We start from the raw sequence: 57,224 nt of genomic DNA, 5'->3' as shown, positions 1-57,224 counted from the left end.
CCGAACGGGACGCGAGTGGCGGTCGGGCGCTTTTGCTGATAGCAGTTGTACGGTGACCCTGCACCCGTCAAACGGCGACCCCTACCGGTTCGGCACCGAGGCGTTCTACGCCGCGCTCGGCCGGGCCTTCGTCGCCATGTGCGCGGTGGTCCCGTTTCTCTTCCTCATCGAGGCCGCCGACCAGGGCCTCGCGTTCGGCCTGGACGCCACGGCCGGCATCATCCCGCAACGCATCGACGGGCTGGACGGTGTCTTCTTCTCCCCGTTCCTGCACCACGGCTTCGACCACCTCTACAGCAACAGCATCCCGCTGATCCTGCTGGGCACGTTCGTCCTGGCCGCCGGAGCCCGCCGGTTCCTCTGGTCGACGCTGGTCATCATCCTGGTCAGCGGTCTCGGCGTCTGGTTCACCGGCTCGCCCAACTCGGTCGTGGTCGGCGCGAGCGGTGTCATCTTCGGCTACCTCGGCATCCTGCTCACCCGGGGCATCGTCGAGCGGAGCTGGTGGAACTTCGCCGTCGTCCTCCTGGTCGGCCTGCTCTACGGCTGGCAACTGGTCGGCATCCTCCCCACCGACGAGCGGATCTCCTGGCAGGGGCACCTGTTCGGGTTGCTCGGCGGGGTCGTCGCGGCGATCCTGTTCCGGCGCCGGCGGCCCAGCGTGGAGGGGCCGGACTACTCGGGCTCCACGCTCAGCCTGCCCTGACCGATTCCTCGGCGCGCCTCTGGGACATGCTTGCCCGACCGCCGCCACCCGCCTACGGTCGAGATCAGCAAGCGTTGATCCGTAAGCGGAAAGCGACGGTACGCCATGCGTGAGGTCGATGTCGCCGTGATCGGGGCCGGTCCGGCCGGCCTCTTCGCCGCGTACTACGCCGGGTTCCGGGGTCTGTCGGTGGCGGTGATCGACGCGCTGCCGGAGCCGGGCGGCCAGGTCACCGCGATGTACCCGGAAAAGTTGATCCTCGACGTGGCCGGTTTCCCCGCCGTCAAGGGCCGCGACCTGGTGGCCAACCTGGTCGCCCAGGCAGCCCCGTTCAATCCGCGGTACCTGCTCGGCACCCGCGCCGAGAAGCTCTCGTACTCCGACGGCCGCCCGGTTCTCGGCCTGGCCGGCGGCGAGCAGCTCACCTGCGGAGCGGTTGTGATCACCGGCGGGCTCGGCAGCTTCAGCCCTCGGCCGCTGCCGTGCGCCGACGGGGCTCCCGGCACAGGCATCGTCTACTTCGTCACCGACCCCGCCGAGCTGGCCGACCGGGACGTGCTGATCGTCGGTGGTGGCGACTCCGCCTTCGACTGGGCGCTGGCGCTGCAACCGTTGGCCCGTTCGGTGACCCTGGTGCACCGGCGGGAGAAGTTCCGGGCCCACGCCTCGACGGTGGCCCGGGTGCTGTCGCTGCCGGTGCGTGTGGTGGTCAACGCCGAGGTCAGCCGGCTGCTCGGCGACGGCGCGGTGACCGGCGCGGAGGTGACCGTGCGCGGCGGCGCGGCCGAGACGCTGCCGGTGGACATCGTGGTCGCCGCCCTCGGCTTCACCGCCGACCTGGGCCCTCTCGCCGAGTGGGGCCTCGACCTGGACCGGCGGCACATCCTGGTGGACAGCGCGATGGCGACGAACCTGCCCAGGGTCTTCGCGGCGGGTGACATCACCGAATACCCGGGCAAGGTCCGGCTGATCGCGACCGGCTTCGGCGAGGCCGCGACAGCCGTCAACAACGCGGCCGTGGCGATCGACCCGAGCGCACGCCTCTTCCCGGGGCACTCCTCCGACGCCGGCTGACCGTCGGTACCGGAAGCAGACCGGTCCGTAGCCAGACCGAGACGCGCTCACCGGACCCTGGTGGAATGACCGGTCCCGAGGCGCGGCTCGACGGTGCACCGACCACACTGCCCTGGCTCTGCCACCCCACCACGCTGCTCGCACTGGTCCTGCTGTTGGTCAACGACCACGTGTTGAAGCCGGCCTTTCCCGGGCTGCTGACCGGCAAGCTGAGCGACGTCGCCGGCCTGGTGCTCGCTCCGCCGCTGGTCGCGGTGCTGCTGACCCTGCTGGTGCCACGATTGCCGGCCCGGATCGCCGCGCTGGCCGGCCTGGTCGCCGTGGGCGCCGGGTTCGCGGTCGTCAAATCCAACGGGTACGCGGCCGAGCTCGCCTCCTCGGCCTGGACCGTGCTGGCCGGGCCGTCGCTGGTCCGGGCCGACTGGACCGACCTGCTCACCCTGCCGGCCCTCGGCCTCGCCTGGTGGAGCTGGAGACGAGCCCGCGAGCGGCCGGTGCGGCAGCGGGCCGCACGGATGGCCCGCACGTTGCTGGTGCTGCCACCGGCGTTACTGGCCGTGGCCGCCACCAGCGCCGTCTGGTACCCCTATGCCCTGGGCGTCACGACGCTCGACGGAAAGCCCGCGATCTCGGTCGGCAGCGGCTACAGCACACACAACTGGCCGACCAGCCCGTCGGACGGCGAGTGGGCGGTCAGCGACAGCGGTGCGGCCACCTGGCGGGCAGCCACGGAGGACGAGCAGCAGCGACTGGACGAGCAGGACCCGCCGCGTCGGCAGGCCTGCGCACCTGATGATGCCCGCCGCTGCTACCGGGTGGTCACCGGCCATCTGCGGGTGGAGCAAAGCGACGACACGGGCGCGACCTGGCGAACGGCCTGGGAGGTGCCGGACGGGCAACGCGAGGCGCTGGCCCGCCAGTCGACCAATCCGGGCGACATCCGCCGACACTTCGCCTCCCGCGAACTGATCGTCTACCCCGCCGTCGGCGGTGGCCACGAGGTGCTGGTCGCCAACGGCCGGGACGGCTTCCTCCGCCGCCTGCCGGACGGCGGGTGGCAGCGCGACGGCTTCCTCTTCAACGAGGGCGGTCGCTCTCCGTGGTGGGGCACCGAGGATCTGCCCAGTCTGGACGGCAGCAGCCCGGGCACCCGATCGCTGGACCTGCTGCTCGCCGTCGTACTCGCCGTCACCCTCGGCGGCCTGGTCACCCTGGTGGCGAGTTCTCTGGCCGTCCGTCGTGCGGGCGGCGGGAGTTGGTGGGGGTTCGTCGGAGGCCTACCGGTGCTGCTCGCGGGCCTCGTGCTGACGTCGCTCTGGCCCCGGGACGACGAGATCATCGGGGTGTCGTTGGTGTTGTTGTTCGTCCTGGCGTTGGGCGTCCTGCCGGCCATCGTCCTGGTCATCCGAGCCTGGTACGTGGGCGCGACGACGCGCTGGGTCGGATGGACGCTGGGCGGCCTCCTGCTCACCGTCCTCCTGGCCGGAGTGCCACTGATCGGCTGGCTGTACGGCAACCCGCCGGACACCCGGTCGGCCGTGTCGTGGGCCCTGCTGGCCACCGTGCCGGGCCTGCTGTTGGCCATCCTGACCTCCAGGCTGGTCGACCCGACCCTGACGCGGGGCCGGCGGAACAGGCCGCCCTACCTGCCCAACCCGCCCTACCCGCCGTACGTGCCCTATCCGCCGCCGCATGTGCCCCACCCGCACCAGCAGGTGCCGCCGCCCTGAACCCCGACCAGGCGCTGGCGGTCAGCGGCGGGCCGGTGGCGCCAGCGCGGCGACCAGCACGGCCACCATGGTCAGCGCGGCCCCGAGCAGGGTGTTCAACCCGGGGTGCGAGGCCGCCGTGGGGAGGACCAGGTCCAGCAGTACGGCCCCCACGATCTGCCCGGCGATGGTGGCCAGGCCGAGCAGCAGCACACCGGTGAAGCGCACGATCGCCGCGGCGATCGCGATGAACACGATGCCGATCGGCCCGCCCAGGTAGAGCCACGGCTCGGTGGGCAGGTGCCCGGTGGGCCAACCGCGTACGGCGATGTCGATCGCGAACGCCACGAGCAGGGTGACCGTGCCGACGGCGAAGTTGACCAGGGTGGCGGTCAACGCGCTGTCGGCCGCCGCCCGGACCCGGCCGTTGACGGCCTGCTGCCAGGCGATGCCCACCCCGGCGAGCAGCGGCAGCAGGGCCAGCGCCAGCGCACCCGGGTCGCCCAGGCGGTCGCCGACCGCCAGGCAGACCGCCAACACGGTGAGCACTGCGCCGGCCAGCCGCTGCCGGGTGACCGGCTGCCGGCCGGTGGGCCCGATCCCGGCCCGGTCCACGGCGAGGCTGCTGCCGGTCTGACCAGCCACCACCGCCACGGTGAAGACCGCCACGCCCAACGTGCCGATCGTGAGCCCCTGGGTGGCCACCAGGAACGCCCCGCACATCCCGCCGAGGCATTGCCACGGCCGCAGCGCGCCGGTCCGTAGGGCCTGCCGCGTCGCGACCAGCCCTCGTCGGCCACCAGGGGTCGCGGGCACCAGTACCAGGAGCACCACCAGGCCCAGGCCGAACGACACCACCGCGGCGGCGAAACCGTCGTCGAGGCGTACCCCCAGCTCGCCGTTGATGCGCGACTGCACCGCCACCGCGACCCCGGAGATCGATGCCAGCGCGACACCGGTGATCCGGCGGGTGGCCGACAGGACCTGCGGGGCCGCCGTGTCGGCGTTGGTCACTCCTGCTCGGCCAGCGGACGACCGTCGAAGTCGACAGCGGAGTAGAGCGCCAGCTTCTCCAGCCGGTGGTACGAGTCGATCACCCGGATGGTGCCGCTCTTCGACCGCATCACGATCGACTGGGTGTACGCGCCACCGGCCCGGTAGCGCACCCCGCGCAGCAGATCCCCGGAGGTGACCCCGGTCGCCACGAAGAAGCAGTTGTCGCCGGTGACCAGGTCGTCGGTGCCCAGCACCCGGTCCAGGTCATGCCCGGCGGCGATCGCCTTCTCCCGCTCCTGCTCGTCGCGCGGCCAGAGCTTGGCCTGCATCGCGCCGCCCATGCACTTCAGCGCGCAGGCGGAGATGATGCCCTCGGGGGTGCCACCGATGCCCATCAGCACGTCGACGTCCGACTCGCCCCGGGCAGCCGCGATGGAGCCGGCGATGTCGCCGTCGGAGATGAACCGGATGCCCGCCCCGGTCCGGCGGATCTGCGCGACCATGTCGTCGTGGCGGCTCCGGTCCAGCACACAGACCGTCACCTCGGAGACGTCGGTGCCCTTGACCTTGGCGATCCGGCGCAGGTTCTCGGCCACGCCGGCGTTGATGTCGATCACGTCGGCGTACGCCGGGCCGACGGCGAGCTTCTCCATGTAGAACACGGCGCTGGGGTCGAACATCGCGCCCCGCTCGGAGACGGCGAGCACCGCCACCGCGTTCGGCATGCCCTTGCTCATCAGGGTGGTGCCGTCGACCGGGTCTACGGCGACGTCCACCTCGGGGCCGGTGCCGTCGCCGACGTGTTCGCCGTTGAAGAGCATCGGGGCGTTGTCCTTCTCGCCCTCGCCGATCACCACCACGCCGCGCATCTGGATCGAGTTGATCAGCTTGCGCATCGCGTCGACGGCGGCTCCGTCGCCGCCCTCCTTGTCGCCACGGCCCACCCACCGGCCGGCGGCCATCGCCGCTGCCTCGGTGACCCGTACCAGGTCGAGGGCCAGGTTTCGGTCGAGATCCTGTGGGATCCGCGTCCTGGTGTTCGTCATGACGGCTGCTCCTCCTCGCGACGGTGCGGGGACGACCGGTGGCGGGGCGGTCCCCGCTGCCGGCTTTGTCGCTGATCCTCACACGATGGCCGACCCGGCGTCGGCGCGGGGCGGTGATGGCCCGGATACCGCCGGTCGGGCGGCTGCGAAGATGGAGGGGTGGAACCCGCACAGCCAGCCGACCGCGACCCCGCCGACCGCACGCCGCCCGACGGTCAGCCGCCGGTCGACGTCCCCACCGGCTCCGGTGGTGAGCCCGCCCTGACCGATCCGACGCCGCCCCCACGGATGGTGTCCGGCAAGTCCGAGCGCTCGCCGAAGGACATGGCGATCTCACTGCTGGTGCTGCTCGTCCCGATCGCGTTGCTGCTGGCGTTCTACCGGGGCTTTCTCGGTGGTGACCAGCCCACCACGGTCGATCCGGCCCCGGCCATCGAGCAGGCCCGGTCGGCGAACGTGTTTCCGGTGAGCCAGCCGCAGGGGCTCGGCTCCGACTGGTCGACGGTCAGCGCCCGCTACCAGACCGTCGAGGGTGGCGCGAACCTGCGGCTCGGCTACCTCACCCCGGAGGGGCGGGGAGTTCAGCTCCTGCAGAGCAGCGTGCCCGCGGAGCGGCTGCTCCCCGCCGAGCTGACCAGCCAGGCCCAGCCGCAGGGGTCCACCGAGCTGGCCGGGCGCAACTGGCAGCGCTACACCGCCCGGGACAACCAGCAGGCGCTGGTCCTGCTGGAGCCGAGCCGTACGGTGATCGTCGTCGGTGATGCCCGGGACAACGAGCTGCGCGAGTTGGCCGGCTCGCTGCGCTGACGGGGGTCCACCGATCGGCGGACGTCAGCGAGAGTCAAGATCCGTTAGGCTGCCCCGGCTCAGGTCCGGCAGGTGTCGCCGCCGGACATTCCCCCCTGCTTCGAAGTGAGATCTTCGTGAACATTCGACGGTGGAGCTTCGGCTTCCTCGCCGCCGCCCTGCTCGTCCCCGGCCTGGCCGCGTGCAAGTCCGACGCCGCCGAGCCGACCGCCGGCGCGAGCCCCTCCGCGCCAGCGGTCCCGGCCGACCCGAAGGAGGCTCTGCTCGCCTCGACCAAGGAACTGGCCAAGGGTGACTTCACCTTCACCGTGGCGGGTGCCGAGATGACCGGTGGCGGTCTGGTGCACAAGCCCAGCAACAGTGCGCAGCTCCAGATGAAGCTCGGTGACGCGTCACAGGACATGTCGATGGACATGGACCTGGTCTACATCGACTCCGAGAGCTGGGTGAAGATGGACCTCGGTGGCGCCCTGGCAGGTGCCATCCCTGGTGCGGTGAAGAACAAGGGCAAGTACCAGCACCTCGACAAGACCAAGGCCGAGGGCATCAAGGATCTGCAGTTGGACCCGGAGTCGCTCGACCCGATCGCCAGCGACGCGCTGATCAAGGGCGTGACCGACGTGCAGAAGACCGGCGAGGGCACCTACGCCGGCAAGATCGACATCTCGGCCGTCGCCGATTCGATCGCCCTGGACGAGGACGTCGTCAAGGCGCTGGGCGCACAGGCGAAGGCGCTGCCGTTCACCGCCAAGCTGGACCCGCAGGGCCGGCTCGTCGAACTGGTCATCTCCGTGCCGGCGGCCGGCGAGACCGCCGCGCACGAGGTGAAGATCGGCTACTCGGGCTACGGGACCGGCGCCGGCGCGCAGAAGCCGCCGGCTGACAAGGTCGTCGAGGCGTCGGCCGAGACGTACGAGATGTTCAAGTAGTTCGTATGGGGGTCGGGGCGGCCTCGGGCCTCCCCGACCCCGCCTCTCGGAGGCACCCGGCGCGGGTCGCTTCCTGGCAATCGGACAGAAGGGTGATTGTCCGACGCGCCAACAGGGAACAGAGAGGGAGTGATCCGGGCGCGCTGTTCGGCCCGGATCGCGCGACGCAGCCGACGGTGCTGCTGCGTCGCCCGGTTTCCGGCGCCGTCCAGGTCGTCGGGTGACCCTCTTGGGAGACACGTATGACTGTCCGACGACTCGGCGCCGGCCTGGTGGCCGCCGCTCTGATCACGCCCGCCCTGGCCGCCTGCGGCAACGGTGGCACCGGCACCGCCGGCTCGACCGCGACCCCGACGGTGACCGCGTCCGGCACGGCGAGCCCGTCCGGGGCCCCGGTGGCGGGTGACGCCAAGCAGGCCCTGCTCGACTCCACCAAGGAGATCAGCAACGGCAACTTCCGGTTCGCCCTCGCCGGTGTCGGTTCCACGGTGGAGGGGCAGGTGCACCAGCCGAGCCAGAGCGCGGCCATGAAGATCGCCATCGGCGGCCCCTCGTCCGACCTGGCGATGAAGCTCGACGTGATCCACTACAAGCCGGACAGCTGGGTCAAGCTGGAGCTGAGCGGCCCCACCGCCAACAGCCTGCCGGCCATCAAGCAGCTCAACCTCGGCAAGTACCAGCACCTGGACCAGGCCCGGATCAAGGGCAACCGCAACCTCGGCTTCGACTTCGACAAGGTCGACCCGGCGGGCAGCGCGGTGCTGACCCAGGGCATCACCGAGGTACGCAGCACCGGCACCGGCGCGTACGCCGGCACCATCGACGTCACCAAGGCCGCCGAGGCGGGCTCCCTGAACGCCGCCACGATCGCCGCGCTGGGCACCCAGGCGAAGACGGTCCCGTTCACCGCGAAGGTGGACCCGCAGGGCCGGCTCAGCGAACTGGTGCTGCAGTTGCCGGCCTCCGGGCAGACCACCGCGCAGGAGATCCGGATGACGTACTCCGACTACGGTGCCGCCACCGCCGCGCAGAAGCCGCCGGCCGCCCAGGTCGTCGAGGCGCCGGCCGAGCTGTACAACCTGTTCAACTGACGTACGCGCGTGGGGCGGCTCCGGCCGCCCCACCGGCGATCGCTGTTCGCCGTGCCCAAGATCCGCGCAACTTCGCCGATGTTGCTACCTCCAACCCGCGGGATACACCAACATCCCTGATGTTGCGCGGATCTGGGCGACGAGCACCCGGCGCGGGCGGTATCAGTCGTGCCGGCGGTCTGTTCGCCCTGCTGGTGGTCAGGAAGCTGGCTCCCGCCGGGCGGCGTCGATCCGCGCCCGTGCACCGTCCAGCCAGCGTTGACAGATCACCGCCAGCGCCTCGCCGCGCTCCCAGAGCGCCAGGGACTCCTCCAGGGACGTGCCGCCGGCCTCCAGCCGCTCGACCACCGAGGCCAGCTCGGCGCGGGCCTGCTCGTAACTGAGCCGCTCGTCCGGCCCGGTCTTCGTGTCGTCAGTCATCGCGTCCATCTCAACACACCGCACCCCGGGCCACCGCGTCGCCACTCAGCCGTTCCACCGCGTTGCCACTTGCTCGTGACGCCGGGTCCCACTCAGCCGTGATGCCGGGTCGGCGCTCACCCGTGACACCGCGTTGCCACTCAGCCGTCGACCGTGGCGGCCAGCTCGCCGTCGGCCAGCCGTACCCGCAGTGGGTCGCCCCTGCCGACCTCCGCCGCCGCGCGGACGACGTGGCCGTCCGCGCGCTGCACGATCGCGTACCCCCGGTCCAGGGTGGCGGCGGGGGAGAGCGCGCGTAGCCGCGCCAGGGTGTGCCGCAGATCATCGTCGGCGGCGGAGAGCCGGTGTTCCAGGCAGCGGCCGGCCCGCTGGCGCAACGCGGTCAGCTCGGTCGCCCGTTGCTCCACCATCACCTGCGGGCGGGCCAGCACCGGCCGGGACCGCAGCCCGTCGAGTCGGTGGGTCTCCCGGTCCACCAGGTTGCGGACCGCCCGTTCGAGGCGGTGCCGGGCCTGGCCGATGAGGCGTACCTCCTCGGTGAGGTCGGGGACGACCCGCTTGGCCGCGTCGGTCGGGGTGGAGGCGCGGACGTCGGCGACGTAGTCGACCAGCGGCGCGTCGGTCTCGTGGCCGATCGCGCTGACCACCGGCGTACGGCAGCCGAACACCGCGCGGCAGAGCGCCTCGTCGGAGAAGGGCAGCAGGTCCTCGATGCCGCCACCGCCCCGGGCGATGATGATCACGTCGATGCTCGGGTCGGCGTCCAGCACCTTGAGCGCGTCCACGATCTGCGGCACGGCGGACGGACCCTGCACGGCGACGTTGACCGTGCGGAACTCCACCGCGGGCCAGCGCCGCCGGGCATTGGTCAGCACGTCCCGCTCCGCCGCCGACGCGCGACCGGTGATCAGCCCGATCCGGCCGGGCAGGAACGGCAGTCTGCGCTTGCGGGAACGGTCGAAGAGCCCTTCGGCGGCGAGCAGCTTCTTGAGCTTCTCCAGCCGGGCCAGCAGCTCCCCGAGCCCCACCTGGCGGATCTCGTCGGCCCGCAGGCTGAGCGTGCCCCGCGCGGCGTAGAACTCCGGCTTGGCGTGCAGCACCACGCGGGCACCCTCGCGCAGCTCCGGCGCGCCAGCGTCCAGCACGTCCCGATTGGTGGTGACGGTCAGGCTCAGATCCGCCGACGGGTCACGCAGGGTGAGGAACACGGTGCTGGCTCCGGGGCGGCGGCTGATCTGCGCCACCTGCCCGTCCACCCACACCCAGCCCAGCTTGGCGATCCATGCCCCCACCTTCTGGCTGACCACCCGCACCGGCCAAGGCTCCTCAGCGCTGCTGCCCCCGCCGCTCCCCACCCGCCCACCCTCGCTCACCCGCCCACCCTACGGACCTCCCCGGTGATCAAGAGATTTGCGTCAGCGCTGGGCGCGTTTCTGACGCAAACCTCTTGATCACCGGGGTTGGGGGCGGTCGCGGCGCGGTGGCGGGTTCAGGGGTGGCACGTACGATGGGGTGGTGACTGAGACCCGCAAGCGCGTGCTCCTGGCGAAGCCCCGCGGTTACTGCGCTGGCGTCGACCGCGCGGTGCAGACCGTCGAGGAGGCACTCAAGCTCTACGGTGCCCCGATCTACGTACGCAAGCAGATCGTGCACAACAAGCACGTCGTGCAGACCCTGGAGGCCCAGGGCGCGATCTTCGTGGAGGAGAACGAGGAGGTGCCGGAGGGGTCGACCGTCATCTTCTCCGCGCACGGCGTGGCCCCCGAGGTCTACGAGCAGGCCAGGGCGCGCTCGCTGAAGGCGATCGACGCGACCTGCCCGCTGGTCACCAAGGTGCACCACGAGGCGAAGCGGTTCGCCGCCGAGGACTACGACATCCTGCTCATCGGTCACGAGGGGCACGAAGAGGTCATCGGCACCGCAGGTGAGGCCCCCGCGCACATTCAGCTGGTGGACGGCCCGGACGGCGCCGACAAGGTCACCGTCCGTGATCCGGAGAAGGTGGTCTGGCTCTCCCAGACCACGCTCTCGGTCGACGAGACGCTGGAGACGGTGGCCCGCCTCAAGCAGCGGCTGCCGCTGCTGCAGTCCCCGCCCAGCGACGACATCTGCTACGCCACCTCCAACCGGCAGCACGTGGTCAAGGAGATCGCCGCCGACTGCGACGTGGTGATCGTCGTCGGCTCGACCAACTCCTCCAACTCGGTTCGCCTGGTCGAGGTCGCCCTGGACGCGGGCGCCCGTGCCGGTCACCTGGTCGACTTCGCCCACGAGATCGACGACGCCTGGCTGGAGGGGGCCACCACGGTGGGCCTGACCTCCGGTGCGAGCGTCCCGGACGACCTGGTCCAGGAGGTGCTGGTCCACCTCGCCGCGCGCGGCTTCGGCGACGTCGAGGAGATCACCACCGCCAACGAGCGGCTCACGTTCTCGCTCCCGCAGGAGCTGAAGCGGGACATGAAGGCCGCCGCGGCGCGCGGGTGAGCGCGGGAACGAACCCGACCCGGCGTACGTCAGATCCGGCATGAGGACTCTTCGGCTCGCCGTCCCCGCGCTGGCCGTCTGCGTGGCGCTGAGCGCCTGCGGCAGTCAGGGTGGCGGGGGCGGCACACCCACCCCGACACCGACGGGAGCGCAGCCGGTGACCAGCCAGCCCACGCCCGACCCGACCGTCTCGCCAACGCCTCTCACCCCCACCCCGCCGCCCGGGGCGAAGACTCCGAAACCGGGCGGCCCGAGCACGCCGCCCGGCGTCGGGGCCACCACCCTGAGCGGCACCGTGCAGGGCGGCGTGGAGCCCGGCTGCGTGCTGCTCGACGAATACCTGCTGCTCGGTGGCCCGCGTGACGTGCTGACGCCGGGCGCACGGGTCGAGGTCACCGGTCGGGTGGAGCCCGGCATGATGACCACCTGCCAGCAGGGCACCCCGTTCGTGGTGGAGAGCGCCCACCGGTCCTGACCACTCACCCCTGACATGCGGGAGCCCGCCCCCGAACGTGGGGACGGGCTCCTGCCGGTGTTACGAGCGGATCAGTTCACAGCTCCGATGGACACGTTGCCGCGACCCACGATCGCACCCTCGTTGGTGACGATCGCCAGCTCACCGGAGAGCTGACGCCCGTCGGCCGGAACGGCCACCGCGGTCACCGTGCCGGTGATGGTGGTCGACTCGCCGTGCATCAGCGGCACCGCGACGGCCGGGGCGGTGATCGTGCCCAGCGACGCGGACGCGAACGCGTCGTAGTAGTCGTAGGCGGTGCTGGTCCCCGGCCCGTCGACCCCGTACGGCTCCACCACGACCCGGTAGGTGCCGGCCGGCGGGTTGGTCAGCGTGACCGCCTCCTCCGAGTCACCGTCGGCCGCCCGGCCGACCTCGGTGGTACCCCGGTAGACGAACAGGTCCAGGTCGGCGCCCGCGTTCGCGGGGTTGCCGATCCGGGCGGTGAACGTCGACGTACCGGCCGGGATCTCGACGGTCCACTCCTGGTTGGGGCCGCCCTCGGTGATGGTCGGACGCTCGGTCCGCACACCGGTCAGTGCGCCGCTCCGGCCGCTGACCGAGACCGGGCCGAAGGCGTTGGTGACCTCCCAGCTCACCGGGGTCGGCTCGCCGGCCTCGACACTGGGCAGCTCGACCAGCGCCGGCTCGACCGTCAGGCCCTGCACCCGCGCCTGAAGCTTGAACGGGTTGTTCAGCGCCGGGGACGTACGCCGCGACTCCACCTCGATCTCCCAGACCCCGGGCAGCGGGTTCTGGTAGTCACGCTCCTGCGGCTTGCAGACGTTGACGTCGGAGAAGTTGGTGTAGCAGACGGTGCTCGTGGTGCTTTCCACCGGCACACCCAGCGGGTTGATCGCGATGAACCGGGTCTGCGAACCGGTGGCGATCCCGGACAGGTTCACCTGGAGCGCCTTGGCGCCCTCCGGCACGGTGACGAAGTACGACGTGAAGCCGTTCCGGTCGACCGAGCCCTCGTTGGCGTACGAGAAGGTGGGCTTCTTCACGTCGTTCGAGGCCACCACCACTGTGGAGACCTCGAAGTCGACCACGTTCGTGGCCGGGTCGTCGATCCGCATGATCGCGCCGTGCGCGCCCTCGGCGGTCGGCTTGGCGGTCACGTTGACGGTGACGGCCTTGTTGAGCGGCAGCGCGACCGTCTTCGGCGCCTTGAACGTGCCGTCGTTGCCCTGCAACGTGACGTCGTGCTTGATGGTGCCGGCCGGACCGCTGGTACGGGTGATCTTGACCGGGTAGGTCTTGCCCTGCCCGACCTTGTGACCGCCGTCGGACGCGGCACAACGGTTGTAGACGCCGGTGCCCCGACCCGGGTTCGGCACGAACTTCACGCCGTTCCAGATGGTCAGCTGGCCGGCCAGCGGGCTGCAGACCGCAGCGTCGGAGACGTACGACCGGGTCTCGACGCCCTGGCGCAGCAGCTGCCAGGCGCCCGGCACGTTGACCATGCCGTAGCCCTGCGCGTACGTCGGCACGTCCGCGATCGGCTTGGCCGAGGTGAACAGCGCACGCCGCAGGGCGGCCGGGCTGACTCCCCGGTCGGTGGCCTTGGCGGCCGACAGCAGCAGCGCGCCGGCGCCGGCGGTCTGCGGGGACGCCATCGAGGTGCCGTTGAGCATCGCGTAGCCGGGCGGCAACGCGTAGCCGGCCTCGGGCACCGGGGCACCGAGCTGCCAGGTCGGTGCGGTGGAGATGGCCGAGCCGGGGGCGGCGATGTTCGGCTTGAAGCCGCCGTCCTCGCGCGGGCCACGGGAGGAGAAGTTGAACAGGGCGTTCTTCTTCTTGACCACCGAGCCGTAGTTGGCCAGCCAGGTGTCCTTGCTGATGTTGGCGGCGACGCTGATCACGTTGCTGGCGACGGACGGGTCGCCGACGGTGTTGAGGCCCGGGCCGGAGTTGCCGGCCGAGATCACCAACTGCACGCCGTACGTCTCGATCAGTTCGTTGTAGAGGTTCGTCCGGGCGTTGTTGCCGTCGTTCAGGCCCGGAAGGCCACCGATCGACATGTTGACGATGTCGACGCCACGGTTGGCCACCAGGTCGATCATGCCGGTGGTGAGGGCCGCCGCGGTGCAGCCGCCGCCCCAGGAGCAGGCGCGGGCGGAGACCAGCTTGGCACCCGGGGCCGCGCCGTCGAAGGCGTCGTTGCCGAGCATGTCGTTGGCGGCGGTGATGCCGGCGACGTGGGTGCCGTGGGTGCTCTCGACGATGCCGATGTTGACGTAGTCGTAGTAGGGGCCGGGCTGCCCGTCACCAGGTTCGACGTCGACGTTCTTGCGGAACTCGACGACGAACGGCTGCCGCTCGGCAACGGCGGTCGCCGGGTTGTCGGTGCCGAAGTACCCGATGTCGTACTTCTCCTTGTACGGCCGCATGATCGGGTCGTCGGTGAAGTCCCGGTTCTGGTTGGCGTCCACCCGGATGTTGTTGGTGGCCGGGTCGTACAGCACGCCCCAGGTGTCGGTCGTGTCGCCGTCGCGGTTGACATCACCCCGGGCGTCGCTCGCGGCGGTGATCGACTCGCTGAACAGGTTGAACCGGTAGGCGCCGGCCGGTGCGGTCCAGGTGCCGAGGCCGTCGATGGTGAACGACGGCCCGGCGACCTGGGCCTGCATCGGCCGCCACGTCCTGTCCTCCAGCGGGTCGGTCGCGGTGACCCAGTCGACGATCTTGCGCTCGCCGGTGGTGGTCTGCTGCAACGCCGGGTGGGCAAGGTCCACGCCGGAGTCCATGATGCCGATGGTGACCCCCCGGCCGTCCCACTCCGGGTGGGACGCGGTGAACGCCACCGCGCCGGTCTCGTTCGTCGGCATGTAGGGGTTGTCCGCCCGGGTGGCCTCGCCCGGCGCCCCGGCCGTGGCCTGCCGCGCGCCGGCGGTGCCGGCGGGGGTCTTCTCCGGTGCCGGGTCGGGCAGTTGGATGACCTCGTCCAGGTCGACGGCCGACACGCCGGGCAGCCGCGCCGCCGTGAGGGCCTTGTCGGTCGGGACCTTGGCCAGCACGAAGCCGACCTTGTCCTGCCGCTGGCTGACGGTGCCGCCGAGCTTGGTGAGGCTGTCGGCGACGTCCCCCGCCTCACCCTTCTCGGTGGAGACGATCAGGGTGACGGTCGGGGCCTTCTTGGCCCTGGCCTCGCTGAGCAGTTTGGCGTCGTGAGCGCCCAGCGTCTCGGCGGCGGTGGCCGGGGAAGCGTCCGGTGTGGTGACGGGAGCGGCGGCCGCGGTGGCGGCACCACCCACGGCGGTCACGGCGCTAGCCGCCAGGACCGACGCGAAGAGCGCGGCAGAGGTACGCCGGCCCAGATTTCGGGGTTTGCTCACGTTCTCTTTCCTCCAGAGAACAGGGCCCTCAGGGGCAAGGGCGCGTGGGTGAGCAAAATCTTTCGGTGTATCGATGAGCACTGTCACTACTGGTCAGTCCCTTGTGACCACTTCGTGACATGCATTGATACGCACTGTCACATGATTGGCGAGTGGGTCGGGACCTCGTCGTCGGCCGGGTCGACCAGTTCGGGTGCCTGCGGCTGCCGGGGCGTCAACTCGACCTGCGCGGGCGTCGCCAACTCGTCGTCCGAGACACCCAACTCGGCGAGCTTGCGGGCGCTGACCAGCACCCGCGCCTCCAACGAGCCGACCGCCCGGTTGTACGCGGTCACGGCACCGGCCAACGACGACCCGAGCTTGCCCACGTGGTCGCCCAGCGTGGAGAGCCGCCCGTACAGCTCGCGGGCGAGGGTGTGCACCGCGAGGGCGTTACGGGCCAGCGCCTCCTGCCGCCACGAGTAGGCGACCGTGCGGAGCAGGGCGACGAGCGTGGCCGGCGTGGCCAGCACCACGTTGCGCGTGAAGGCGTGCTCCAACAGCGTCGGATCACGCTGGAGCGCGACGTCGAGGAACGGGTCGGCGGGGACGAACAGCACCACGAACTCCGGTGAGCTGTCGAACGCCGACCAGTACGATTTCGCGGCCAGGGCGTCCACGTGCCCTCGCAGGTGCCGGGCGTGCGCGTCGAGATGGGTGTCCCGGCCGCGCTCGTCGCGCGACTCCATGGCCGTCAGGTACGCGTCGAACGGCGCCTTGGCGTCCACCACCACCGATCGGCCGCCGTGTAGCCGGACCACCAGGTCCGGTCGGACGACCTGCTGGTCGGTGGCGGCGGTGACCTGCTCGGCGAAGTCGCAGTGCTCGAGCATCCCGGCCGCCTCGACGATCCGGCGCAGCTGGTGCTCGCCCCAGCGGCCCCGCACCTGTGGTGCCCGCAGCGCCGCCACCAACTGCTTGGTCTCGGTGCGCAGCTCACCGGAGACCGCGCTCATCGAGCGGACCTGTTCGCGCAGCTCGGCGTACGCGTCGACCCGGTCGTGCTCCAGCTCGGCCACCCGTTGCTCGTAGCGGCGCAGGGTGTCGTGTAGCGGGGCGACCGCTCGGGCCACCGCCTCCTGGGACTGCGCGGTGGCCTCGTAGCTGAGGGCCCGCATGGACTGCTCCAACCGACCTTCGCCCTCGCGGGTGGCGGCCAGGGTGGCATCGAGGCGGGCGATGTCGGCCGCCGACCGGGAACGCGCGGCGAGCCAGCCCACCGCCCCGCCGGCGCCGAGGCACACGATCACCAGGAGCAGCGTCGAGACGTCCATCACCGGAGCTTGCCAGACGGATACGACGTGCCACCCGGGGGTACGTTCGATGGCATGGAACTTGTGCTCTGCCTCGCGGTCGTGCTGGTCGGCGCGGTGGGCGCCGCGGTGCTCATCCGCGCCCAGGCCGGTGCCCGGCGTCGCACCGAGCTCGGCGACGCCCGCGCGGAGGCGCAACGGTGGTACGAGCGCCTCGGCGGTCAGTTGATGAACCTTCACGGCGACGACCCGGCGGTACGCCAGGCGCTTGCCGATGCCGGTGAGCGCTACAACGCGGCCGGCTCGCAGCTGGAGCAGGCGCGCACGCCGCACCAGTTCGGTCTGGCTCGGGAGACCGCGCTCGAAGGGTTGGCGTACATCAGGGCGGCGCGTACCGCGTTGGGCATCGACCCGGGCCCCGAGGTGCCGGCCCTGGCCGCCGCCCGCGGCGTGGGGCAGCTCACCAAGGAGCGCGAGGTCGACGTGCAGGGGCAGACCTTCCGGGCCGGCCCGCAACCCGGCCGGGAAACGCCCTACTACTACCCCGGTGGGCGTTATCAGGGCCGGCCGGTGCCGGCCGGGTGGTATTCGACGCCCTGGTGGAAGACGGCGCTGGGCGCTGGTGCCGGCGTGCTCGGCGGCATCCTGATCGCCGACGCGCTGTTCTCGCCGGCATTCGCCGACCCCGGGTACGGCTACGACGCCGGCTACCAGGAGGGCTTCGGCGATGGTGTCGACCAGGGCGGCGACGGCGGTGACCAGGGCGGCGACTTCGGCGGCGGTGACCAGGGCGGCGGCGATTACGGCGGCGGCGACTACGCCGGTGGGGACTTCGGCGGCGGGGACTTCGGTGGTGGCGACTTCGGCGGCGGGGACTTCTGACCGTCGTTCGGAACTACGAGAACGGGCCCCGGTCACAGCGACCGGGGCCCGTTCTCGTACCCGCTGATCAGCCGGTGTTACGCATTCCGGCGGCGATGCCGTTCACCGTGGTGAGCAGCGCCCGCTCCAGGGCGGTGCCGTCGTTCGGCGCGCGTCGACCGCCCGGGGCGGTGGCCACCGCCCGTCCGGCGGCACCGGACTCCCGGTACTGCCGCAGCAACGCCACCTGGAGGTGGTGCAACGGCTCCAGGTAGGTGTCGCGGACGGCCAGGGTGCGCTGGAGCACCGGCGAGTTCTCCAGCAGTGCGGGCGAGGCGGTGACCGCCAGCAGCTCCCGCTTGGTCAGCTCGTACTCCTGCTCGATCTGCTCGAAGATCGGGTGCAGCTTCTTCGGCACCAGGGTCTCCACGTACCGGCGGGCGATGTTCAGGTCGGTCTTGGTCACCATCATCTCGACGTTCGACAGGAACGTGCGGAAGAAGTGCCAGTTGCGGTGCATCTCGGCCAGCACGTCGGCCAGGCCGGCCTCGCGCGCGGCGGCCAGCCCGGAGCCGACACCGAACCAGCCCGGCACGATCTGTCGGGTCTGCGTCCAGCCGAACACCCACGGGATCGCCCGCAGACCGGACAGGCCCGCGCCGGTGTTCGGGCGCTTCGCCGGCCGGGAGCCGATGTTCAGCGCGCCGAGCAGTTCGGTGGGTGTGGACGCCCAGAAGTACGCCGGCAGGTCCGGGTCCTCGACGAGGGTCCGGTAGGAGCGGAACGCGGACTCGGAGACCACGTCCATCGTCGCGTCCCAGCGCTCCAACATCTCGGCCGGCTGCCGGGGTGCGGTGTGCAGCAGGGTCGCCTGGAGCACCGCCGCGAGGGTGAGCTCCAGATTCTCCCGGGCCAGGGACGGCAGGGTGTACTTGTCGGAGATCACCTCGCCCTGCTCGGTCACCTTGATCGCGCCGTCCATCGTCCCGTACGGCTGGGCCAGGATCGCCTCGTGCGTCGGCCCGCCGCCGCGCCCGACCGTGCCGCCCCGGCCGTGGAACAGCCGCAGGTGCACCCCGTGCCGGGCGGCCACGTCACGCAGCGCGCGTTGCGCCCGGTGGATCGACCACTGGCTGGTGGTGATCCCGGCCTCCTTGTTCGAGTCGGAGTAGCCGAGCATCACCTCCTGCACGTCGCCCCGGGCGGTCACCAGCGCCCGGTACGCGGGCAATGACAGCAGTTCGTCGAGGAGTTCACCGCCGGAGTTCAGCTCGGCCGGGGTCTCCAGCAGCGGCACGAACCCGATCCGGGCCCGCCCGCTGTGCACGTCCACCAGGCCGGCCTCGCGGGCCAGCACCACAGCGGCCAGCACGTCGTCGACGCCCAGGGTCATCGAGATGATGTACGACTCGATCACCTCGCCGCCGAACCGGTCCTGTGCCTCCCGGATGGTCCCGAACACGTCGAACGTCTTGCGGGCCGGCTCGGACAGCGAAGTGTCCACGGTGGACAGTGGGCGGCGGCCGGTCAGCTCGTCGGCGAGCAGCTTGGTGCGCTCCAGCCGGGTCAGCGCCGGGTAGTCGGAGACCTCGCCGACCGCCTCGTAGAGCTGGGCGAGCACCGCGTGGTGCGCCTCGGCGTGCTCCCGGACGTCCATGGTCGCCAGGTGCAGACCGAACGCGGAGACCGTACGGATGGTGGAGGCCAGCCGGCCGACGGCGGTGAGCTGCCCGGAGTTGCGGGCCAGCGAGGCGCGCAGCAGGTCGAGGTCGGCGATCAGCTCGGCGGAGCCGCGGTAGTCGCGCCCCGGCACGTGCGCGGTGCCCTGGCGCAGCCGTTGCCGGGTGTTGGCGAGCTTCGCCTTCACGCAGCGCGCCTTGAGCCGGTACGGCTCCTCCGCGTTGACCCGACGGAACCGCGTCGCCACCTCGGGCAGCGCGTCCAGGTCGGCGGCGAGGCTGGCGGACAGGTCCAGGGACACCCCGCGCAGCCGGCGGGAGACCGAGACCTCGTTGATCAGGTGGTCCATCGCCTTCTCGGTCGCCGCGATGCCGTGCTCGTGCTGGATGGTCAGCACCTCGCGGGTGACCGCCGGGGTGACGAACGGGTTGCCGTCGCGGTCGCCGCCGATCCAGGTCCCGAAGCTCAGCGGCCGGGCCGTCGGCGAGGTCTCCACGCCGAGGGTACGCAGCGTGTCGGCCAGGTCGTCGAGCACCTGCGGGGCGGCCTCGGCGTACAGGTCGCGCAGGTAGTAGATGGCGTTACGGGCCTCGTCGGTCGGGTCCGGCCGGTCGAGCCGCAGCTCGTCGGTCTGCCACATCAGGTCCAGCAGCTCGGCCAGGCGGCGGTTGGCGGGGCCCTCGTCGCTGGCGCCGTAGAGGATCGCGTTGGCCGTCTCGGCGTCCAACTCGTCGGCGATGGCCCGCAGCTTGGAGAGGATCGAGCGGCGGGCCGCCTCGGTCGGGTGCGCGGTGAAGACCGGTCGGACCGCCAACCGACGTGCCGCGTTGGCGATCTCCTCGGCCGGTACCCCACGCTCGGCGATCATCTTGGCGGCCTGGTCCAGCCACCCGCCCTGCACCGCGCGGCGGCGGCGCAGATCCCGCGCGCGGTGCACCTGCTCGGTGATGTTGGCCAGGTGGAAGTAGGTGGAGAAGGCTCGGGCCAGCTTGGTGCCGGTGGTCACGTCGAGCCCACCGAGACGCTGGGCGGCCGCCGGGGCATCGGTGCGGACCTGGGCGCGGATCTCCTCGACGAGGTCGAGCAGCGGGCGACCCTCCTGGCGGGCCAGGGTCTGCCCGAGCAGGGTGCCGAGTCGACGGATGTCGGCCCGCAGCGCGGCGTCCGGGCCGTCGTGGTCGTGCTGATCGGTCACGATGCGCTCCCTTACGTGGTGACGAAGGACAGCGCTGTCCGACTTACTGGATGGTATCCGCGCGCGCCGGATGTGCGGAGGGCCCCCGGGTGATCCACCGGCTCCGGGTCGGCGTTTCCGGCGTGATCTCAGCCACCGTCCTCGACCGGCACCCGGCCCGAAATGGCGTGGTCCACGGTCAGGAAGACCTGGTCAAGGGCTCGGAGCGGGCTGTTCCGGGGCCGGCTGGCCGGGGGTGGCGGCCCGGCGACCGCGGACGACGCTGGCGCTGACCAACCCGACCATGCCGACGACCGCCCAGAGCGCGAGCGCGATCGCGGGCCAGCCGGCCGATCGCCAGTCGAAGTACACCGCCGCCTTGGTGAGGTCGTTGGCGAGCCCGGGGATGTTCCACCGGTGCATGCCGCGCAGCACCCCGGGCAGGAACTCGGGCGCGTAGATGCCGCCCGAGCCGGGGTTGCCGAGCACCACCAGCAGCAGGATGACCAGCGCGGTGCCCGCGACGCCGAGCCAACCCTGGATGGCGCTGGCGAACATCGCGGCGGCGAAGACGGCCAGCGCGCCGATCGCGGCGATCGTCGGCACGTCGTGATGCCAGATGTCCAGGACCGGCCCGACCACGATCGCGCCGGCGATGCCGAGCAGCACGCTGTAGACCGCCAGGGCCGCGATGCGAAGTCCAGCCCGCCGTGCCGTGCGCGGGGTGGTGCCGGCGGAGATCCCGAGCACGGTCGAGGCCAGGTAGCCGCCGAGGACGTACCCGACGTTCAGATAGAAGGGCACCACCCCGCGCGGGTCGGCCGAGGTGACCGGCACCCGGTCGACGACCTGTAACGGGGTGCCGGTGCGGGTGGCGGCGGTGCTGAGGACCTCCCTGATCGCGCTGGTGGCGGAGGGGCCGGATGCGCTCGCGACCGTCAGACGCAGGCCGCTGTCCGGGCCGGTGCTGAGCACCGCGTACACCGCGCGGCTGAGCAGGCCGTCCTCGGCGGCGGTCGTGTCGTCGTACTCGACGGGTTTGAGGATGGTGGTCTGGTCGCGCACGGCGTCGAGCGTCGCCCGCGCGCGTTGGTCGCTGGCGACGACGCCGATCGGCAGGTCGCGGGGTGTGGGTTGGTGCAGTGCTCCGACGTAGGCCGCGATGAACGCGGTGGCCAGCGCGAGCGTGCCGATGAGCAGCCCGATGCTGCGCGGCGCCCAGTCACGGTCGCGCTTTTGCGGTGCTTCATCCACATCAAGAGCCTAATGTCCGTTCAAGGAACAGCAGGACCGAAACCAGTTGGCCGCACGGATAGCCTTCGATCATGGGGACACTGATCTATCCACCCAAACCGCAGCCGGGGGACCGGGTCGCGGTCGTCTCACCCTCCGCCGGCCTGCCGGGCCTCTTCCCCCACGTGTACGAGTTGGGGCTGCGCCGGCTGCGCGAGGAGTTCGGCGTGGAGCCGGTGGAGTACCCGACCACCCGGGTCATGGGTGCGGACCCGCGCGACCGAGCCCGCGACCTGACCGCCGCGTTCGCCGACCCGAGCATCACCGCAGTGCTCGCCACGGTCGGCGGCGACGACCTGATCACGGTCACCCCGCACCTCGACGACGACGTGCTGCGGGCCAACCCCAAGCCCTACTTCGGGTACTCGGACAACACGAACATGCTCAACCACCTGTACCGGCTGGGCATCGTCGCGTACCACGGCGGGTCGGTGCTGGTGCACCTCGGTCGGCCGGGCGCGCCGCACCCGTTGACCTTCGACTCGCTGCGCGCCGCGCTCTTCAGCACCGACTGGTACGAGTTGACACCCGCGTCCACCTGGGGTGACCGGCCGAACCCGTGGACCGAACCGGAGACGCTGGCCTACGAGCCGGAGATGCTACCCGGCGAGGGTTGGCGCTGGCAGGGGCCGCAGCGGGTGGTTCGGGGGCGTACCTGGGGTGGCTGCCTGGAGATCCTGCACTGGCTGATGGCTACCGACCGGGTGCCGAGCGCCGACGAACTGGCCGGTTCCGTGCTGGTCTTCGAGACCTCCCAGGAGATGCCCAGCGCCCAGGAGGTGTTCCGGATCGTGCGGAACATGGGGGAGCGGGGCCTGCTCGCCGCCTTCCCGGCCATCATCGTCGGCCGCCCCAAGGCGTGGGATTTCGACAAACCGCTGTCGGTGCCGGAACGGCAGGCCTGGGGCGAGGCCCAGCGGGAGGCGATCACGCGTGCGCTCGCGCCGTACCAGCCGGACGCGGTGGTGGTCTTCGACGTCGACCTCGGCCACACCGACCCGCAGGTGATCATCCCGTACGGCGGGGAGATCCAGGTGGACGCCGTCGAGCGCAGGATTTCGGTGCGCTACTGACCCGTCCGGGTGGTGGCGCGAGGGGACCAGGGAAGTGTGGTCGCCGCACCTCCCCGATGTCTCCCGGGTTGCGTGGCGTCGGGTTGTGTGGCGTCGGGTTCGTGGCGTCGCGCTTCGTGTCGCCGTGCGCGGCGTCGGGTTCGTGGCGTTGGGGTGCGTGGCGTCGGGTTCGTGGCGTCAGGGGTTGACGACGGCGAAGGCGCGGACCGGGAAGGTGCCCATGCCGGCCACCATCGGCGGGGCCGCGGTGAACCGGAAGCCGGCCGGCGGCAGCGCGTCCAGGCCGGTCAGGTGTTCCACGATCGGGATGCCGGCGGCGAGCAGCGTGCTGTGCGCGGGGCGTTCACCGCCGGCCGTCGGGCTCATCTCGTCGATATTGATCGAGTCGATGCCGACCAGGACCGCACCGGCGTCGACCAAGGCCCGGGCGGCGTCCCCGGTCAGGTGCGGCGCCTCCGCCGCGCCGTACCGCTCGGTGCCGAAGTGCACATCCCACCCGGTGTGCAGCAGCACCGCGCACCCGGCCACCTCATATGGGGCGAGCATCAGCCGATCCACGGCTCGGGTGCCGGCCGGCACCCGGACCACCACCCCGGGTAGGTCGGCGAGGCGGTCCAGCGACACCCCGGTCAGGTCGTCTGCACCTGCCCAGCGGTGGGCGGGCGTGTCCACGTACGTGCCGGTGTTGGCGATCAGGTCGATCCGCGCCACGTGGAACTCGGTGCCCGGCGCGTACCGGTCCCGGGACGCCGCGAACGTCAGCCAGTCGCTGACCCGGGGCCTCGGCCAGCCGGGCAGGGTGGTCATCCCGTCGCTGATCACGTGGCTCAGCTCGATCAGTCTGCGGCCGGGCGTGGGCTGGCCGACGGCTACGCCCCGGCCACCCTTGTGCGGCTCCTCGATGATCGACTTCGCGCTGATCCGAACCTCGGCGACCATCAACAGCCCGAGGTGACGGACGAACACCGCCGCCAGCTCGTCGTCGGTGATCTCCTGCCCCGGGATGTCCAGCCGAAATCCCTCGGTGCGCAGCCCGCCGCCGTTGGCGAAGCTCACCTCCGCGTCGAACTGTGCCCGCCACTGCTCGCCCATTCCCCAACCCGAACACGCCGGTCGGCGCCGGTCAAGATCCGCGAGTCACCACGGCAGCCCGGGTGTGCCCGGCGGGATCCGCGCGCTCGGCCCGGGGGATCCGCGCGCTCGGCCCGGGGGATCCGCGCGCTCGGCCCGGGGGATCCGCGCGCTCGGCCCGGGGGCTCCGCCGCCCAAGATCCGCGCAACATCGCTGAAGTTGCTGCCTCAGCGCGCGGCGATGCAGCACTTTCCCCGATGTTGCGCGGATCTTGGGCTGGGTGGTCCGGTGCGGAGCGTCGCGGTGGGGTCTTGGCCCCAAGATCGTGCTTGTTCGTTGTTGTAGTGGTGTCGGCGCGTTGGTGAGGCCACTACTTCCTGGTTCGAGCACGATCTTGGGCGCGGGGCGCGGGGCGCGGGGCGCGGGGCGCGGGGCGCGGGGCGCGGGGCGCGGGGCGCGGGGCGCGGGGCGTAGGGCGCGGGGCGCGAGGCGCGGGGCGCGAGGCGCGACGGGTCGGACCTGGGCGGAAGAGGGTGTGTGTCGGTGGACGGGGATAGGCTGGTTCTCGTGCACCCCCCGTCCGGCTGGACGAGGGGCCGCCGTCGTGTGCGTCGACTCCCCTGGAAGTGATCACATGCTCACCGGTCTGTTCTCCGCCGCCCTGGCCGACCCCGGGCTGACCCGGGCGCGTGACCTGGCGCGCTCCGGTGCCGCCCAGGTCGACGGCCTCGACATCACCGCCCCGGCGGCGCTGCGCCCGTTCGCGGTCGCCGCCGTCGCGGCCGACCCCGACGGCACCGCAGGTGGGGCCGGGCGACCGGTGCTGGCGGTGACCGCCACCACCCGGGAGGCCGACGACCTGGCCGCCGCGCTGGGTGGGTTGCTGCCGGCGGAGCAGGTAGTCGTCTTCCCCTCCTGGGAGACGCTGCCGCACGAGCGGCTGTCGCCCCGCTCGGACACGGTGGGTCGGCGGCTGGCCGTGCTGCGCCGGTTGGCGCACCCGGAGGCCACCGACGCGCACGGCGGCACCGGGCCGCTGCGAGTGGTCGTGGCCCCGGTCCGTTCGCTGCTCCAGCCGCAGCTCAAGGGGCTCGGTGATCTGGAGCCGGTGCAGCTCGCCGCCGGCGAGGAGGCGGATCTCGAAGAGGTCGCCCGCCGGTTGATCGACATGGCGTACGCCCGGGTCGACCTGGTCACCAAGCGCGGCGAGTTCGCCGTACGCGGCGGCATCCTCGATGTCTTCCCGCCGACCGACGAGCACCCGTCCCGGGTCGAGTTCTGGGGCGACGAGGTCGAGGAGATCCGCACCTTCGCCGTCGCCGACCAGCGGACCATCGAGCAGGTGCCGCTGCTGTGGGCGCCGCCCTGTCGTGAGCTGCTGCTCACCCCGTCGGTCCGCGACCGGGCCGCCGCGCTCGCCGAGCAGCACCCCGAGTTGGCCGAGATCCTCGACAAGCTGGCCGAGGGCATCCCGGTGGAGGGGATGGAGTCGCTGGCGCCGGTGCTGGTCGGCCCCGACTCACTGGAACTGCTGTTGGACGCGATGCCGTCCGGCACCCACGTGCTGCTGTGCGACCCGGAGCGGATCCGCACGAGGGCGCACGACCTGGTGCGTACCTCGGAGGAGTTTCTCCAGGCCAGCTGGGCCGCCGCCGCGGTCGGCGGCCAGGCCCCGGTGGACGTCGGCGCCGCCGCCTTCCGCACCCTCGGCGAGGTGCGCGCCGCCGCGGGCAAGCTCGGCCAGCCGTGGTGGACGCTGTCCCCGTTCGGCCTGGTGGAGGCGGAGACGGCTGAGACCCGGCAGCCCTGGGAGGACGCGCCGGAGCAGGCCGCCGTCACCCCGGACGACGCCATCGCGGTGACCCTCGGCGCTCAGCCGGCCCCGCTGTACCACGGCGAGACCAGCCGGGTGGTCGACGATCTCAAGCGCTGGGCCGGCGAGGGTTGGTCGATCGCGCTCGTGTTCGAGGGGCACGGCCCTGCCCAGCGGGCGGTGGAGGTGCTGCGTGACGCCGGGCTGGGCGCCCGGTTGACCGAGGAGGTGCCGACCGCACCGGTCCCGGGCGAGCTGGTGGTCACCTGCGGGGCGCTGAGCAGCGGCTTCGTCGACGAGGCATCCCGTTTCGTGCTGTTGACCGGAAACGACGTGACCGGCGGCCGGGGTACGTCGACCCGGGACATGCGCAAGATGCCGAGCCGGCGGCGCAACACCATCGACCCGCTGGAGTTGAAGGCCGGCGACCACGTGGTGCACGAGCAGCACGGCATCGGCCGTTACGTCGAGCTGGTGCAGCGCACCGTCAACGGCGCCAGCCGCGAATACCTCGTGATCGAGTACGCGGCCAGCAAGCGTGGGCAGCCCGGCGACCGGCTGTTCGTCCCCACCGACCAGCTCGACCAGCTCTCCCGTTACGTGGGCGGGGAGCAGCCGACGCTGCACAAGATGGGCGGCTCGGACTGGCAGAAGTCCAAGGCCCGGGCCCGTAAGGCGGTCCGGGAGATCGCCGCGCAGCTGATCCAGCTCTACGCCGCCCGCAAGGCGTCCAAGGGTCACTCGTTCGGCCCGGACACCCCGTGGCAGCGGGAGCTGGAGGACGCCTTCCCCTGGCAGGAGACGCCGGACCAGCTCGCCGCGATCGACGAGGTCAAGCGGGACATGGAGCAGACGGTCCCGATGGACCGGCTGATCTGCGGTGACGTGGGCTACGGCAAGACCGAGATCGCGGTCCGGGCGGCGTTCAAGGCCGTGCAGGACGGCAAGCAGGTGGCGGTGCTGGTGCCGACCACGCTGCTGGTGCAGCAGCACTACAACACGTTCGCCGAGCGGATGAGCCAGTTCCCGGTGCAGATCCGGCAGCTGTCGAGGTTCCAGACCCCGAAGGAGACCGAGCGGACGCTGGAGATGGTCGCCGACGGCACCGTCGACATCGTCATCGGCACCCACCGCCTGTTGCAGACCGCCACCCGGTTCAAGCAGTTGGGTCTGGTGATCGTCGACGAGGAGCAGCGCTTCGGTGTCGAGCACAAGGAGCACCTGAAGACGCTGCGCGCGTCCGTCGACGTGCTCAGCATGTCGGCCACCCCGATCCCGCGCACCCTGGAGATGGCGATCACCGGCATCCGGGAGATGTCCACCATCGCCACCCCGCCGGAGGAGCGGCACCCGGTGCTCACCTTCGTCGGCGCGCAGGACGACCGGCAGGTGGCCGCGTCCATCCACCGCGAGTTGCTCCGCGACGGGCAGGTCTTCTACCTGCACAACCGGGTCGAGTCGATCGACCGGGCGGCGCGGCGGCTGCGGGAGTTGGTGCCCGAGGCGCGGGTCGCGGTGGCGCACGGCCAGATGGGCGAGGAGGCCCTGGAGAAGGTCATGGTCGGCTTCTGGGAGAAGGAGTTCGACGTCCTGGTCTGCACCACGATCGTCGAGTCGGGCATCGACATCCCGAACGCCAACACGCTGATCGTGGAGCGGGCCGACCTGCTCGGCCTGGCCCAGCTGCACCAGATCCGGGGCCGGGTCGGCCGGGGCCGGGAGCGGGCGTACGCCTACTTCCTCTACCCGCCGGAGAAGCCGCTCACCGAGCACGCCCACGAGCGGCTGGCGACCATCGCCCAGCACACCGAGCTGGGCGCCGGCATGTACGTGGCGATGAAGGACCTGGAGATCCGGGGCGCCGGCAACCTGCTCGGTGGCGAGCAGTCCGGGCACATCGAGGGTGTCGGCTTCGACCTGTACGTGCGGATGGTCGGCGAGGCGGTCTCCGCGTTCAAGGGCGAGCGGCCGGAGGAGGAGGTCGATGTCAAGATCGATCTGCCGGTCGACGCGCACCTGCCGCACGACTACGTGAGTGTGGAACGGCTGCGCCTGGAGATGTACCGCAAGCTCGCCGAGGCCCGCGACGAGGACCGGCTCCGTGAGGTGGTCGCCGAGATGACCGACCGGTACGGCGAGCCTCCGGCCCCGGTGCAGAACCTGGTGGAGGTGGCCCGGTTCCGCCTGCTGGCCCGTCGCTACGGCCTGACCGACGTGTCCATGCAGGGCAAGCACGTCCGGTTCGGCCCGCTGCCGCTGCCGGATTCGAAGCAGTTGCGGCTCAAGCGCTACCACCCGGATGCCGTCTACAAGCAGGCCACCGACCAGGTCAGCGTGCCCCGGCCGACCACCCGCCGGATCGGCGGCGAGCCGCTGCGCGACCAGGCGCTGTTGCAGTGGTGCGCGCAGCTGCTCTCCGATGTGCTCGGTGCCCCCGCGCCCGCAGCGGCGACGGCGACAGCGACGGCCTGACCCCGACGGCGACGGCCTGACCCCGACGGGGCGACGGCCTGACCCCGACGGCGACAGCGACGGCCTGACGGCGACAGCGACGGCCTGACGGCTACGGCGACGGCCCGACGGCGACGGCCTGAGCTGGCGGCGAAAGCCAGAGCCGGAGCCGGACGGCTCGCCGACCAGGACGGTGCCCGGTCGTCGCCGGCAGCGTCCTGGTCGCGCCGTGGCACGAGGGAGCGCGGGCGGTGGGGGGAGTCACAGCGACGTGTCCTGCCGTGAGAGAGTGACCGTCATGCGTGCTCGCCGTCTTGTCGCCGTCGCCAGCGTGGCGGTCGGTCTCATCGCCCTCTCCGGTTGTCGTGCCGAGCCCGGCATCGCCGCCTACATCGGTGACCACCGCATCACCGATGAGCGGGTCGCCGCCGTGCTGAAGGACCTGCGCGACAAGAACCCGGAGCAGCCCGCCGCAGGCCAACCCGGCCAGCCTGCGCCGAAGCCGGCCGGGCCGGCCGAGGTGGCCAGCGTGCTGGTGCTGGGCGAGGTGTGCAAGCAGGTCTCCGCCGAGAAGAACTACCAGCCGCGTGGCCAGGTGGCTGCCGACCAGGTCGCCCAGGCTCTCCAGCTGACGACTGACACGGAGTACGTGCAGCAGGTGTCCTCCCTCTACACCTGCCTGTCCGGGGTGCCGTCCGAGCCGGCCCCGCCAACCGAGCAGGAGATGAAGACCCTGATCGCGGTGGGCCGCGAGGCGGGCCAGATTCCCGCCACGATGAGCGACGACGAGGCCGTCCGCCAGCTCGACGGCGACCAGTTGCGTGGTGCGCTGGCGACCCGACGGTCGTTGGTCGAGGCGGTCGAGCGCTACGACGTGACGGTCAGCCCCCGGTACCGCCCGTTGGAGTTCCCGGTGCTCAGCTTCCCCGGTGACATTCCCGCCGTGAGTGTGCCGCTGGGCGAGCCGGGCTCCGACATGGTCACCGACATCTCCACCCCGGAGTCGGCCGAGTCCCCCGCCACTCCCGACGCCGAGGGCACGGCCAGCTGAACATGACGGCACGGATCGTCCTGCTGGTCACGTCGCCCCGGCTGCCGGCCGGCCTGCTGACGGCAGCGGCCTGGGACGTCGTACGCCAGCACCCGGTGTTGACCGGCGCGGAGAGCGAGTTGGCCACGGCGGTGCGCCAGGCGGGCGCCGAGGTCGTCGTGGTGGACGGTCCGGCGACGCAACGACTGCTGGACACCGTGGCCGCACACGGTACGGCGGTCTGGTTGGCCGGCCCGGCCGGCGACGAGGCTCTTGCCCGGGAGCTGGGTCTGCGGCTGGCGCGGGAGCCAGGGTTGGCCGAGATGGAGCTGATGTACGGCTCGTGGGATCCGCCGGGTGCGCGTCTGCTCGACGCGGTGGCCGTGCTGGACCGGCTGGCCTCGCCGGGTGGTGACCCGTGGAAGCGCGCGCAGACGCACCGCAGCCTCGCCGGTTACCTGCTGGAGGAGAGCTACGAGGCGTACGACGCGATCGACGCCGACGACACCGACGCGTTGCGTGAGGAGTTGGGCGACGTCCTCCTGCAGGTGGTGTTGCACGCGCGGCTCGCCGAGGAGTTGCCCGAGGGTGAGCGGTGGACCATCGACGACGTGGCCGGTGGCCTGGTCGACAAGATGATCCGGCGCAACCCGCACGTCTTCGCGGGCGCGGAGGCGGGCACGCTGGAGGAGATCACCGAGAACTGGGAGCGGATCAAGCGCGCCGAGAAGGCTCGGAAGTCGGTGCTGGACGGCGTCGCGGTGAGCCAGCCTGCGCTCGCGCTGGCCACGCAGATCCTGGCCCGCGCCGCCCGCGCAGGCATGGGTGTGCCACCCCCACTGGCGGACACCCAGGTGGACGCCGAAGCGAGACTGGGCGCGAGTCTCCTGGCAACGGTGGCCGCAGCCCGAGAGGCGGGCATCAACCCGGAGGCGGCCCTGCGCCGCACCACTCTCGCCTACGCCGAAGCCCTCCGGGCCGCCGAACCCCCACCCGCAGACCCGCGTTGACCATGAAGTTGTTGCCACGACACGCCGAGGCGGACGGCAACAACTTCATGATCGACGGAACGGGCGTAACCGGCGGCGTCGTCGGGGGTGGTCGGTAGGGTGGGCCGGGTGGAAGCGTTTGGAGTGCTGGCCGAGCGGGTTGTCGAGGCGTTGCTGGAGTCTCGGCCGGGGGTTGCCACCTCGGCGGGGGATCACCGGTTCGACGACCGGCTTCCTGATCTGTCCGCCGACGCGCTGGCGGCCGATCGGGAGATGCTCTCCGACGCGGCCAACGCGCTGTCCGAACTGGACCCGGACTCGCTCGACGTGGACGAGCAGGTCGACCACGCGTTGCTCACCTCCTTCGTGGACCGGGAGCTGTTCGAGCTGACCGAGATCCGGTCGCACGAGTGGGATCCGCTGCGGCACAATCCCGGCCCGCTCCTGCACGCGCTGCTGGCCCGCCCGTACGCTCCGGCGGAGGTGCGACTGACCCAACTGGCCGGTCGGCTCGCGGCCGTACCGGACGCCCTCGCCACCGCCCGCGCGACGTTGCGCGACATGCCGCGGATCCACGCGGAGACGGCGGTCGGGCAGTTCGCCGGCACGGCCGCGTTGATCCGCGACGAGCTACCGCCGCTGCTCGCCCAGGCGCCGAGCACCCTCGACCGGGTCGAGCCGGCCGCCACCGCGGCGATCGCCGCGATCGAGGAGTTCGTCGCGTGGCTGCGCGCCGGCCTGGCCGCCGACGTGGGCCCCGGGCGTGACCCCCGGCTGGGCCGCCGCCGCTGGGAGGCCCGGCTCTGGCACACCCTGGACACCGAGTTGGGCGCCGCCGAGATCCAGCGTCGCGCCTGGGCCAACCTGGACCGGGTCACCGCGGAGATCCGCGAGGCGGCCGTCGAGCTGGTCGGTGGCCCGGCCGACGACGCGGCGGTACGCCGGGCGCTGGACCTGCTCGCCGCCGAGCACCCGAACGACGCCACCATCGTCGAGCTGGCCGGGGTGACCCTGGACGAGGCGACCGACTTCGTCCGCGCGCACGACCTGGTCACCCTGGTCGACGACCGGTGCGTGATCCAGGAGATGCCGGAGTTCGCCCGGGGTGTCGCGGTGGCCTACTGCGACGCGCCCGGCCCGCTGGAAACCGCTGCCGTGCCGACCTTCTACTGCATCGCGCCCACCCCGGCGGACTGGCCGGCGCAGCGGGTCGAGTCGTTCTACCGCGAGTACAACGACCACATGATCCGCAATCTGACTGTGCACGAGGCGATGCCGGGTCACTTCCTCCAGCTCGCCCACGCCCGCCGCTACGTCGGTGGCACCCGGGTCCGCGCGCTGGCCGAGTCCGGCCCGTTCATCGAGGGCTGGGCGGTCTACGCGGAGGAGTTGATGACGGGCCTCGGCTTCGGCGGCCTGCCGGTGCGGTTGCAGCAGCTCAAGATGCAGCTCCGGATGACCATCAACGCGCTGCTCGACCAGTTGGTGCACGCCGAGGACCTGCCCGAGGCCGAGGCGATGGCGTTGATGACCGGGCGCGGCTTCCAGGAGGAGGGCGAGGCGGCCGGCAAGTGGCGTCGGGCGTTGCTCACCTCCACCCAGCTCTCCACCTACTTCGTCGGGTACAGCGAGGTCGCCGAGATCGCCGCCGCCCGACCGGACGGGGTGTCGGTGCGCGACTGGCACGACGCGATGCTCTCCCACGACTGCCCGCCCCCGCGCCATCTGCGCACCCTGCTCGGCGTCTGAGGAGACCGCCGGCCCGCGCACCAGAGATCCGCACCCGCGCCGAGCGCCGCGCGGGGTTCAGCGCCGAGCGGCGGTCACCGTCGCGTCGATCAGCCAGCGCGAGATGGAGTACGCGGGCGGCAGTTCCGCCGGCAGCGCATCCACGCCGAACCACCGAGCCTCGGTCAGTTCCCGGCCGTCGACCACCGGCTCGGCGTGCGGGTCGGCGGCACGGGCAGTGAAGCCGGCGAGCAGCACGCCGGGGCCGGAGATCGCCCACGGCTGGCTGCCGAAGTACGCCAGTCGGTCGACGGACAACCCGACCTCCTCGCCGACCTCCCGGTGCACCGCCGCCTCCAGGGTCTCGCCGGCCTCGACGAAGCCGGCCACGAGTGCCCACAGGCCGGTCGGTCCGCTGGCGTGTCGGACCAGCAGCAGCTCGTCGGCGCGACCGGCCGGTCCGGGCCGGGTGATCGCCACCAACACCGCGGCGGAGAGCTGCATCGGGACGTACAGGCCGCAGTCGGGGCACCGCCGGGCCGTCTCGCCCGGCTTGTCGGCCAGCTCGGCCCGGCAGGCGCCACACCACCGGTGGGTACGCCGCCAGGTGATCACCGCCAACGCCCGGCCGGCGAGCGTGGCGTGCGGTTCCGGCACCTCGGCGGCGAGCGACGCCCAGCCACGCGCCCGGCCGGGCAGAGGGTCGGCGGTGCTGAGATCGGTGGCCCAGGCGGGCACCCCGTCGAGAGTGCCCAGCGGCACCCAGTCGGTGTCGGCGGGCAGGTCGGCGACGCGGAGTGGTCGGCCGTCGGCGTCGGTCAGCAGCTTCGCGCCGGTGACCGGTAGGGCCAGGTCACCGGCGGCGGGCAGCCGCCCCCGCTCGACCCCGGGCTGGAAACCGGCGGGTCGTGCCGCGGACGCCGAGCCGCCGGACGCGGGTTTGTCCAGCCCCGGCCCGGCCGCCGGGCCGGTCACGACCCTCCCGGGCGGCTGTCCACGACGTCGGCACCGGCCGGCGGGTCGAACGCGGCCTTGTCCACGGTCGCGGAGTAGCGGCTCAGCGCCAGCTCCATCGGCTTGCCGTCGACCGGTCCGGTGAAGCTGCCGAGCACGCCCTCCGTGGTGACGCAGGCGGTGAAGTCACCGGAGGAGCTCTGCACCTCCACACAGGCGGCGTGGTGTCCGGCGATGGTGGTGTCGCTCTGCTTGACGACCGCCTGCGGGTCGAGGGCGGCGGCGGTGAGCAGCCCGACCACCACCGGCGGTGTGACAAGCCCCTGCTGCTTGGCCTCTCCGAAGAGAGTCACGGTGGGCTTGCTGCCTGGGGTGGGCGGGGTGGCCAGGGTGCACTCCGGCCGGGCGCCGGTCGTCGTGCACCGGGTGATCGCCTCCGGGGTGACGGTGAGTCGCCCGCCCGGATACGTGTACGCGGAGCGGGCCGGGTCCTGCGCCTGCACGATCGCGGCGCTCTGGCCACCGGGCAGCTGGTAGTCGGCCGAGTAGGTCAACTCCAACGCCCGGTCGAGTCGGGCGGCGACGTCGTTGACGAGTTCCGAGCGACCCATGGCGACTCCGGCGTCCTCGAATGTCTGACAGCCAGTGACCGTGAGCGACGCGATGACCGACACGGCGAGCATGCGGAGGGTGGTCGAGGCGGCGGGCATGCCGACCAGCCTGGTGGATCTGGTCCGCGCAGCGCAAACCCGTTGCCGGTTGACGCCCGGAAATCCGGGAATGTCCGTCAGCGCGGGGCGACTCGGGTGCGCGGGCGACGCCGTGCCCTTTCCCGTGGCCCGATACGCTGCGTTCAACACCTGCCTCAGCCGCACCGTCGCGGCCCACCCACGGACCGGATCACAACAACGAGGAGCGACTCAGTGGCAACCATCGAGGGAATCGTCGCCCGGGAGATTCTCGACTCGCGGGGCAACCCCACGGTCGAGGTCGAGGTCGGCCTGGACGACGGCACGGTGGCTCGCGCCGCGGTGCCCTCCGGCGCCTCCACCGGCGCGTTCGAGGCGATCGAGCTGCGCGACGGTGACGCCGACCGCTACCAGGGCAAGGGCGTGGAGAAGGCGGTCTCCAACGTCGAGGACAAGATCGTCGACCAGATCATCGGGTACGAGGCCAGCGAGCAGCGGCTCATCGACCAGAAGATGCTCGACATCGACGGCACCGACAGCAAGTCGGAGCTGGGCGCGAACGCGATCCTCGGGGTCTCCCTGGCGGTGGCGAAGGCCGCTGCCGGCAGCGCCGAGTTGAGCCTCTTCCGCTACCTGGGCGGCCCGAACGCGCACCTCCTGCCGGTGCCGATGATGAACATCCTCAACGGTGGCGCGCACGCCGACTCGAACGTCGACATCCAGGAGTTCATGATCGCGCCGATCGGCGCGCCCACCTTCCGGGAGGCGCTGCGCTCGGGCGCGGAGGTCTACCACGCCCTGAAGTCGGTGCTGAAGAAGAAGGGCCTGTCGACGGGCCTCGGTGACGAGGGTGGCTTCGCACCGAACCTGCCGACGAACGCGGCGGCCCTGGACCTGATCGCCGAGGCGGTCGAGAAGGCCGGCTACCGGCTCGGCACCGACATCGTGTTCGCGCTCGACGTGGCGGCCACCGAGTTCTTCGAGAACGGCACCTACACCTTCGAGGGTGCCGCGAAGTCCGCCGAGGACATGAGCACCTACTACACCAAGCTGGCCGACGAGTACCCGATCGTGTCGATCGAGGACCCGCTGGCCGAGGACGACTGGAGCGGCTGGCAGACGCTGACCGCGTCGATCGGTGACCGGGTGCAGATCGTCGGCGACGACCTGTTCGTCACCAACCCGCAGCGCATCGCCCGCGGCATCGCGGAGAAGTCCGCGAACGCGGTCCTGGTCAAGGTCAACCAGATCGGCTCGCTGACCGAGACCCTGGACGCGGTGGACCTCGCCCACCGGGCCGGCTTCAAGTGCATGATGAGCCACCGCTCCGGCGAGACCGAGGACACCACCATCGCCGACCTGGCGGTCGCCACCGGTTGTGGCCAGATCAAGACCGGTGCGCCGGCCCGCTCCGACCGCGTCGCCAAGTACAACCAGCTGCTCCGGATCGAGGAGGAGCTGGCCGACGCGGCGCGCTACGCGGGTGCCGGCGCGTTCCCGCGCTACCGTTCGGCCTGAGACGCTGCCGGGAAGCCCCACCGCAGGGGCTTCCCGACAAACTCCGTAACGCACGAAGCCTCGGGGGAGGGGTGTGACGATGCAGCAGCGCCGCACACCGGGTGGTCAGCGTCCCGCCCGCCGGCCGGGTCAGTCCGGTCGGCCGGGCGTCGGCCGCTCCACACGGGGATCGGTGCGGGAGGCCGGCGTACGCGCCGAACCCCGTGCCGCGGCTGGTCGGGCACCGGGTGCCGCCCGGGGGACCGAGGGCGTGCGCTCGGCGAATCGTCCGGCCGCCGCTCGGCGTACCGCCGCAGGTGGTTCCGTCAAGCGGCTCGCCGCGCCCCACCCCCGTCGTTTCACCGGTCGGGCCACCGTGCTGTTCGCGGTCCTGATCGCGCTCGCGCTGGCCTACACGTACCCGGTCCGGGTCTACCTGGACCAGCAGGCCGACATCGAGCGGATGGAGGCGGCCCAGGCGGCGCAGGAGGCGGAGATCGCCAAGCTCACCGCCGAGGCGGCCAACTGGAAGGACCCGGCGTACATCAAGACGCAGGCTCGGGAGCGGTTCTTCATGGGCGAGCCGGGCGAGAAGATGATGGTGGTGCTGTACGACCCGGAGGGCGCGGCCCGGGACGCCGGGAAGTCCGGTTCGACACCCCCGGCGGGGCCGACCACCTGGTACGACACGCTCTGGTCGAGCGTGCGGGCAGCCGACAGCCAGCAGCCGGGCAAGTGAACCACCCCCGAGCGTTAGGAAGGGCCCCTTCCTATACCGCAGGCGTTAACAAGGGGCCCTTCCTTATCGGCCGACCAGCACGACTGGAGTATCCGTGACTGTCGTACCACCGTCGGAGCCGGCGGCGGACTCCGTACCCCTGCCGCAGCGCGAGCCGGCCACCGAGGCCGACCTGGCCGCGGTGGCCGCGCAGCTGGGCCGCGCGCCCCGGGGCACCCGGGCGGTCGCCCACCGGTGTCCGTGCGGCCTTCCGGACGTGGTGGAGACGACCCCCCGCCTGGCCGACGGCACCCCGTTCCCGACGCTCTACTACCTGACCTGCCCCCGGGCCACCGCGGCGTGCAGCCGGCTGGAGTCGGCGGGGCTGATGAAGGAGATGGCGGACCGGCTGACGACCGACCCTGAGTTGGCCGCCCACTATCGCGCCGCGCACGAGGACTACCTGGCCCGTCGAGAGGCGATCGGCGAGGTGCCGGAGATCGCCGGCATCTCGGCCGGCGGGATGCCCGGCCGGGTGAAGTGCCTGCACGTGCACCTGGGGCACGCGCTGGGCGCCGGCCCCGGGGTCAACCCGTTCGGCGACGAGACGTTGGAGCTGGTCGAACCCTGGTGGGCGGCTGGCCCGTGCGTGGACGTGCCGGCGGGCGAGTGAGCGCGCAGACTGCGGATCAGATCACGGTGCGGCGGGCCCGCACCGGGGACGTCCGGGGCATCCGGCGACTGGTGGACACCTACACCGACGACCGGCGGCTGCTGAGCAAGGCCACCGTCACCCTCTACGAGGACGTGCAGGAGTTCCGGGTCGCGGTTCGCGACGACGACGGCGTCGTGGTGGGCTGCGGCGCGCTGCACGTCATGTGGGAGGACCTGGCCGAGATCCGTACGGTCGCGGTGGATCCGTCGTGTCGTGGTCAGCGGATCGGGCACCGGCTGGTGGGCGAGCTGATCGACGCGGCCCGGGAGTTGGGCGTGGCCCGGATCTTCGTGCTCACCTTCGAGACGCAGTTCTTCGGCGCGTTCGGCTTCCGGGAGATCGACGGCGCACCGGTGCCGCAACCCGTGTACGAGCAGCTGCTGCGCTCGTACGACGAGGGTGTCGCGGAGTTCCTGGACCTGGAGCGGGTCAAGCCGAACACGCTGGGTAACACCCGGATGCTGCTGCGCCTGTAGTCAGGTCGGTGGGTGTCAGCTCGACGCGGAGGCTAGGGCAGGCGGTCGCCGTGCCAGACCGCGGGCCGGTCACCCGTCCTGCCGTAAGGTTGCTGCCGTGACGACGCGTGTGGCGGCCATCGACTGTGGGACCAACTCGATCCGACTGTTGGTCGCCGACCTGCCCGACGACTCGGCCGGGTCGCCGGCGGCGCCGCTGGTCGACCTGACCCGACGGATGGAGATCGTCCGGCTCGGTGAGGGTGTGGACCGCACCGGTCGGCTGGCGCCGGAGGCGATCGAGCGGACCCGGGTGGCGCTGGCGTCGTACGCCGCCGACATCGAGAAGCTGGGCGCGGAGCGGGTTCGCATGTGTGCCACCTCGGCCTCCCGGGACGCCGCCAACGCGGCCGACTTCACCGAGATGGTGCAGCGCACCCTCGGTGTCGCGCCCGAGGTGGTCACCGGCGACGAGGAGGCCCGGCTGTCGTTCACCGGTGCGGTGCGCGGGCTGCCGGCCGACGCGAAGGCGCCCTTCCTGGTGGTCGACATCGGCGGTGGTTCCACCGAGTTCGTGGTCGGTGACCGGGAGGCCGGGGTGCGCGCGGCGATCTCGGTGGACATCGGCTGTGTCCGGATGACCGAGCGGCACCTGCCCGGTGACCCTCCGACGGCCGAGCAGGTCGCTGCCGCGCAGGCCGACATCGCGGCCGCGGTGGACCGGGCGCTCGCCGTGGTGCCCGGTCGCGAGGCGGCCACCCTGGTCGGCCTCGCCGGGTCGGTCACCACCGTGGTCGCCATCGCGCAGGGCCTTCAGGAGTACGACCCGGAGCGCATCCACCACGCGCGGGTGTCGTACGAGGCGGTCGCCCAGGTGACGGCGGATCTGCTGGGTCAGACCCGTGCGCAGCGGTTGGCGAACCCGGTGATGCACCCGGGCCGGGCCGACGTGATCGGCGCGGGCGCGCTGGTGCTTCGCGTGATCATGGAGCGGGCCGGGATGCCGTCGGTGGTCGCCTCGGAGCACGACATCCTCGACGGCATCGCCTGGAGCCTCCAGCCAGCCACCGCGCGCTAGCAGGCTTGATCAACTCGCCTTCATGGAAGTCGCGGTGTCCGAGTGCCTCGGATGCCCCGACTTCCTGAAAATCGAGTCGATCGACGTCCGGCCCTGCGGGGTTTCGCTTCAGCGCGTGCCGCGTGCCGCGATCGCTTCGCCCGGCGTGTTGGGGCGTGATCGTTGACGCTACTTCGCATTGCACACTAGTCTCTAATGCGTGGACACCACACAGTTGCTGAAGGGCGTGCTGGACCTGGCCGTCCTGGCCGTGCTCCGGCAGGAGGACGGCTACGGTTACGACATCCTGCGCCGGTTGCGCGAGGCCGGCCTGGAGGAGGTCGGTGACGCCTCGGTCTACGGGACGCTGCGCCGCCTCTTCGCCGCCGGCCTGCTCACCACCTACGTCGTGCCGAGCGAATCCGGGCCGCACCGTAAGTACTACTCACTCAACGCCGCGGGGCGTGACCAGTTGACCCGCTCCGGCAAGCTCTGGCGCTCGTTCGCCACCACCATGGACAGTCTGCTCGACGATCGGGGGATGGCGGCATGACCGTCACGGAGCAGGAGATCACCGACTACGTGGCGCGGGTCCGGGCCGCTCTGGCCGATCTGCCGCCCGCCCAGCGCGACGAGTTGACCGAGGACCTCGCCGACCACCTCACCGAGGTTGCCGCCGAGTCCGAGGGCAGGCTCGTCGAGCGGCTGGGTGAGCCCGAGACGTACGCCGCCGAACTGCGCGCCGCGGCCGGTGCCGCCGGCGGCAGTGGGCGCAACCTCGACCAGCGGGTCGCCACCGCCCTGGTCCGGGTCCGCAGCCGACTGCGCGAGATCGACACCCGGCTCGGCCCGGCGCTCGGGTACGAGACGGCGAGCGAGTTCCTGCGGTTGCTGCGGCCCGCCTGGTGGGTGCTGCGCGGCTACCTGGCGGCGATGCTGGTCACGATGATGAGCACCGACGGGAGCTACGGTCTGCTGCCCCGGTTCGGCGGAGAGTTGCTCGCCGGCATGGTCATGCTCGTCGCGTTCGTGCTCGCCTCCATCTGGATCGGTCGCCGTTCCACCCGGCTGACCCGCTGGCCCCGGTGGGCCCTGCACGCCGGCACGTTCGTGCTGGTGGTGTTCGCGCTCGCCGCGCTCGGCCACGCGGAGGACCGGCTCGACCGCGACTACTACTACGACCAGACCTCGGTCGACAGCCAGTACAGCCAGATCCGGGACGTCTTCGTCTACGACCGCGAGGGTCGCCTGGTGGAGAACGCACGACTCTTCGACCAGAACGGCAACCCGATCCGCCTGGGCTATCCGGACTGCGGGGGTCGCGTCGACGAGTACGGCAACCCGCTGTTGCGGCCATACCCGTACTGCCCCGAGCAGGCGCCCTTCGGGCCCCGCGCCCCGGGGGCGACCGTGCCGCTCACGCCGCCGACCGCGCCGCCCACGACACCGACCGGCACGCCGGACCCGAGCGTCACCCCGGGTGCTTCCGTCGCGCCGCAGCCGGGCGCGACGGTCCCCGGCGAACCTCCGGCAGGCCCCACCGGGACGCCGAGCGGCACGCCGACTCCGACCGCGACGAGCTGAGTCACGGTGTGAACTGGATCATGCTGACGAAGCTGGGAAATAGCTGAACGGACGAGGCGGGCGGGACGGCACCGGAAATCAATGATCGTTACGGTGTCGTCTGCTCATCAACCCCTCGGAAGGAACCACCGTGTCAGAGCAGGTCGCACCCTCCTCCGCGTCCGACGCCGCAGCAGCCCAGCCGGCCGTCGAGACGCCGCAGCCGACGCCGGCCCAGCCGCAGACGGCCAAGTCGGACGGGGCCGCGCCGACCGCTCCCGCGCCGGATACGGCCGCGCCGACCGCACCCGCGCCGGACGGGGCCGCGCCGACCGCACCCACGCCGGATGCGACCGCGCCGGACGCGGGCAAGTCGGAGGAGAAGTCCGGTGGCAAGAAGGCGCTGGGCATCGTCGGCGTGATCCTCGCGATCGTCGTCATCGCCGGCCTGAAGTTCGGCGTCGCCGCGGCGATCGGCAACTACTTCAACAAGGACGAGACGGCTGACGCCAAGACCGGCGACTGCATCGCCGAGCTGCCCGAGGTCACCGGCACCAAGCAGGAGAAGGCCGACGGCGCCAAGGTCGTGTCCTGCACCTCCACCGACGCGGCGTACACCGTGGTCGGTCGGGTGGAAGACCAGAGCGAGGCTCAGGCGCGGGCCGGCACCGCCTGCGATCAGTACCTCAAGGAGGGCGAGGAGGGGTACGTCTTCTCCAGCATCAAGCCGGGCAAGACGGGCTACGTCCTCTGCCTGACCAAGAAGGCCTGACCAGGTCGGTAGACCAGCATCGACGGCGGCGGGAGTGGATCCCGCCGCCGTCGGCGTACCCGCAGTCACCAGCTGGCGAACAGGAGGTGAATGCCACTGTTCCGGCGTCTTCCCGACGGCCGCGCGGCGTGGCAGGCTACCGGCACGTAGGACCACTGGGCGACCAGCCAACGATGACTGACCGCTAGGAGGACGGCCCATGGGCGAAATGGTGAGCTACCGCAGCAACGGAGGCACGAGCGAGGGGTATCTCGCGATACCCGCCAGCGGAATGGCCAGCCCTGCCGTCATCGTGATCCAGGAGTGGTGGGGCCTCGTCCCGCACATCCGGTCGGTGGCGGACCGGTTCGCCGAGGCTGGCTTCGTCGCCCTCGCCCCGGACTTCTACCACGGCGAGACGACCAGCGAACCCGACGAGGCGCAGCGGCTCCTGATGGCGATGCGGATGGACGAGGCGGCGAAGGACATCGCCGGCGCGGCCGACTATCTCGCCGGGCGGCCGGAGGTCACCGGTAAGGTCGGTGCCGTGGGCTTCTGCGCCGGTGGCAGCCTCGCCCTCTGGTCGGCCACCATCTCCGAGCGGATCGTCGCCACCGTGGGTTTCTACCCCGTGCTGCCCTGGGAGTCGATGCGCCCCGACTGGGCCGACTACGCCGGCAAGGCCGCGGTCATCCACTGCTCCGAAGAGGACGGCACCTCGGCTGCCGACGGCGTACAGACCGCCCGCCAGGCCATCGAGGAGGCCGGCGGCGACTGCCACCTCTACGACTACCCGGGCACCTCGCACGCCTTCTTCAACGACGACCGGCCGGAGGCGTTCGACCAGCGCGCCGCCGCCAGTGCCTGGGCCCGCACCCTGGAACTCTTCCGGGCCAAGCTTGGCTGAGTCGCGTACCCCCGAGCAGGTGGTCGCCCGCGCAGCGCGGGCGACCGACCTGGTCGACCTCGACGCGGCCGTCAGCGACTGTTTCGCCTGCCCCCGGCTGGTCCGGTGGCGGGAGGAGGTGGCCCACACCCGCCGGGCCGCCTTCCGCGACCAGGAATACTGGGGTCGGCCGGTGCCGGGCTTCGGCGCCGCCGACGCGCGGATCGCGATCCTCGGGCTGGCGCCCGCCGCCCACGGTGGCAACCGCACCGGTCGGATCTTCACCGGCGACCGGTCCGGCGACGTGCTGTTCGCCGCGCTGCACCGGGCCGGGCTGGCCAACCAACCGACCAGCGTCGCCGCCGACGACGGGCTCGCTCTGCGCGACATCCGGATCTTCTCGGCCGTCCGATGTGCGCCACCGGACAACAAGCCGACCCCGGTGGAGCGGGACACCTGCGCCCCCTGGCTGCACCGCGAGGTCTCGCTGATCCGGCCCACGCTGCGCGTCGTGGTCGCGCTGGGCGCATTCGCCTGGGCAGCGTGGTGGCCGGTGCTCCGTCAGGTGTACGGGCTGCGACCGCCCAGCCCGCGACCGGCGTTCGGTCATGGGGCACACTGGTCCGGCACAGCCGCTCCGGACCTGCTGGGCAGCTACCACGTCAGCCAGCAGAACACCTTCACCGGGCGGTTGACGCCAAAGATGCTGGACGACGTCTTCGACCAGGCTAAACAGCTGGTCGAGGTGGACTGAGAACGCGTGGGGCGGTGGCGATGACAGACGGAACACGCCCACCCGCGCCGTCACCGGGTGACGAGTCCGGTGTGTTGCGCCCGGCGTTCGGCCTGCTTCGCCGGTGGTGGCCGGTCGGCGCGGTCGCCGCGCTGCTCGCCGGTGCCGCGCTGGCGTCCGCCCACTCGTCGCTCGGGACCAGTCGGATTCCGCCAGCCGCGGAGAACGTCCCCTGGGTGCCCGAGTACCCGACCGTCGAGCCGTCCGCGTCCATCCCGGTCGAGCCACGCGACGCCGGCGAGGCCACCCAGGCGCACATACCGCAGTGGATCGCCACCGTGGCGCTGGTCCTGCTCGGGCTCGCCATCCTCGCTGCCCTCGGCTACCTGACCTGGATCCTGATCCGGGGCGCGCTGCGCCGTACCACCCGGACGCTGCCGGCGCAGCGGGCCCGGCGTACCGCCGAGGGCACCGCCCGCGAGGTGGTCGCCGCCCTCGACGCCGGCCTGGTGGAGTTGGACGACCGGGACACCGACCCACGGGTGGCGGTGATCGCCTGCTGGGTGCGCCTGGAGGAGGCCGCCGCCACGGCCGGTGTGCCACGGCTCGCCGGGGACACCCCCACCGACCTGGTCAGCAGGCTGCTGCGCGGCGACCCGGCGGCCGGCGTGCCGGCGATCGTCAGCGCCGACGTGCTGGCCGAGTTCGCGCACGTCTACCGGGAGGCCCGGTACGCCACCCGTCCGGTCGACGAACGTACCCGCGACTCGGCCCGCGCCGCGCTGCGCCGGCTGCGCGGCGAACTCACCGCGGCCGTGGTGACCACATGAGCAGCACCAGCATCGACGACCTGCTCGCGTTCGAGGAGGAGGCGGCCCCGTCCGGTCCGCCGGAGCGCCGCTCCCGGTTGGGCCCCGTGCTGCGTGCCCTCGCGTGGGCCGCCGCACTGGTCGCGGTGCTGCTCGTCGGCCTCCGCGCGGTCGGCCTCCAGATCTCACTGCCGGTGCTGATCGCCGGGGTGCTCGCCGTCCTGGCGGTCCGCCGGGTCACCGCCCTGCTCGCGCCGCCACCCCCGCCGCCAGCGGGTGCCCGGACCGCGCCGGGCGAGGAGGACGGCAGCTACAACTGGGGTGCCCGGGACGCGCTGCGTAGCGCGATCAACCGGTGGGAATGGCCTCTGGACTGGTCCGCGACCCGATCCGAGCGGTTCACCGGGACGGTCCTGCCCCGGATCGGTGAGCTGGCCGACGAGCGGATGCGCCTCAAGCACGGCGTCACCCGCGAGTCGGATCCGGCCCGCGCCCGCGCCCTGCTGGGTGACCAGCTGTGGACGTTCCTGGAGACCCCGCCTCGCCGCACCCCGTCGCCGCGCGACCTCGCGGCGATCGTCGCCGAACTGGAGAAAATCTGATGAAGGACGTGGACCGGAGCATCGCCCCCGCAGAGGTCGGCCACCTCGCTCGGGCCGTCCTGGACGCGGTCGGCACCGTCGTGGTCGGCAAGCGGGACGCGTTGGAGCTGGTCCTCGCCGGCATCCTCGCGGGCGGGCACGTCCTGCTGGAGGACCTGCCCGGGTTGGGCAAGACCCTCACCGCACGCTCGTTCGCCCAGGCACTCGGGTTGGATTTCCGTCGGTTGCAGTTCACCCCCGACCTGCTGCCCGCCGACGTCACTGGTTCCTTCCTGTACGACCAGCGCAACGGCGACTTCACCTTCCGGGCCGGCCCGGTCTTCACCAACCTGCTCCTCGCCGACGAGATCAACCGGACGCCCCCGAAGACCCAGTCCGCGCTTCTGGAGGCGATGCAGGAGAAGCAGGTCTCGGTGGAGGGTGTGACCTACAAGCTGGACGAGCCGTTCCACGTGCTGGCCACCGCCAACCCGATCGAGTACGAGGGCACCTACCCGCTGCCCGAGGCGCAACTGGACCGGTTCCTGCTGCGGGTCTCGTTCGGCTACCCGCACCACGAGGAGGAGTGGGAGGTGCTCCGCCGTCGGATGAGCCGTCGCCGCGAGGAGGCGGACATCAAGCCGGTGGTCGACGCGGCCACGCTGCGGGCCATGCAGGCCGCCCTGGAGGACGTGGTGGTGGAGGACTCCGTCGGCCGGTACATCGTGGCCCTCACCGCGGCCACGCGGGAGCACCCGTCGGTGCTGGTCGGCGCCTCACCGCGCGGTTCGTTGGCGCTGCTGCTGCTGGCCCGGGTGCGCGCGGTCTTCGGCGGACGGGACTACGTGGTGCCGGAGGACGTCAAGGAGGTGGCCGCACCGGCCCTGGCCCACCGGATCACCCTGCGCCCGGAGATGTGGTTGCGCCGGGTCGACCCGGCGTTCGTGGTCGGCGAGGTGCTGGAAGGCACCCCGGCCCCGGCGAGTGGCGCACTGCCCAGCTACGCCGCTGGCGGGCCCCAGCGCTGATGACCGGACCGACCGTGTCGAGATCCACCGAGCCGGAACCGGCTGCCGGCTGGGCGCCCACCCCGGCGCTCGGTCGGGCGGTGCTGCTCGCCGGTCTACTGCTCGTGGCGGGGGTGCTGCTGGGGCGGGTCGACCTGATCGTGCTGGCCGCCCCGTTCGCCCTGGGCACCGCGTACGCGCTGCGCCGACGGCCCACGGCGCTGCCACAGGTGTGGATCACCTCGGGTGACGACGGGCCGCTGGTCGAGGGCGGCGACGTGACAGCGGCCGTCAGCGTCGGCAACCCGGACACCGTCGACTACGACCTGGTCGTGCTGCGTACCCGAGTGTCGCCGTGGCTGCGGATCCTCCGAGCTGGCTTCGCCCGCGACGCGGCCGTCGGCGACGTGCCGCCGACCGGTGGCGAGGGTCCGGCGGCCAGCGGCACGGGGCGTTCCGTCGCCGACCGGCCGTTCGTGACGTCGGTGCCCGTCGGGTCGGCGGTGGACCTGGAGCTGGCCGGCCGTGCCCTGCGCTGGGGCCGGCACCCGGTCGGCCCGGCCGGCGCTCGGGTCGCCACGGCAGGCGGCCTGCTGGTTTCCCGCGCGGTGATCGTCGAGCCGGTCCGCGTGCGGGTGTACCCGCGTACCGAGCCGTTCGAGGCGGTGGAGGCGATGCCCCGGGCCGCCGGTCTGGTCGGGGCGCACCACTCGCGGCGTCCCGGCGAGGGCGGCGAACTAGCCGGCGTACGGGTCTTCGCTCCCGGTGACCGGTTGCGCCGGATCGACTGGCGGGTCTCGCTGCGCGCCCGCCAGCTGCACGTGGCCTCCACCCTCTCCGACCGTGACGCGGAGGTGGTGGTGTTGCTCGACGTGCTCGCCGAGGCGGGGCGCTCCGGCGGGGTGGACGGTGCCGCCTCGGTGCTGGACACCACCGTCCGGGCCACCGCGGCGATCGCCGAGCACTACCTGCACCGCGGCGACCGGGTCTCGCTGCTGGAGTACGGGCCGACCGCCCGCCGGCTGCGTCCGGCGGCCGGGCGGCGGCAGTACCTGACCGTCCTGGAGTGGCTGCTCGACGTACGCGTCACGGCGTCCTCGCACGAGCCGTACGACCAGGTGTTCGGCCCACAACTGCTCTCCTCGGACGCGCTGGTGGTGGTGCTCACCCCGCTGCTGGACGAACGGTCGGCGCAGATGCTCGCCCGACTGGCCCGCGCCGGCCGGTTCGTGGTGGCGGTCGACACGTTGCCGGCCGACCTGGCGTCACCGAAGGACCGGGGTTGGGCGGAGGTGGCGTACCGGCTGTGGCGGTTGGACCGTGAGGTCATGATCGGGCAGCTCCGGGAGCACGGCGTACCCGTGGTGCGCTGGGCCGGCGCCGGCAGCCTGGACCAGGTGCTGCGGGACGTGGCCAGGCTGGCGACGGCCCCGAGGGTGGGTGGCCGGTGAGCGCGAGGAGTGAGCTTGCGAGCCCCGCAGTCGTGAACGAAGGGGGCGCGGTGAGCGCGAGGAGTGAGCTTGCGAGCCGCGCAGTCGTGAACGAAGGGGGCGCGGTGAGCGCGAGGAGTGAGCTTGCGAGCCGCGCAGTCGTGAACGAAGGGGGCGCGGTGAGCGCGAGGAGTGAGCTTGCGAGCCCCGCAGTCGCGAACGAAGGGCGGCGCAGATGATCGACGCCGTGACCGGGCGGGTCCGGTCGGTCCAGAACGCGGTCGCCCGGATCAGCGTCGCTCCGCTCCTGGTGCGGTGTGCGATCTTCGTCGTCGTGCTTGCCGGGTTCGTCCTCGCCTTCCCCGCCGAGGTGCTTCCCGGGCGACCGATCCTGTTCCTGACGGTTGCCGCGTTGTTGCCCGCCTTCGGTCCGCGTCGGGTCTGGGCGACCTTCACGGCGTTGGTCACGGTCGGCGGCTGGCTGCTCGCCACCGACGGGTACGGCCGTCCGGTCGCCCTCTGGCGGCTGCTCGCCCTCGCCGCCCTGCTCTATCTGGGGCACACCCTCTGCGCGCTGGCCGCGTTGCTGCCCTACGACGCGGTGGTGGACCCCGAACTGGTCACCCGATGGTTGCTGCGGACGGCGGCCGTCCTGCTGGGCACCGCCGTGCTGGGAGTGCTGTTGCTGCAGGCCCCGGTCACGGGTGGCGAGACGGGCCACCAGTGGGTGACCGTGCTGGGTTTGCTGCTGGCCGTGGGCACGGCAGCGTTGCTGGGCTGGCTCCTGCGGCGCCGGTGACCGCTGGTACGGGAGGGTTACGCAGGTCACATGGGTTGTGCTCCGTCACAGATGAGGGGCGCGAGCGGGATTACCTGAGCCGGCCGGGGAAAGATAGACAACGTGAATCCGAAGCGGATCCTTGTGGTTGGTGCCGGGCACGTCGGTCTGTACGCGGCCCTGCGCCTGTCGAAGAAGCTCAGCTCCCGTGAGGCTGAGGTCATGGTGGTGGATCCCCAGCCGCACATGACCTATCAGCCGTTCCTGCCCGAGGCGGCGGCGGGCAACATCTCCCCGCGACACTCCGTGGTGCCCCTGCGGCGGGAGTTGCGTCGGTGCAAGATGGTTGCCGGCACGGTCACGCGGATCGAGCACGACCGCAAGACGGCCACCGTGCAGCCGATCAGTGGCCCGGCCCGGGAGATCACCTACGACCACGTGATCGTGGCCCCGGGTTCGGTGTCCCGCACCCTGCCGATCCCCGGCCTGCACGAGCAGGGCATCGGGTTCAAGACCATCGGCGAGGCGATCTACCTGCGCAACCACGTGCTGGACCGGCTCGACGTGGCTGCCGCCACGCCCGACGCCGACGTCCGTCGCGCGGCGCTGACCTTCACCTTCGTCGGCGGTGGGTACGCCGGCATCGAGGCGCTCGCCGAGATGGAGGACATGGCTCGCGACGCCCTGCGCTACTACCCGGAGCTCAAGCAGGACGAGGTCCGCTGGGTGCTGGTCGAGGCCACCCAGCGGGTGCTGCCCGAGGTCGACCGGGACATGGGCGCCTACACCGTCCAGCAGCTGATGAAGCGGAACATGGACATCCGGCTGGACACCCGGCTCGAGTCCTGCGTCGACGGGGTGGTCAAGCTCTCCGACGGTGACAGCTTCCGGTCCGACACGATCGTGTGGACGGCTGGCGTGAAGCCGTCGCCGATGCTGGACTCGACCGACTTCCCGCGTGACGACCGTCGGCGGATCACCTGCCTGCCCACTCTGCAGGTGGTCAACGGTGACGAGGTTGTCGAGGGCGCGTGGAGCGCCGGCGACTGCGCGGCCGTGCCGGACCTGACCAAGGAGCCGGGCAACTTCTGCTCGCCGAGCGCGCAGCACGCGGTGCGCCAGGCCGCTCGGATGGCCGACAACATCGCCGCCGTGCTCCGCGGCCGCGAGCCGGTCAACTACAAGCACAAGCACGTCGGCAGCGTCGCGAGCCTCGGCCTGCACAAGGGCGTCGCCCAGGTGTACGGGATCAAGATGACCGGCTGGCCGGCCTGGGTCATGCACCGGACGTACCACATGAGCCGGATCCCGTCGTTCAACCGCAAGGTCCGCGTGGTGGTGGACTGGACGCTGGCGTTCGTCCTCAAGCGTGAGGTGGTCGCCCTTGGGCAGCTGCACGACCCGCGCGAGGAGTTCTCCGAGGCGTCCCAGCCGGTCGGTGCCCCCCGCGTCTGACCCAGCGACAAGGAAGGGCCCCTTCTTACCGGTAACCGGTAAGAAGGGGCCCTTCCTTAGCGCCGCGCGTGGGCGCGGTCGCACCCTGGCGTCAGACCCGCCAGATCCAGGCGTCGGCGATCCGGGTGGCCGGGCCGTAGAGCTGTTCCAGGGTCGCCCGCAGGCTCTCCGCGTGCGGGGCGTCGTCGGCCAACGCCACGCAGGAGGCACCCCAGAACTGGGCGTCCCGGGCGGCCTGACGGCGCTGCTCGTCGCCGATGGCCGGTTGGTCGCCGCGCCGGGCGACGTCCGCCAGCAGAGCGGAGGTGGGCTGCTTGAAGGTGCCCATCGCCGCGGTGCCGCCCCGCCCGTACGGGCCGATGAAGAATCCCTCCGGCAGACCGAAGGCGGCATCGGCGGCGGTGGCCCAGCGCATCGGCCAGGGCTCCTTGGGCGTGGGCAGCGGCACCGGGACCAGCACCCCGCCGGGGCGTACGCACTGCCGCCAGTGCCCGCCGCTGACGAATTCCGGCACGGCGGGTCGTTCGGCGGTCGGCAGCGGGGTCGGGAAGATCGGCAGCAGTGCCGCGCCGACGGCCAGTGGCACCAGCCGCCGTGCCCGTCCGGTGCTGCGCAGAGCCCGGTCGACCGCGAGCACCAGCAGTGTCGCGATGATCGGCAGCAGTGCCAGCGCGAACCGCATCGGCAACGCGCCGTCCACCACCGGCAGCCCGCCGATCAGGGCGTACGGGCCGGGCAGCGCGGTCCTGGTGCCGCCGAGCACCACCTCCGGGCCGAGGGAGAGCGCACCCATCACCAGGCCCGCCACGACGCAGGCGAAGACCAGTCGACGTCGCCCGACCCAGATCGCGCAGGTCGCGGCGACCAGCAGCAGGGGCCAACCCAGGAAGGTGTTGTACTCGGCCGGGCCGGTGGTCAGCCGGGCCGACACGTCGCTGCCGGCCACCGACAGCGGGGAGACCGTCCACCAGCTGCTCAGGTCGGCGGAGAAGTAGGCCGGCGTGAACATGCCGTCGGCGACTCCCTGCGGGCCGGCGAACTGGAACCACAGCGGATAGCCGAGCACCAGCAGGGCGAGCCCGGCGGCGATGGCGAGCCCGCCGGCGAAGCCGGGTAGCGCCCGCCGAGCCAGGTCCCGGTCCGCCACGGCGTAGCTGATCGCCATCACCAGCAGGGTGACGGCGGCGAGGAAGAGCACCTCCTCGCCGATGAAGACCTGCGCGGTGACCGCGGCGGCCAGCCCAGCGGCGGAGGTGATCATCCGTCGGCGGTCCGGCCCGGCGGCCAGTTCGCGACCCGGACCGCCGGGCCTCGCGGGTCCCGGGTCGGACGCCCGCAGCAGCCGGACCACCAGCCAGACGATCACCGGTACCAGCCACTGGGCGGTCATGTGCAGGTGGCTGTTGGTCTGCGAGACCATCCCCGGGCCGAACCCGCACAGGGCCCCGCCGAGCGCGGCGGCGAACCGGCGGGCCCGCAGCGTCCGGTGGAACAGCAGGTACCACGCGAGTGCGGTACCAGCGAGGTTGGCGGCGGCGAGCAGCGCGAAGGTGACCGGCGCGCCCAGCAGCAGGGTGACCGGCGCGAAGGCGATGCCGAGTGCGATCACCGTGGTGTTGGCCATCAGGTTGACGCCGTCGGGGGCGTTGAGTCGGTCGCTGAGCAGGTCGAAGTCGCCGAGCAGCGCGCGGGCGTCGACCGCGAGGAACCACTCGTAGAGGGCCTGGTCCTCCGGGTTGAGCGACAGGATGCGGCCTCCCGGGTCGGGCCACAGACCGTGGGTGAGCCAGCCGGCCAGCACGGCCCAGATCAGAGCGACCAGCAGATCGGCCCGGTGTCGGCCGACGGCGGCCAGCAGCCGAGTGGCCCGAGGTCGGCGGTTGACCCGGTCGGCCAGGCGGAAGGCCTGCTCGGGGGCGGCGTCGGGGGCCGTGGGGGCTGCGCTGCTCACGGCATCGACCCTAATGTGGCCAGCCCGTCGGGGTACGCCGGGTCGCCGAGGACCGGCTACGGTGACACTGCACTGTGCGTGTCGGCGCGCCGGTGCCACCCGCCCGGGTGGTGGAAAGGCAGACACGGCCGCCTTAAAAGCGGCTGCCGAAAGGCGTGCGGGTTCGACCCCCGCCCCGGGCACAGGTCCGCTCACACGCATTCTCATTCGTGATCACCAGGAGTTGGCTGCGCCGTTTACTCTTGGAGGGCACGTTCACGTGCACACGACCCCCTGAGGGAGGCCAGACAGTGAAGACCTCGAACCCGGTGCTCGCCCGGCTCGGCCAGGCGGCCGAGCGGGAGCGCTCCGCCGGGTACGCACCGGCCGGGCCGTACGGACAGCCCGGCATTCCCCAGCAGTACCCGTCCCAGGCCGGTTACCCGGCCGCACCGCCGACCGTGGCGCCCATGACGATCGACGACGTCGTCGTCAAGACCGTCACTCTGCTCGGCATCCTCGGCATCACCGCCGCGGCAGCCTGGGTGCTCGTGCCCGACGCGCTGGTCGGGCCAGCCTGGATCGGCGCGGCAGTGGTCGGCCTGGTCCTCGGCTTGATCATCTCGTTCTCCCGGATGGCCAACCCGGCGCTCGTGATCGCGTACGCGCTCGTCGAGGGCGTCTTCGTCGGCATGGTCAGCAAGGCGTTCGAGACGGCCTATTCCGGCATCGTGCTCCAGGCCGCCGTGGCCAGCTTCGGCATCTTCTTCCTGATGGCGATGCTCTACCGGGCGAAGGTCATCCGGGCCACCCCGGCGTTCGTCAAGGGCATGATCGCCGCGATGGTCGGTCTGTTCGCCGTCATGCTGATCAACCTGGTGCTGGCGCTGTTCGGCGTCAACACCGGTCTGCGTGACGGCAGCCCGCTGGCGATCGGCTTCAGCCTGGTCTGCATCGTCGTCGCCTCGCTGAGCTTCGTGCTCAGCTTCAAGGAGATCGAGGACGGCGTCCGGATGGGCCTGCCGCAGCGCTACTCCTGGGTGGCCGCGTTCGGCATCCTGGTCAGCCTGGTCTGGCTCTACATCGAGATTCTGCGCCTGCTGAGCTACTTCCAGGGCGACGACTGACCTCGTCCGCACTGCGACCGGCGCCCGTCCCCGCTCTGGTGGGGGCGGGCGCCGTCGTCCGCGCCGTTTTCCCGCCGCCGCCGGTCCGCCCGGGGCAGAGTGACTGCGAGGGCCCACACCCCTGGGGTACGCGGGCGAAGGAGGCGGCGGTGCGCAGCAACAACCCGGTGCTCAACCGGCTGGACGAGACCGGCCGGGTGGAGGCTCGGGTGCTCGGCTCCCGCGACGTCGAGCCGATGACCGTCGACGACGTGGTGGTGCGTACCGTCGGGTTGCTGCTCGTCACCGGCGCGGCGGCGGCGGTGTCCTGGGCGGTGATCCCCGACGCGGCGTGGCTGGGTGCCGCGCTGGCCGGCAGCGCGCTCGCCTCGATCGCGCTGGTCCTGGTCATCTCGCTGCGAGGCATCACCAACCCGGTGCCGATCGTCGGCTACGCCGTGCTCCAGGGCCTGCTGCTGGGGGTGGCGAGCCGTGCCTTCGAGCAGGTCTATCCGGGCATCGTGGTGCAGGCGGTGGCCGGCACCTTCGGCGTCTTCCTCGGCATGGCGGCGCTCTACCGGGCCCGGGTTATCCGGGCTACGCCCCGGCTGGCCCGCCTGGTGATCGGCACGTTGCTCGGCATCGCCGTGCTGAGCGTGGTCAACCTGGTGTCGTACCTGATCTCCGGAAGGCCGGGCCTGGCGGTCTACAGCGTCAGTGGCGAGGTCGGCTGGTTGCCGTACGCCTTCTCGGTGGTCGCCATCATCGCCGGGGCGTTCAGCTTCATCCTCGACTTCGATCTCGTCGAGCGTTCGGTGCGGGACGGCCGACCCCGCCGGTACGCGTGGCTGAGCGCGTTCGGCCTGCTCACCGGGTTGGTCTTCCTGTACTGGCAACTGTTGCGGCTGCTCAGCTACCTGCGCCGCTGACCGACCCACGGTGGCACGGTCGGTGCCGGCCGTAGACTCGGCGGCGATGAGCGCAGCGGAGTTCGACGAGGTCGTGCAGCTTCTGGTCCGCCAGGTCGGGCACTGGCAGCAGCCGCGATGGGCGGCGGTCGCGACCACCGGAAACGTGTCCCGTGCCGACCTGGTGCACCGACTGGTGCAGGAGATCGCCAACCTCGCCGCCGACGCCGAGGGCGGCCCCCGGCGGACGGTGCCCCGGCTCGACAACGACCTCGCCCTGACCGATCAGTTGCGCGTGGTGACAGCGGACCTGCTGGCCGCCGATCCGGGGCCAGAGGTGCTGGCCCGGGCCGCCGCCGAGGCGACGGCGACCCGCAGCGCGCTCTGAGGCCTACTCCGCGAGGGACGGGGCCGGCCGGCGGCAGCTCAGCTCAGCCGCTCGAGCACCATGGCCATGCCCTGGCCGCCGCCCACGCACATCGTCTCCAGACCGATGGTCTTGTCGTGCCACTCCAGGGCGTTCAGCAAGGTGCCGGTGATCCGGGCACCGGTCATCCCGAACGGGTGACCGACCGCGATGGCACCGCCCATCACGTTCAGCTTCTCCTCCGGGATGCCCAACTGACGGTAGGAGGGAATGACCTGCGCCGCGAACGCCTCGTTGATCTCGACGAGGTCGACGTCGTCGATGGTCATCCCGGCCCGGCGTAGCGCCTGCCGGGACGCCTCCACCGGCCCGAGACCCATGATCTCCGGCGACAGGGCGGTCACACCCGTGGAGACGATCCGGGCCAGCGGGGTGAGCCCGAGATCCTCGGCCCGCTGGGCGCTCATCACCACTACGGCGGCCGCGCCGTCGTTGAGCGGGCAGCAGTTGCCGGCGGTGATCCGGCCGTCCGGGCGGAACACCGGCTTCAGGCCGGCGACCGCGTCGAGGGTGACGCCGGCGCGGGGACCGTCGTCGGTGCTCACCACGGTGCCGTCCGGCGTGGTGACCGGGGTGATCTCCCGGGCCCAGAAGCCGTCGGCGATGGCCTTCTCGGCGAGGTTCTGGCTGCGTACGCCGAACTCGTCCATGTCGGCGCGGGTGACGTCGTACACCTGGGCCAGGTTCTCCGCGGTCTGCCCCATGGTCAGGTAGACGTCGGGCAGATCGCCCGTCTCGCGCGGGTCGGTCCAGACCTCGGCGCCGCCCTGCGCGCGGCGCTTCGAGCGCTCGCCGGCCGCGCCGAAGCGGGGGTTCTCCCAGCCGCCGCCGACCAGGGCCTGTGCCTCGGGAGGCAGCCCGTCGGAGCTGCCGCGGGCGTAGCGGGACACCATCTCCACGCCGGCGGAGACGAACACGTCACCCTCGCCGGCCCGGATCGCGTGCATCGCCATCCGGGTGGTCTGCAACGACGAGGCGCAGTAGCGGGTCAGCGTGGCGCCGGGCACGGTGTCCAGACCGAGCAGTGTCGACACCACCCGGGCCATGTTGAAGCCCTGCTCGCCACCGGGCAGGCCGCACCCGAGGTAGAGGTCGTCGATCGTGGTCGGGTCGAGCGCGGGGATCTTGTCCAGGGCCGCTTGGACGATGGTCGCGGCGAGGTCGTCGGAGCGGACGTCGCGCAGGGATCCCTTGTGCGCCCGGCCGATGGGGGAGCGGGCGGTGGCGACGATGACGGCGTCGCGGGACGACTCAATCGGCATGGACCAACGTTAACCCGCCGGTAACATGGCGCGGAAGGAGCGGGCGTGGCGGGAAATGTCACCCCCCGCTAGCGCCGGGACGCGACCGTCGCTGCGGCGGCGACCGCGGGCAGCAGCGCGTGCGCCCACACGCGGTAGCCGTCGGCGGAGGGGTGGAAGCCGTCGTGGCAGAGCGTCCCCGCGTCGGCCCGGAACACCGGCCCGGTCTCGGCGGCCAGGTCGACCACCGAGCCGCCGGCGTCGAGCACTGCCACGGTCTGCGCGCGGGCCATCCGCCGCCCGGACCAGCCGACCATCTGTCGCAGTGGAGGCGCGATGGCGCGCACCGCCCCGAGATCGGGGCAGGTGCCGACGACCACCTCGACCCGCGCCTCCCGCAGCCGGTGCACCGCCGCGCCGAGATACGCCGCCGCGTCGGAGGGCCGGCGCAGCCCGGTGGCATCGTTGGCCCCGATCAGGATCAGCGCCACGTCGGGTCGTTCACCGAGCAGGGACCGGGCCACCTGGGTGGCCAGGTCGGTCGAGCGGGAACCGGAGACACCGACGCTGGACAGGTGCACGCGGCGACCGGTCGGGCCCTCGGCGAGCAGGTTGGCCAGCTGCCCGCCGATGGTGTCCTCGAGACGGTCGACGCCGACACCCAACGCGGAGGAGTCACCGAGCAGCACCAGACGCAGCGGCGGAGCGCCGGCCCGGCCGATCGTGGCCCGCAGGGCCAGCCCCAACTCCGGTTGGGCGTAGCGGCGGTGCCGGGCGACGAACGCCTCGCCAGCCAGGACGGCAGCGCCCCCCACCGTGCCGGCGAGCAGCGAGAACGCCGCCGCCCGGCCCAGCCGGCCGGCGAGGCCGGCGGTCATGCCTCGCACCCTGCGCTCGTTCATGCCAGTCCCTCCACTGTCGAGGTGTCCGAGGCGGACCCGTGCTGCGCCACCGCGCCGACACCGAAGAACGCGCGGCGACGCAGCTGCGCCCACCGGCCCGCCGGCCCTCGGTCGCGGCCCCGGACCCGGGTGCCGCTGACCTCCGTGCCGGCGTGCCGGGCCGCCTCCTGCGCGGCCTCAGGCAGCGACCGTACGCCCTCGCCCCGCGTCGGCGTAACCCGTCGTTCCTGCGCGGCGCCGAGCGCGGAGAGCATCGTCGGCAGGAGCGCGGCGGCAGCCATCGCGTAACCCTCGGCGGAGGGATGGAACCGGTCCCAGGCGAACATCCGGGTCGGCTCGGCGGTGAACCGGGGACCGAGCAGGTCGCCCAGGGAGACCGTCCAGCCGCCCGCCTCGACCACGGCGACCGTCTGTGCGGCGGCGAGTTGCCGGCTCCACCGGTGCGCCAGCCACCGCAGCGGAGGTTGGATAGGGCGGATCGCGCCCAGGTCGGGGCAGGTGCCGACGACCACCTCGCAGCCGGCGTCGCGCAGGGTGTGCACCGCCTCGACCAGGTAGCGCACCGCCAGCCCACGCGGGGTGCGGTTGGTGATGTCGTTGCCGCCGATGAGGATCACCGCGATGTCGGGTCGGCACTCCAGCGCCGCCTCCACCTGATGGCGGAGCGCCGAGGAGATGGCACCGACCACCGCGAAGCGGTGCAGGCGCACCGGCCGCTGCAGTCGACGGGACAGACCGGTGGCGAGCAGCGCCCCGGGAGTCTCCCGACGGCGGTGCACCCCGTAGCCGGCCGCCGACGAGTCACCGAGCACGACCATGGTGAGCGCGGGACCGGGGAACTTCGCGCCGTACATCCCGTCGCATCGCGGGGGCGGCGCCTCGGCCATCGGGATGGTGCGCCGAGCCTGCCGGGCCTGGCCGAGCAGCACCCCGCCGGTCGCCACCGCAGCCGCCGCGGTGGCGCCCGTGCCGATGGCCACCAGGCGGGCGAACCGCCGGGCCTGTCGCCACCTCGCACCACCGGGTACGACGGAATCAGCCACCCCCATACCGCGACATTATCGCGCCGGCCCGACACGCCGCTGTCGTCGCGACGGCACCCGAGTGCCTGGAAACAGACGCGACGGGGTATCTGTCCAGGAGCGGCCGGTCGACTTGCGCCGACCCGCCACGCTGATCCGGCGGAGAGGAGCACGACGATGGGGAAGACACTGAAGCGCACAGCGGCGTTCACGGCCCTGGCGCGGGCACTGGCGGCCGGGGCCCGGGGTGGGCCGTCGTTGGGCACCCGCCTGGCCGCGCTGCCCCGGATGATCAGAGCCACCACCAAGGGCGAGTACGACGGCGGCCTCCGGCTGGCCCTGATGACCGCGGCCACGGCGTACATCGTCTCGCCGATCGACCTGCTGCCGGAGATCCCGCTGGCGATCTTCGGGCTCGCCGACGACGCGGTCATGATCACCTGGTTGGCCGGCAGCGTGCTCGCCGAGACCGATCGCTTCCTGGAGTGGGAAGCCCGCCGCAGCTCGGTCATCCCCGGGGGGCTGGTGCCCTGACGGCACGTACGCTGGGCGCGAGCAACCGTCTGCCCGGCCGCCGTCGCCGGCGCCGCAACGAAGGGCACACCGTGCAGTACTACGACAACGTCGTCGACATGATCGGCAACACCCCGCTGGTACGTCTGCGTAACGTCACCGAGGGCATCCAGGCGACCGTGCTCGCCAAGGTGGAGTACGTCAACCCGGGCGGCTCGGTCAAGGACCGGATCGCGCTGCGGATGGTGGAGGACGCCGAGGCCGCCGGCCTGCTCAGGCCCGGCGGCACCATCGTCGAGCCGACCAGCGGCAACACCGGTGTCGGGCTGGCCCTGGTGGCCCAGCTCAAGGGCTACAAGTGCGTCTTCGTCTGCCCGGACAAGGTCAGCCAGGACAAGCAGGACGTGCTCCGGGCGTACGGCGCCGAGGTGGTGGTCTGCCCGACCGCGGTCGCCCCGGAGGACCCGCGCTCGTACTACAACGTGTCCGACCGGCTGACCCGGGAGATCCCCGGCGCCTGGAAGCCCAACCAGTACAGCAACCCGGCCAACCCGCGTTCGCACTACGAGACCACCGGTCCGGAGCTGTGGAAGCAGACCGAGGGCGGGCTCACCCACTTCGTGGCGGGCGTGGGCACCGGCGGCACGATCTCCGGCATCGGGCGGTACCTCAAGGAGGCGTCCGAAGGTCGGGTCCGGGTCGTCGGAGCGGACCCGGAGGGTTCGGTCTACTCCGGCGGCACCGGCCGTCCGTACCTGGTGGAGGGCGTCGGCGAGGACTTCTGGCCGGAGACGTACGACCGGGGCGTCGCCGACGAGATCGTCGAGGTCTCCGACAAGGCGTCGTTCGAGATGACCCGGCGACTGGCCCGCGAGGAGGGGCTGCTGGTCGGCGGCTCCTGCGGGATGGCGGTGGTCGCCGCGCTGGAGGTCGCCCGCAAGGCCGGCCCGGACGACGTGGTGGTGGTGCTGCTGCCCGACGGCGGTCGTGGCTACCTCTCGAAGATCTTCAACGACTCGTGGATGGCCCGGTACGGCTTCCTCGACAACTCGGGTGCGGAGCCGACGGTGGCCGACGCGCTGGCCAGCAAGCCGGGCGGGCTGCCCGAGCTGGTGCACGTGCACCCGACCGAGACGGTCCGCGACGCGATCGACTACATGCGCGAATACGGTGTGTCGCAGCTACCGGTGCTCAAGGCCGAGCCGCCGGTGGTGACCGGTGAGGTCGCGGGCTCGATCGCCGAGCGGGACCTGCTCGACGCGCTCTTCACCGGCCAGGCCCACCTGCACGACACGATCGAGCGGCACATGGGCGACCCGCTGCCGATGATCGGCGGTGGTCAGCCGGTGAGCGAGGCGGTCGGGCTGCTGGAGAAGTCCGACGCGGCGCTGGTCCTGGTCGACGGCAAGCCAAGGGGCGTCCTCACCCGCCAGGACCTCCTGGCCCACCTGGGAGCCCACTAGCCCGGTCCCCTCCCCACCCCGACGACACCCCACCCCCACCCACCCCCCACCCCACCCCCACCAC

General features: G+C 72.0%; 50 protein-coding genes and 1 tRNA gene. 36 read left to right on the top strand and 15 right to left on the bottom strand.

Features of this window, described 5'->3' with window-relative positions; genetic code table 11:
- The first annotated feature begins 52 nt into the window (after positions 1-52).
- The 3 genes from ABGB10_RS31155 to ABGB10_RS31145 all read left to right on the top strand — a co-directional run bounded on the left by ABGB10_RS31155 (position 53) and on the right by ABGB10_RS31145 (position 3,510).
- A complete protein-coding gene (locus ABGB10_RS31155; RefSeq protein WP_347664558.1) occupies positions 53-706 on the top strand; it encodes a rhomboid family intramembrane serine protease in 654 nt (217 codons plus the stop codon).
- Between the two features lie 105 nt (positions 707-811).
- A complete protein-coding gene (locus ABGB10_RS31150; RefSeq protein ID WP_347664557.1) occupies positions 812-1,780 on the top strand; it encodes an NAD(P)/FAD-dependent oxidoreductase in 969 nt (322 codons plus the stop codon).
- A 65-nt stretch (positions 1,781-1,845) separates the two neighbouring features.
- Positions 1,846-3,510, top strand: coding sequence for a hypothetical protein (locus ABGB10_RS31145; RefSeq protein ID WP_347664556.1), 1,665 nt, complete (start codon positions 1,846-1,848; stop codon positions 3,508-3,510).
- 21 nt (positions 3,511-3,531) lie between these two features.
- Here the strand turns inward: ABGB10_RS31145 and ABGB10_RS31140 are convergent, their stop codons facing one another.
- The gene (locus ABGB10_RS31140; RefSeq protein ID WP_347664586.1) at positions 3,532-4,470 is read right to left on the bottom strand and encodes a DMT family transporter; all 939 of its coding nucleotides are present in this window, start codon (positions 4,468-4,470) and stop codon (positions 3,532-3,534) included.
- Positions 4,471-4,499: 29 nt separating this feature from the next.
- Positions 4,500-5,531, bottom strand: a complete 1,032-nt coding sequence (gene glpX / locus ABGB10_RS31135; protein ID WP_347664555.1) for a class II fructose-bisphosphatase — start codon at positions 5,529-5,531, stop codon at positions 4,500-4,502.
- A 159-nt stretch (positions 5,532-5,690) separates the two neighbouring features.
- On the opposite strand from glpX, the gene ABGB10_RS31130 reads away from it, so the two are divergent.
- The 3 genes from ABGB10_RS31130 (at position 5,691) to ABGB10_RS31120 (ending at position 8,358) form a co-directional block, all read left to right on the top strand.
- Positions 5,691-6,338, top strand: a complete 648-nt coding sequence (locus tag ABGB10_RS31130) for a DUF4245 domain-containing protein (RefSeq protein WP_347664554.1) — start codon at positions 5,691-5,693, stop codon at positions 6,336-6,338.
- Positions 6,339-6,454: 116 nt separating this feature from the next.
- A complete protein-coding gene (locus ABGB10_RS31125; protein WP_347664553.1) occupies positions 6,455-7,267 on the top strand; it encodes a hypothetical protein in 813 nt (270 codons plus the stop codon).
- A 242-nt stretch (positions 7,268-7,509) separates the two neighbouring features.
- The gene (locus ABGB10_RS31120) at positions 7,510-8,358 is read left to right on the top strand and encodes a hypothetical protein (RefSeq protein WP_347664552.1); all 849 of its coding nucleotides are present in this window, start codon (positions 7,510-7,512) and stop codon (positions 8,356-8,358) included.
- Positions 8,359-8,556: 198 nt separating this feature from the next.
- Here the strand turns inward: ABGB10_RS31120 and ABGB10_RS31115 are convergent, their stop codons facing one another.
- Entirely contained in the window at positions 8,557-8,778 is a 222-nt protein-coding gene (locus tag ABGB10_RS31115; RefSeq protein WP_347664551.1) for an exodeoxyribonuclease VII small subunit, read from the bottom strand.
- Positions 8,779-8,918: 140 nt separating this feature from the next.
- Entirely contained in the window at positions 8,919-10,151 is a 1,233-nt protein-coding gene (gene xseA / locus ABGB10_RS31110) for an exodeoxyribonuclease VII large subunit (protein WP_347664550.1), read from the bottom strand.
- 139 nt (positions 10,152-10,290) lie between these two features.
- Between xseA and ABGB10_RS31105 the strand changes: the two genes are divergently transcribed.
- Entirely contained in the window at positions 10,291-11,262 is a 972-nt protein-coding gene (locus ABGB10_RS31105) for a 4-hydroxy-3-methylbut-2-enyl diphosphate reductase (protein WP_347664549.1), read from the top strand.
- A gap of 40 nt (positions 11,263-11,302) precedes the next feature.
- The gene (locus ABGB10_RS31100; protein WP_347664548.1) at positions 11,303-11,737 is read left to right on the top strand and encodes a hypothetical protein; all 435 of its coding nucleotides are present in this window, start codon (positions 11,303-11,305) and stop codon (positions 11,735-11,737) included.
- A gap of 71 nt (positions 11,738-11,808) precedes the next feature.
- Here the strand turns inward: ABGB10_RS31100 and ABGB10_RS31095 are convergent, their stop codons facing one another.
- Both ABGB10_RS31095 and ABGB10_RS31090 read right to left on the bottom strand, forming a co-directional pair.
- Positions 11,809-15,114: a S8 family serine peptidase gene (locus ABGB10_RS31095; protein ID WP_347664547.1), complete on the bottom strand. Its 3,306-nt coding sequence runs from the start codon at positions 15,112-15,114 to the stop codon at positions 11,809-11,811.
- 137 nt (positions 15,115-15,251) lie between these two features.
- Positions 15,252-16,427 (bottom strand): DNA recombination protein RmuC, encoded by a 1,176-nt coding sequence (locus ABGB10_RS31090; RefSeq protein WP_347664546.1) that lies wholly within the window; start codon positions 16,425-16,427, stop codon positions 15,252-15,254.
- A gap of 54 nt (positions 16,428-16,481) precedes the next feature.
- On the opposite strand from ABGB10_RS31090, the gene ABGB10_RS31085 reads away from it, so the two are divergent.
- Entirely contained in the window at positions 16,482-17,288 is an 807-nt protein-coding gene (locus ABGB10_RS31085) for a hypothetical protein (RefSeq protein ID WP_347664545.1), read from the top strand.
- A gap of 67 nt (positions 17,289-17,355) precedes the next feature.
- Here the strand turns inward: ABGB10_RS31085 and ppc are convergent, their stop codons facing one another.
- Positions 17,356-20,142 (bottom strand): phosphoenolpyruvate carboxylase, encoded by a 2,787-nt coding sequence (gene ppc, locus ABGB10_RS31080; RefSeq protein WP_347664544.1) that lies wholly within the window; start codon positions 20,140-20,142, stop codon positions 17,356-17,358.
- Positions 20,143-20,334: 192 nt separating this feature from the next.
- Complete coding sequence (locus ABGB10_RS31075) at positions 20,335-21,375, bottom strand: hypothetical protein (RefSeq protein WP_347664543.1); 1,041 nt, start codon at positions 21,373-21,375, stop codon at positions 20,335-20,337.
- A gap of 71 nt (positions 21,376-21,446) precedes the next feature.
- On the opposite strand from ABGB10_RS31075, the gene ABGB10_RS31070 reads away from it, so the two are divergent.
- Positions 21,447-22,487: a S66 peptidase family protein gene (locus ABGB10_RS31070; protein ID WP_347664542.1), complete on the top strand. Its 1,041-nt coding sequence runs from the start codon at positions 21,447-21,449 to the stop codon at positions 22,485-22,487.
- A gap of 177 nt (positions 22,488-22,664) precedes the next feature.
- Here ABGB10_RS31070 and ABGB10_RS31065 read toward each other — a convergent pair whose 3' ends face one another.
- Positions 22,665-23,579 (bottom strand): cyclase family protein, encoded by a 915-nt coding sequence (locus tag ABGB10_RS31065; protein ID WP_347664541.1) that lies wholly within the window; start codon positions 23,577-23,579, stop codon positions 22,665-22,667.
- 614 nt (positions 23,580-24,193) lie between these two features.
- On the opposite strand from ABGB10_RS31065, the gene mfd reads away from it, so the two are divergent.
- The 4 genes from mfd (at position 24,194) to ABGB10_RS31045 (ending at position 31,591) form a co-directional block, all read left to right on the top strand.
- Positions 24,194-27,844 carry a transcription-repair coupling factor gene (gene mfd / locus ABGB10_RS31060; protein WP_347664540.1) on the top strand — a complete coding sequence of 1,217 codons (3,651 nt, stop codon included), beginning with the start codon at positions 24,194-24,196 and terminating at the stop codon, positions 27,842-27,844.
- 277 nt (positions 27,845-28,121) lie between these two features.
- Positions 28,122-28,874 (top strand): hypothetical protein, encoded by a 753-nt coding sequence (locus ABGB10_RS31055; protein WP_347664539.1) that lies wholly within the window; start codon positions 28,122-28,124, stop codon positions 28,872-28,874.
- Between the two features lie 2 nt (positions 28,875-28,876).
- Positions 28,877-29,863 carry a nucleoside triphosphate pyrophosphohydrolase gene (locus tag ABGB10_RS31050; protein WP_347664538.1) on the top strand — a complete coding sequence of 329 codons (987 nt, stop codon included), beginning with the start codon at positions 28,877-28,879 and terminating at the stop codon, positions 29,861-29,863.
- A gap of 108 nt (positions 29,864-29,971) precedes the next feature.
- Complete coding sequence (locus ABGB10_RS31045) at positions 29,972-31,591, top strand: DUF885 domain-containing protein (RefSeq protein WP_347664537.1); 1,620 nt, start codon at positions 29,972-29,974, stop codon at positions 31,589-31,591.
- Between the two features lie 57 nt (positions 31,592-31,648).
- On the opposite strand, the gene nudC is transcribed toward ABGB10_RS31045, so the two are convergent.
- The gene (gene nudC / locus ABGB10_RS31040; protein WP_347664536.1) at positions 31,649-32,545 is read right to left on the bottom strand and encodes an NAD(+) diphosphatase; all 897 of its coding nucleotides are present in this window, start codon (positions 32,543-32,545) and stop codon (positions 31,649-31,651) included.
- Positions 32,542-33,234, bottom strand: a complete 693-nt coding sequence (locus tag ABGB10_RS31035) for a hypothetical protein (protein WP_347664535.1) — start codon at positions 33,232-33,234, stop codon at positions 32,542-32,544. The genes nudC and ABGB10_RS31035 overlap by 4 nt, the downstream gene beginning before the upstream one ends.
- 213 nt (positions 33,235-33,447) lie before the next feature.
- Here ABGB10_RS31035 and eno point away from each other — a divergent pair, with 213 nt between their 5' ends.
- The 16 genes from eno (at position 33,448) to ABGB10_RS30955 (ending at position 47,648) form a co-directional block, all read left to right on the top strand.
- On the top strand, positions 33,448-34,731 hold the full coding sequence (gene eno / locus ABGB10_RS31030; RefSeq protein WP_347664534.1) for a phosphopyruvate hydratase: 1,284 nt from the start codon (positions 33,448-33,450) through the stop codon (positions 34,729-34,731).
- Positions 34,732-34,810: 79 nt separating this feature from the next.
- Positions 34,811-35,449, top strand: coding sequence for a septum formation initiator family protein (locus ABGB10_RS31025; protein ID WP_347664585.1), 639 nt, complete (start codon positions 34,811-34,813; stop codon positions 35,447-35,449).
- A 94-nt stretch (positions 35,450-35,543) separates the two neighbouring features.
- Positions 35,544-36,101: a DUF501 domain-containing protein gene (locus ABGB10_RS31020; protein ID WP_347664533.1), complete on the top strand. Its 558-nt coding sequence runs from the start codon at positions 35,544-35,546 to the stop codon at positions 36,099-36,101.
- Positions 36,098-36,619: an amino-acid N-acetyltransferase gene (locus ABGB10_RS31015; protein ID WP_347664532.1), complete on the top strand. Its 522-nt coding sequence runs from the start codon at positions 36,098-36,100 to the stop codon at positions 36,617-36,619. Before ABGB10_RS31020 ends, ABGB10_RS31015 begins: the two co-directional genes overlap by 4 nt.
- A gap of 109 nt (positions 36,620-36,728) precedes the next feature.
- Positions 36,729-37,676 (top strand): Ppx/GppA phosphatase family protein, encoded by a 948-nt coding sequence (locus ABGB10_RS31010; RefSeq protein ID WP_347664584.1) that lies wholly within the window; start codon positions 36,729-36,731, stop codon positions 37,674-37,676.
- Positions 37,677-37,875: 199 nt separating this feature from the next.
- On the top strand, positions 37,876-38,208 hold the full coding sequence (locus tag ABGB10_RS31005; protein ID WP_179782175.1) for a PadR family transcriptional regulator: 333 nt from the start codon (positions 37,876-37,878) through the stop codon (positions 38,206-38,208).
- A complete protein-coding gene (locus tag ABGB10_RS31000) occupies positions 38,205-39,239 on the top strand; it encodes a hypothetical protein (protein ID WP_347664531.1) in 1,035 nt (344 codons plus the stop codon). Before ABGB10_RS31005 ends, ABGB10_RS31000 begins: the two co-directional genes overlap by 4 nt.
- Positions 39,240-39,369: 130 nt before the next feature.
- A complete protein-coding gene (locus tag ABGB10_RS30995) occupies positions 39,370-39,990 on the top strand; it encodes a hypothetical protein (protein WP_347664530.1) in 621 nt (206 codons plus the stop codon).
- A gap of 199 nt (positions 39,991-40,189) precedes the next feature.
- A complete protein-coding gene (locus tag ABGB10_RS30990; RefSeq protein WP_347664529.1) occupies positions 40,190-40,876 on the top strand; it encodes a dienelactone hydrolase family protein in 687 nt (228 codons plus the stop codon).
- The gene (locus ABGB10_RS30985) at positions 40,869-41,609 is read left to right on the top strand and encodes a uracil-DNA glycosylase (protein ID WP_347664528.1); all 741 of its coding nucleotides are present in this window, start codon (positions 40,869-40,871) and stop codon (positions 41,607-41,609) included. Before ABGB10_RS30990 ends, ABGB10_RS30985 begins: the two co-directional genes overlap by 8 nt.
- Positions 41,610-41,629: 20 nt before the next feature.
- Complete coding sequence (locus ABGB10_RS30980) at positions 41,630-42,418, top strand: DUF4129 domain-containing protein (RefSeq protein WP_347664527.1); 789 nt, start codon at positions 41,630-41,632, stop codon at positions 42,416-42,418.
- Positions 42,415-42,999 (top strand): hypothetical protein, encoded by a 585-nt coding sequence (locus ABGB10_RS30975; RefSeq protein WP_347664526.1) that lies wholly within the window; start codon positions 42,415-42,417, stop codon positions 42,997-42,999. The genes ABGB10_RS30980 and ABGB10_RS30975 overlap by 4 nt, the downstream gene beginning before the upstream one ends.
- Entirely contained in the window at positions 42,999-44,006 is a 1,008-nt protein-coding gene (locus ABGB10_RS30970; protein ID WP_347664525.1) for a MoxR family ATPase, read from the top strand. The genes ABGB10_RS30975 and ABGB10_RS30970 overlap by 1 nt, the downstream gene beginning before the upstream one ends.
- Positions 44,006-45,436 carry a DUF58 domain-containing protein gene (locus tag ABGB10_RS30965; RefSeq protein WP_347664524.1) on the top strand — a complete coding sequence of 477 codons (1,431 nt, stop codon included), beginning with the start codon at positions 44,006-44,008 and terminating at the stop codon, positions 45,434-45,436. Before ABGB10_RS30970 ends, ABGB10_RS30965 begins: the two co-directional genes overlap by 1 nt.
- Positions 45,437-45,650: 214 nt before the next feature.
- The gene (locus ABGB10_RS30960; RefSeq protein ID WP_347664523.1) at positions 45,651-46,214 is read left to right on the top strand and encodes an LPXTG cell wall anchor domain-containing protein; all 564 of its coding nucleotides are present in this window, start codon (positions 45,651-45,653) and stop codon (positions 46,212-46,214) included.
- Between the two features lie 102 nt (positions 46,215-46,316).
- Positions 46,317-47,648, top strand: a complete 1,332-nt coding sequence (locus ABGB10_RS30955; RefSeq protein WP_347664522.1) for an NAD(P)/FAD-dependent oxidoreductase — start codon at positions 46,317-46,319, stop codon at positions 47,646-47,648.
- Between the two features lie 91 nt (positions 47,649-47,739).
- Here ABGB10_RS30955 and ABGB10_RS30950 read toward each other — a convergent pair whose 3' ends face one another.
- Positions 47,740-49,599 (bottom strand): hypothetical protein, encoded by a 1,860-nt coding sequence (locus ABGB10_RS30950; RefSeq protein ID WP_347664521.1) that lies wholly within the window; start codon positions 49,597-49,599, stop codon positions 47,740-47,742.
- A gap of 101 nt (positions 49,600-49,700) precedes the next feature.
- On the opposite strand from ABGB10_RS30950, the gene ABGB10_RS30945 reads away from it, so the two are divergent.
- The 4 genes from ABGB10_RS30945 (at position 49,701) to ABGB10_RS30930 (ending at position 51,980) form a co-directional block, all read left to right on the top strand.
- Positions 49,701-49,781: transfer RNA gene (locus ABGB10_RS30945), tRNA-Leu, on the top strand.
- Positions 49,782-49,889: 108 nt separating this feature from the next.
- Positions 49,890-50,705, top strand: a complete 816-nt coding sequence (locus tag ABGB10_RS30940) for a Bax inhibitor-1/YccA family protein (protein WP_347664520.1) — start codon at positions 49,890-49,892, stop codon at positions 50,703-50,705.
- Between the two features lie 149 nt (positions 50,706-50,854).
- Positions 50,855-51,613, top strand: coding sequence for a Bax inhibitor-1/YccA family protein (locus ABGB10_RS30935; RefSeq protein WP_347664519.1), 759 nt, complete (start codon positions 50,855-50,857; stop codon positions 51,611-51,613).
- 46 nt (positions 51,614-51,659) lie between these two features.
- Positions 51,660-51,980: a hypothetical protein gene (locus tag ABGB10_RS30930; RefSeq protein ID WP_347664518.1), complete on the top strand. Its 321-nt coding sequence runs from the start codon at positions 51,660-51,662 to the stop codon at positions 51,978-51,980.
- 38 nt (positions 51,981-52,018) lie between these two features.
- On the opposite strand, the gene ABGB10_RS30925 is transcribed toward ABGB10_RS30930, so the two are convergent.
- The 3 genes from ABGB10_RS30925 to ABGB10_RS30915 form a co-directional block, all read right to left on the bottom strand.
- Positions 52,019-53,281, bottom strand: coding sequence for an acetyl-CoA C-acetyltransferase (locus ABGB10_RS30925; protein ID WP_347664517.1), 1,263 nt, complete (start codon positions 53,279-53,281; stop codon positions 52,019-52,021).
- Positions 53,282-53,349: 68 nt separating this feature from the next.
- A complete protein-coding gene (locus tag ABGB10_RS30920; protein ID WP_347664516.1) occupies positions 53,350-54,138 on the bottom strand; it encodes an SGNH/GDSL hydrolase family protein in 789 nt (262 codons plus the stop codon).
- Between the two features lie 20 nt (positions 54,139-54,158).
- Entirely contained in the window at positions 54,159-55,211 is a 1,053-nt protein-coding gene (locus tag ABGB10_RS30915) for an SGNH/GDSL hydrolase family protein (protein WP_347664515.1), read from the bottom strand.
- A gap of 150 nt (positions 55,212-55,361) precedes the next feature.
- Between ABGB10_RS30915 and ABGB10_RS30910 the strand changes: the two genes are divergently transcribed.
- Entirely contained in the window at positions 55,362-55,718 is a 357-nt protein-coding gene (locus ABGB10_RS30910; RefSeq protein WP_347664514.1) for a YkvA family protein, read from the top strand.
- Between the two features lie 71 nt (positions 55,719-55,789).
- Entirely contained in the window at positions 55,790-57,160 is a 1,371-nt protein-coding gene (locus ABGB10_RS30905; protein ID WP_347664513.1) for a cystathionine beta-synthase, read from the top strand.
- The last annotated feature ends 64 nt before the right edge of the window (positions 57,161-57,224 follow it).

Source organism: Micromonospora sp. B9E7 (assembly GCF_039871815.1).
Lineage (GTDB): Bacteria > Actinomycetota > Actinomycetes > Mycobacteriales > Micromonosporaceae > Micromonospora.
Note: the sequence above shows the minus strand (reverse complement) of the source record. Positions and strands in the feature narration are given on the sequence as shown.

What these genes read in the sequence shown, in the direction of transcription:
- ABGB10_RS31150 (WP_347664557.1), top strand. Translation starts at nt 812, where the DNA reads ATGCGTGAGGTCGATGTCGCCGTGATCGGGGCCGGTCCGGCCGGCCTC.
- ABGB10_RS31145 (WP_347664556.1), top strand. Translation starts at nt 1,846, where the DNA reads ATGACCGGTCCCGAGGCGCGGCTCGACGGTGCACCGACCACACTGCCC.
- glpX (WP_347664555.1), bottom strand. Translation starts at nt 5,531, where the DNA reads ATGACGAACACCAGGACGCGGATCCCACAGGATCTCGACCGAAACCTG.
- ABGB10_RS31120 (WP_347664552.1), top strand. Translation starts at nt 7,510, where the DNA reads ATGACTGTCCGACGACTCGGCGCCGGCCTGGTGGCCGCCGCTCTGATC.
- ABGB10_RS31115 (WP_347664551.1), bottom strand. Translation starts at nt 8,778, where the DNA reads ATGACTGACGACACGAAGACCGGGCCGGACGAGCGGCTCAGTTACGAG.
- ABGB10_RS31100 (WP_347664548.1), top strand. Translation starts at nt 11,303, where the DNA reads ATGAGGACTCTTCGGCTCGCCGTCCCCGCGCTGGCCGTCTGCGTGGCG.
- ABGB10_RS31090 (WP_347664546.1), bottom strand. Translation starts at nt 16,427, where the DNA reads ATGGACGTCTCGACGCTGCTCCTGGTGATCGTGTGCCTCGGCGCCGGC.
- ABGB10_RS31085 (WP_347664545.1), top strand. Translation starts at nt 16,482, where the DNA reads ATGGAACTTGTGCTCTGCCTCGCGGTCGTGCTGGTCGGCGCGGTGGGC.
- ABGB10_RS31070 (WP_347664542.1), top strand. Translation starts at nt 21,447, where the DNA reads ATGGGGACACTGATCTATCCACCCAAACCGCAGCCGGGGGACCGGGTC.
- ABGB10_RS31065 (WP_347664541.1), bottom strand. Translation starts at nt 23,579, where the DNA reads ATGGGCGAGCAGTGGCGGGCACAGTTCGACGCGGAGGTGAGCTTCGCC.
- mfd (WP_347664540.1), top strand. Translation starts at nt 24,194, where the DNA reads ATGCTCACCGGTCTGTTCTCCGCCGCCCTGGCCGACCCCGGGCTGACC.
- ABGB10_RS31055 (WP_347664539.1), top strand. Translation starts at nt 28,122, where the DNA reads ATGCGTGCTCGCCGTCTTGTCGCCGTCGCCAGCGTGGCGGTCGGTCTC.
- ABGB10_RS31050 (WP_347664538.1), top strand. Translation starts at nt 28,877, where the DNA reads ATGACGGCACGGATCGTCCTGCTGGTCACGTCGCCCCGGCTGCCGGCC.
- ABGB10_RS31035 (WP_347664535.1), bottom strand. Translation starts at nt 33,234, where the DNA reads ATGCCCGCCGCCTCGACCACCCTCCGCATGCTCGCCGTGTCGGTCATC.
- ABGB10_RS31025 (WP_347664585.1), top strand. Translation starts at nt 34,811, where the DNA reads ATGCAGCAGCGCCGCACACCGGGTGGTCAGCGTCCCGCCCGCCGGCCG.
- ABGB10_RS31000 (WP_347664531.1), top strand. Translation starts at nt 38,205, where the DNA reads ATGACCGTCACGGAGCAGGAGATCACCGACTACGTGGCGCGGGTCCGG.
- ABGB10_RS30990 (WP_347664529.1), top strand. Translation starts at nt 40,190, where the DNA reads ATGGGCGAAATGGTGAGCTACCGCAGCAACGGAGGCACGAGCGAGGGG.
- ABGB10_RS30980 (WP_347664527.1), top strand. Translation starts at nt 41,630, where the DNA reads ATGACAGACGGAACACGCCCACCCGCGCCGTCACCGGGTGACGAGTCC.
- ABGB10_RS30975 (WP_347664526.1), top strand. Translation starts at nt 42,415, where the DNA reads ATGAGCAGCACCAGCATCGACGACCTGCTCGCGTTCGAGGAGGAGGCG.
- ABGB10_RS30970 (WP_347664525.1), top strand. Translation starts at nt 42,999, where the DNA reads ATGAAGGACGTGGACCGGAGCATCGCCCCCGCAGAGGTCGGCCACCTC.
- ABGB10_RS30965 (WP_347664524.1), top strand. Translation starts at nt 44,006, where the DNA reads ATGACCGGACCGACCGTGTCGAGATCCACCGAGCCGGAACCGGCTGCC.
- ABGB10_RS30960 (WP_347664523.1), top strand. Translation starts at nt 45,651, where the DNA reads ATGATCGACGCCGTGACCGGGCGGGTCCGGTCGGTCCAGAACGCGGTC.
- ABGB10_RS30930 (WP_347664518.1), top strand. Translation starts at nt 51,660, where the DNA reads ATGAGCGCAGCGGAGTTCGACGAGGTCGTGCAGCTTCTGGTCCGCCAG.
- ABGB10_RS30925 (WP_347664517.1), bottom strand. Translation starts at nt 53,281, where the DNA reads ATGCCGATTGAGTCGTCCCGCGACGCCGTCATCGTCGCCACCGCCCGC.
- ABGB10_RS30920 (WP_347664516.1), bottom strand. Translation starts at nt 54,138, where the DNA reads ATGACCGCCGGCCTCGCCGGCCGGCTGGGCCGGGCGGCGGCGTTCTCG.
- ABGB10_RS30915 (WP_347664515.1), bottom strand. Translation starts at nt 55,211, where the DNA reads ATGGGGGTGGCTGATTCCGTCGTACCCGGTGGTGCGAGGTGGCGACAG.
- ABGB10_RS30910 (WP_347664514.1), top strand. Translation starts at nt 55,362, where the DNA reads ATGGGGAAGACACTGAAGCGCACAGCGGCGTTCACGGCCCTGGCGCGG.